This is a genomic window from Clostridia bacterium (genome assembly GCA_017620395.1).
GTDB lineage: Bacteria > Bacillota > Clostridia > Oscillospirales > RGIG8002 > RGIG8002.
This window is the reverse complement of the sequence record JAFZQJ010000026.1, coordinates 115,344-173,014: the sequence shown is the minus strand read 5'-3', so window position 1 is coordinate 173,014 and position 57,671 is coordinate 115,344. Positions and strand designations below refer to the sequence as shown.

The window sequence follows — 57,671 nt, the reverse complement described above, 5'->3', positions numbered from 1 at the left end:
CTCGAACTCGATCTCCGCGGCGCTCCTGCACGCTTCAAGGTCGCCGGCAATGACCGCTATGTCGCGGTAGCGGCAGCCCTCTTCGGCGGTCAGGCGGCGGATCTCGGATGCTACGTAGCGCATCTCGTCGTAAGGATCCGCGGCGGCGTAAACGGTTATGCCTTCGCCGCCGGCAACGCCGCTTTCGCCCGAATAGAGCATGCTTTCAAGCAGGAGCATCGAGGGCGTCTTAAACTTGTGATTTTCGTTCAGCACGGTCGCTTTGCCGATCTCAACGCCGGTATCGCGGGCGAAGCTGCGGAAGCGCTCCGCCATAAGCGCGACGGGATAGAACTCCTCGCCGACGTCCATACCGTCCGAAGGCGCGGTCAGCGATATAACGCACACGGCGCTCTGTTTTATGATGCGCCGGATTACCGCTTCCTCCTGCGGAGTGAATCCGACGAAGCCGTCGAAATAGACCGCGCAGCCGGAGAAGAAGTCTTCGCCGTCGAGTATCTCGCCGAGCGCGGTGAGCTTGTCCGCGGGATCGAAGAAGCTGCCGCTGATAAGGCGCTCGTATTCGCGGACGATAAGCGCCGTGTCGCGCATCTTTCCGCGCAGGGTATCCGCGAGCCCCTCGCCTTCGGACGCGGCGAGGAGCGCGTCCGGCGAAACGCCGTTTATCTTCAGCTCGTCCGCGGTCTCTGCGATGCGGAGGGCGAAGCGCGGATCGTCCGCGTATTTGCCGAAGAGCGTCAGCGTATCCGCGCAGTCGCGGACGGCGCGGTAGATAAGCGCGGTCTTGCCCATAGAGTCGATATAGTTGCCGGCGAGCCCGCCCGTGACGAGCATGACCTTCTCGACAAGGCGGGTGAAGCTCAGCACTTCAACGCCGAGACGGCGCGCCTCGGCGTTGTATTCGATAAGCTGTTTTTCATAAGAGAGCGTGCTCTGCTCCGGCACGATGATGTAGGTCATCTTATGCGACGGCGCCGCCGCGACGGCGTCGCGCAGCGCGGTATAGGTCTTGCCGGTTCCGGCTCTGCCGGCGATGAATTTAAGCATTCGCACTCTCCTTTCCGTTTGCTTTTACAAAAACAAACCGCAGGTCGTGCGGTTTGTTTTAACGATTATTTCCGAAACTGCTATTCAAGGAAGCCCACCGCAGCTTCGGCTGCGGAGGCGGCGTCGGAGGTATAGCAATCCGCGCCGATGCTGTCGGCGAACGCCTGGCTGACAGGCGCGCCGCCGACCATGACCTTGACCTTGCCCTTGAGCCCGGAGGCGTTGACTGCGTCGACGACGTTTTTCATCTCGTTCATCGTCGTCGTCAGCAGCGCGGAGCAGCAGATGATCTGCGCGTCGTTTTCTTCGGCGACGTCGATGAATTTCTGCGCGGGGACGTCTACGCCGACGTCGATGACCTTTATGCCGCGCCCCTCCATCATCATCTTGACGAGGTTTTTGCCTATGTCGTGCAGGTCGCCCTTTACGGTACCGATGACGGCGACGCCCTTCTCCTTGACGCCTTCCGCGGCGAGGTAGGGCTTGAGCAGCGCGGTGCCTTTATTCATCGCGCGGGCGGCGATAAGCACCTCCGGCACGAAGACTTCGTTATTCTTGAACTTCTCGCCGATGACGTTCATTCCGTCGAGCAGTCCTTCTGAAAGTATCTGCTGCGCGGGAATGCCGTCTTCAAGCGCCTTTGTGACGGAGGCCTCGACCTCCGGCGCTCTGCCGCGCTGGATGTATTCGCTTATTTCATTGAGAATAGACATACTGCCGCCCCCTCGGGTAGGTTGTTTGATAGCGTAATTATACCATAACGATTTTGACGTTGCAAGATAAATCGGCGAAATATTTTGCGGATTTTACTCGACGATGCGCCCCTCGAAAATAACGTGGCGCGACGTCTGAAGATCGGCGACGACGAAGAAGGAAAACGGGCGGTCGGCTTTGAAATCCACCGATTCCGTCGGCATGAAACCTAAAGAGTAACCTATTTCCGTCGCGGCCGCGCCTTCTATTCCTTTTTCGTTGATTCCGAGCTTCGCTCTCTGGATGATCTCGCTGACATAAAGCGGCATATCGGTAATTCCGGAAAAGTCCGCGTCCGAAGCATCGAACGCGTCGGCAACGCCGCACGCTTTCAGGAAATCGCAGAACTCGCCGTTCTCCAAAGACGTTTCGACCTCGAACTTCGGTATCGCCAGATTGACTATCGGCCTGCTGTTATAAGCCTTTCCGATTTTTTCGATCAGATCGTCGGTGCTTCCGAGAACGAAAACGACGCCCGTCTCGCTATAAAAGTCTCTGATAGGCAAGATCACAAGTTTGGTATCCTCATCCTCGTAATACGGCATCGCTTCCGATTGGAACATAAAGTCCTTTTCGACGAAAGAACCGTCTTCCTTCGTAAAATCAGAACGTTGATTGTCTTCGGGTTTGAACTCCGAATCCCAGGCACCCTTGAAATATAAGGCGTTCAGCTGCAGCATAACGAGGTCGGATGTATCGTGACCCTCGGGGAAAAGACGCGGGATCATACCGTTGGTTTTTCCCTTCACCCATTCGTCGGCTTTTTCGGCGACGTTTCCGGAAAAGTCAAAGTATTCCGCGTTATACTCTTTGATTTTCTCTTTATAGCTCTGTTTTACCGAGCCTATGTCCTCGCGCGTCCACACGGAGTTTGCGATTTTCAGATCGGTATTGCCCGCGCTTTCATCCGCGTACTCATTGAACGACGAGAGCGCTTTATTGATATAATGCTCGTTCTCCAGCGCGAATGCGCCAAGGAGCTCTTTTTTCGTGTTCCCTTCCGCGCCGGCGAGCATAAGCCCGTAGGCGTATTTGAATGACATCGGAGATATGACGAAGTTTCCGCTCTGCCGCTCGGCGATATAGTCGAGCAGCTTTTCGTCGAGGTTGTAAAGCGCGGCGCCGTTGACCTTGCCGACCGGTTTTTCGACGTAGCCCGCGGCTGCCGGATCCGGCTCCGCCGGCTGGTTTCCGCAGCCCGCGAATATCGCCGCTCCGATAACGAGCGCCAGCGTCAACGCAATGATCCTTTTCATAATCGCGCCTCCTGTTATCACGACTGTTGAACACTCTTCACTTATATACCCGTAAAAAACGAACCGTAAGTCACGTTCGTTCAGAAGAAAATGAGGAATACAAGGCGCACACGCAAGTTTCACACTGCGGCGGTCACTTTTCGCCGCGGTATTCGCGTACGGTGCGCACCATAGCGAGATAGTTTTCCACCGGGACGTATCCGGCTATCGAATTGCCGGAGCCGAAGGCGACGCCCCCGCGCCCCTCGCACTTTTTCAATATATCCGTGACGTATTCTCTTATCTCCGACTCCGAAGACTGGCAGAGCACGTCGACGTCCGCGCCGCCGAAGTTGCCGATGCGGTCGCCGTAACGCTCAACCCATTCGGTGAATGGCGCGATCTGATCCTCGTTCGAGTGCTTCGCGTCTATTCCGGCGGCGATAAGGTCGTCGAAAACGCCGAAGATGTTGCCGCAGGAGTGCAGCAGGAACGGCTTTCCGCTCGCGTGCGCCATATCGATTATCCGCTTGTACTGCGGGATTATATGCGTTCTGATATCATCGTGCGGCAGGAGCGTATTCGACTTGTAGCCGAGATCGTCGCCGAAGCGCAGCACGCAGTAGAGGTCGCCGTATTCGCGGATGAAGCGTTCCCACGTCGCGGCGCTGACGCCGCCGACTTTTTTGAAAAGGTCGGCGTAAAGCTCCGGATCGTCATAAGAAAGCAGGCAGAGATCCTGATATCCGACGAGGTCCTCGACGCACTCGAAGACGCCGCAGCCTACGCCCCCTATCGCCTTCATTCCGGCGGGGAGCTTTTCGCGCAGGCCGTCGAAAAGCTTGCCGTAAAGCTTGAAGAAATTATCCGGCACCTCGTCCCAGGGGTACTTCTCGAAGTCGGCGCGGTCTCTTATCACGGGCGGCTTGTGACCGCCGAGCGCGCCGCTGCCCGGGAACGCGACGCTGAGCCAGCGCTCGAAGGTAACGGTGTCGTAACCGCATTTCAGGTAGCTTTCACAGACGCGGCCGACGTATTCAGCCGCTTCCGCGGCAGAGCCGTCCTGCAGGCCGGAAAACTCCCTGCCGACGATCTTTTCCATAATCGCGTCGTCAATCTGGTGCTCGTAAAGCGGCAGGCGCTTCGCGGATCTGTTGCGCGCGGCGTCTACGATATTCGTATAATCGGGAACGAAACCTTCGAACATACTTCGCCCTCCCCTTCTTCGCCTTGATTATAACACAAAAACCGCAGGAATTAAACTAACTCTTGCGGTTTTCGGATAATTTTTATTCTGTTTTCATATCATGCTCGGCTGCCAGCTCGCGGGAGGCGTGAGTCCGAGCAGTTTCGCGATTGTCGGGGCGACGTTGGCGAGGCCGTATTCGCCGTCGATTATCTCATGCTTTGCCTGCGTGTCGTAGATAATGAACGGGACGGGGTTGAGCGAATGCGCGGTGCGCACCTGAAGCTCGCCCTTCTTGTTCTTCTCGAGCATTTCGTCGGCGTTGCCGTGGTCGGCGGTAACGAGCAGGATCGCGCCGGCTTCGTCGACCGCCTTTATCAGACGCGCGAGGCCGATATCGACCGATTCGACGGCGATTATCGCGGCGTCGTAGCTGCCGGTGTGTCCGACCATGTCGCCGTTGGGATAGTTGCAGCGCAGGAAGTCGTATTTGCCGCTCTTCAGCGCGGCTATCATCGCGTCGGTGACCTCGGCGGACTTCATCCACGGGCGCTCGTCGAAGGAAACCTTGTCGGAGGGGATCTCCTCGAAGGTCTCGAGCTCCTCGCTGGTCTTGCCGCTTCTGTTGCCGTTCCAGAAATACGTTACGTGGCCGTACTTCTGCGTTTCGGAAACGGCGTATTGATTAAGGCCGTGAGCGACGAGCAGCTCGCTGAGCGTGTCCTTTATCTCCGGCGGGTTGACAAGGTAGTTCTTCGGCAGCTCGAGGTCGCCGTCGTACTGCAGCATTCCGGCGTATATGACGTCGGGGCGCGCGCCTCTGTCGAAGGCGGTGAAGTTTTCGTCGTCGAACGCCATACTGATCTCGATCGCGCGGTCGCCTCTGAAGTTGAAGAGTATGACCGCGTCGCCGTCGGTTATCCTGCCGACCGGCTCGCCGTTATCGGCGATGACGAACGCGGGCAGATCCTGGTCGATGACGCCTTCGTTCTCGGCGCGGTAGGTCTCGATCGCTTCCGCGGCGGACGCGAACTGTCTGCCCTCGCCTCTGACGTGTGTATCCCAGCCGATCTTTACCATATTCCAGTCGGCCTTGTATCTGTCCATCGTGACCTTCATTCTGCCGCCGCCGCTGGCGATCTTTCCGTCAAAGCCGGCGTCGTTGAGCTCCGCGAGGACGTTTTCCAGCTGCTCGACGTAGATAAGCGCCGAGGTCGCGGGAACGTCTCTGCCGTCGAGCAGGATGTGGACTCTCGCCTTTTTCACGCCCTCGCTCTTCGCCTTTTTCAGCATCGCGAAAAGGTGCGAAACGTTGGAGTGGACGTTGCCGTCGGAAAGCAGACCGATGAAATGCAGAGTCGACGATCTTTCGACGCAGCCCGCGACGATCTTTTTCCAGACGGCGCTCTGATAGAGCTTGCCGCTCTCGATGGATTCGTTGACGAGCTTCGCGCCCTGCGAATAGATCTGGCCGCAGCCGAGGGCGTTATGTCCGACTTCGCTGTTGCCCATATCGTCGTCGCCGGGGAGTCCGACGGCGGCACCGTGCGCCTTCAGGCGCGTGTGCGGGCAGGTCGCGAAGAGCTTGTCGAGGGTCGGGGTGTTGGCGTTGCCGACGGCGTCGCCGAGTCCGGTCTTGCTGAACCCGACGCCGTCCATGACGACGCATACAACAGGTCTTTTCATATTATCAACACTTTCTGTTTATTACTTGGAAGCCGCGTCGATGATGACAGAGAAGTCGGGGGCCTTCAGCGAAGCGCCGCCGATAAGGCCGCCGTCGATGTCTTCCATCGCGAGCAGCTCGGCGCAGTTCTTCGCGTTCATGGAGCCGCCGTACTGAATGGAGATGCCGTCCGCGGTCTCGTCGTCGTAGAGGACGCCGATGGTGTCTCTGATGAGCTGGCAGACCTCGTTCGCCTGCTCGGCGGTGGCGGTCTTGCCGGTGCCTATCGCCCACACGGGCTCGTAGGCGATGACGCAGTTGATCGCGTCTTCCTTCTCAATGCCGTTGAAGGCGATCTTCGTCTGCATGGAGATCAGGTCGTCGGTTATCCCCTGCTCACGCTGCTCGAGCGTTTCGCCGACGCAGATGATGGGGGTAAGTCCGGCGGCGATCGCCGCTTTGGCGCGGAGGTTGACCGTTTCGTTGGTCTCGCCGAAGTACTGGCGGCGTTCACTGTGGCCGACGATAACGTATTCAACGCCCATTTCCGCGAGCATGGACGCGGAGATCTCGCCGGTGAAGGCGCCGCTGGGCTCGAAATGCACGTTCTGCGCGCCGAGATGTATACGGCTGCCCTTTATCGCTTCCGCGACTGCGGGGATGTCGATGGCGGGAACGCAGACGACGACTTCGCAGTCGGGCTCGGGCATGGCGGCCTTGAGCTCCTCGATGAGCTTCGCCGCTTCGGACGGAGTCTTGTTCATCTTCCAGTTGCCGGCGATAATGGCGCTTCTGAGGTCTTTATTCATTGCAGTTTCTCCTTATAAAGTGATTTCGGGGCGGCCGGTGCGACCGCCCCGCTTAAATTGCTTTTTGAATTACTTGTTGTCGAGGCAGTCGATGCCGGGGAGGGTCTTGCCCTCGAGGAACTCGAGCGAGGCGCCGCCGCCGGTGGAGATGTGGGTCATCTTGTCGGCGTAGCCGAGCTGCTCGACCGCAGCGGCTGAGTCGCCGCCTCCAATGATGCTGACGGAATCGCTCGCGGCGATCGCGGCCGCGACGGCCTTGGTGCCGACCGCGAACTTCTCGAACTCGAAGACGCCCATCGGTCCGTTCCAGATGACCGTCTTGGCGTCCTTGATCAGCTCGGAGAACTTCTTGACGGACTCCGGTCCGATGTCGAGGCCCATCATGTCGTCCGGGATCGCGTCGCAGGCATAAACGACCGGCTCGGCGTCGGCGCTGAATTCCTTCGCGCAGACGTTATCGACCGGAAGCGCGAAATTGACGCCCTTCGCGGCAGCCTTTTCCATGATCTCCTTGGCGAGCTCGACCTTGTCGGTCTCGAGCAGCGAGGTGCCGACCCCGTAGCCCTTCGCCTTGTAGAAGGTGTAGGCCATGCCGCCGCCGACGATGAGGGTATCTACCTTCTCGATCAGGTTGGTGATGACGCCGATCTTATCGGAGACCTTCGCGCCGCCGAGGATGGCGACGAAGGGGCGCTGAGGCGCTTCGAGCGCGTCGCCCATAATGGTGATCTCTTTCTGAATGAGGTAGCCGCAGGCAGCCGGAAGTCCGCCGTAGGTGACTACGCCGGCGGTGGAGGCGTGCGCTCTGTGCGCGGTGCCGAACGCGTCGTTGACGAAGACTTCGGCGAGCGAGGCGAGCTTCTTGGAGAACTCGGGATCGTTCTTCTCCTCCGCCTTGGTGAAGCGGGTGTTTTCAAGCAGGACGATCTTGCCGGGCTCGAGCGCCGCGACCTTCGCCTGCGCATCCTCGCCGACGGTGTCCTCGGCGAAGGTGACTATGCCGCCGAGGTACTCGTTGAGCTTGTCGGCAACGATCTTGAGCGAAAACTTTTTCTTGTCGCCCTTCGCTTTTTCAAGCGCGGCGGCGGTGGCGGCCGCTCTCTCCTCTTCGGGGAGCTCGTCGATCTTGGCGATCTCCTTCTTGCTGAGCTTCAGCTCAGCGTCGAAGATGTTGTGCGGCTTGCCCATATGGGAGCAAAGGATGACCTTGCAGTTCTTCTCAACCAGATACTTGATGGTCGGCAGAGCGCCGGTTATTCTTTTGTCCGAGGTGATGACGCCGTCCTTGACGGGTACGTTGAAGTCGCATCTTACGAGGACTTTCTTGCCTTCAAGGTTCATGTCTTCAATGGTCTTTTTGTTCATGTGTATATCCTCCGTTTATAAAATTATCAGTGTTATTTTACGCCGTGCCGGCGTGAATTGCAAGCGTTTTCACGCTTTTTTCATTTTCGTTATCATCTTCGCTCTCTCGGCAATCTTTTCGCCGGTGAGGCCGAAGTAAGCGAGGACCTCCTTCGCCTTGCCGCTCAAGCCGAAAACGTCGTTTATGCCGACGCGGCTGACGGGAACGGGCCAGTGCTCGCTGAGCGCTTCGCAGACCGCGGAGCCGAGCCCGCCGATGATATTATGCTCTTCGGCGGTGACGATGCAGCCGGTCTTCTGCGCGTATTTCACGAGCAGTTCGGCGTCGATGGGCTTTATCGTGGAGATGTTGATTACCGCGGCGCTTATCCCCTCTTTTTCAAGTATATCGGCGGCGATCAGCGACTCGGAAAGCATAAGTCCGGTCGCGACGATGGTCACGTCGGAGCCGTCGCGCAGGACGTCGCCCTTGCCGAGCTTGAAATGACAGGTTTCGGGCGTATAGACGTCCGGGTAGACGAGACGGCCGAGGCGGATATACATAGGTCCGTTATACTCGGCGGCGGCGCGTACCGCCGCGCACGCCTCCGCGTCGTCGGCGGGGCTGACGACCACCATGCCGGGAATGGAACGCATTATCGATATATCCTCGATGCACTGGTGAGTCGCGCCGTCCTCGCCCACGGAAACGCCCGCGTGGGACGCGGCGACTTTTACGTTAAGGCCGGGATAGCAGATGGAGTTTCTTATCTGCTCGAACGCCCTGCCGGTGGCGAACATAGCGAAGGAGCTGGCGAAAACGGTCTTGCCGCAGGCGGCGAGTCCCGCCGCGACGGACATCATATTGCCTTCCGCGATGCCGCAGTTGAAGAATCTGTCGGGAAACTTTTTGCCGAAAATCGCGGTCTTGGTCGAGCCGGAAAGGTCGGCGTCGAGGACGACGATATCCTTATTGGTCTCGCCGAGCTCCGCGAGCGTCAGGCCGTAGCTTTCTCTCGTTGCTTTCATCTCAGTTCCCCTTTCTGCGCCGCTTCAAGACGCGCCTCGAGCTCCGCCTTCGCGATCTCGTACTGCTCCTGCTTCGGCGCGGAGCCGTGCCAGGCGGGGTTGTTTTCCATAAACGAAACGCCCTTGCCCTTGACAGTGCGGAGGATTATGCCGCTCGGCTTGCCCTTCGCGGCTCTCGCGGCGTCAAGCGCGGCGGCGATGGACTCGAAGTCGTGCCCGTCCGCCTCAAAGACGTTGAAGTTGAACGCCCTGAACTTATCGGCAAACGGCAGAGGCGACATGACCTTCGTTATATCGCCGTCTATCTGCAGGCCGTTATAGTCGATCATCACGACGAGGTTATCGAGGTTGTAGTGCGCGGCGAACATGAGGGCTTCGTAGACCTGTCCCTCCTGGCTTTCGCCGTCGCCGAGGATTGTGTAAACGCGGTAGTCCCTTCCGTCGAGCTTCGCGGCGAGCGCCATTCCGCAGGCGGCGGAAATGCCCTGCCCCAGCGAGCCGGTGGACATATCGATGCCGGGAACGCCCTTCATATCGGGGTGACCCTGAAGGAAGTGCCCGAGCTTACGGAGATTCGCGACCTCTTTGACGTCGAAGTAGCCCTTCAGACCGAGCGCGGCGTAGACGGCGGGCGCGCAGTGCCCCTTGGATAAAACGAATCTGTCTCTGTCTTCCCAGTCGGGCTGATCGGGACGTATGCGCATTTCACAGTTATACAGATACGTTACGACTTCCGCGATCGAAAGCGATCCGCCGGGATGTCCCGAGGCGGCGTTGTAGATGCCCTCAAGCGCGGCGAGGCGTACCTTTTCCGCGAAGACGGCAAGCTCAGTAAGTTTCTGTTTTTCCATGAGCATCTCCCTTTCTCAAAACGCTGAGCGTTTCGGTGAAATAGTCGGGCAGCGGCGCTTCGACCGTCATCTCTTCGCCCGTTGAAGGGTGGCGGAAGGTTATTCTCGCCGCGTGGAGGCATTGATGCGTCAGCGGCAGGTCGGTTGTCCTGCCGTATTGCCTGTCCCCCGCGACGGGGTGTCCGATATGCGCCATGTGGACGCGTATCTGATGCGTTCTGCCGGTCTCGAGGCGGCAGAGGATCAGCGAGTATTTGTCGAATTCTTCAAGCACTTCGTAGTGCGTGACCGCAGGCTTTGAATTGACCGCCGTGACCGCCATCTTCTTGCGGTCGGCGCGGCTGCGCCCGATCGGCGCGTTGACTGTGCCCTCTTTTTTCGGGAAGCGGCCGTGGACGACGGCTAGGTATTCCCTGCGCGCCGTGTGCTCCTTTATCTGCTCCGCGAGCGAAAGGTGCGCCTTGTCGTTTTTCGCGACGAGCAGCACCCCGCTCGTCTCCTTGTCTATGCGGTGGACGATGCCCGGGCGCGTCACTCCGTTTATGCCGGAGAGCGAATCGCCGCAGTGCGCGAGAAGCGCGTTGACGAGCGTATCGGAATAGTTCCCCGGCGCGGGGTGAACGACCATTCCGACGGGCTTGTCCACGACGAGCAGGTCGGAGTCCTCGTAGAGCACGGAAAGCGGTATCTCAGCCGGAGCCATATCGAGCGGCTCGGCTTCCGGAGGTGTGACGACTATCTCGTCGCCCGCCTTCGTCTTATGGTTCTTCGCGGTAACGGGCGCTCCGTTGATTTCGACCGCGCCCGACTCGATGAGCTTCTGCGCCGCGGAGCGCGAGAACTCCCCGGAAGCGGATACGACCGCGTCGAGCCGCGTTCCCGCGGTTTCTTCAGTTACCGTTATCCTCATCGGGCGTTTCCTCCGTCTTCACGGTCTTTTTCTCTTTGCCGTAGAAAAACAGGAAATAGATAAAGAGCATCGCAACTCCGACGGTAAGGCAGATATCCGCAAAGTTGAACACCGGAAAATCGATCAGCCGGAAATCTATGAAATCGACGACCGCTCCGGTCGCGATACGGTCGATCACGTTCCCGATCGCGCCCGCGACGACGAGTATCGACGACGCGTAGAAGAGCTTCGAGTCAATCTTGCGCGAAACGTTGATATATATCACTATTCCGCAGACTATTACCGCGAGTATCACGAAGCCCCATCGGAAGCCGTTGAGTATGCTGAACGCCGCGCCGGTATTCTCGCGGTAGGTCAGGTGAAGCACGTCCCGTATTATCGGAACGGTCGTGACCGGCTTGAGATACGCGACGGCGAGCGCTTTCGTTATCTGATCCGTGGCGACGAGCGCGGCGGAAAGCAGAAAGAACAACAGCATTGGCTTTCTCCTTTGAGACGGCAGGCGTTTCCGCCTGCCGTTCAATTTACTCTATAATCGACGCGCAGCGCTTGCAGAGCGTCAGGTGCTTTTCGTCGTATCCGACGTCGCCGGTGTACGCCCAGCAGCGTTGGCACTTCTCGCCCTCCGCTTTCGCGACGAGGACGGAAACGCCCGCGTTCTCACCCGCCACGGCGTCCGCGGGAGCGGCGTCGCAGCTGATCTTCACGCCGGAGACGATGAAGAGCTGCGCGAGATCCGGAACGGTATCGAGGAACGCCTTTTCGTCCGCGTCGGCGTAGACGGTGACTACCGCTTCGAGCGAGGCGCCGATCTTCTTCTCGGCGCGGGCGAGCTCGAGAGCTTTCTGCACGTCGTTGCGGACGGCGATGATCTTATCCCATTTGGCGGTGAACTCCTCGGGCGCGGAGAGTCCCTGCGCCTTCGGGAAGTCGTTGAAGAACACGCTTCTTCCGTCTTCTCCGGCGGTGTGGCGGATGAACTGCCACGCCTCCTCCGACGTGAAAGAAAGGATCGGCGCGACTATCTTCACGATGGCGTTCAGCACGTTATAGATGACCGTCTGCGCGGCTCTGCGCGAGAGCGAATCCGCCTTCTCGACATAGAGACGGTCTTTGATTATGTCGAGGTAGAAGGACGACATATCGAGCACGCAGAAGCTGTAAACGGCGTGGTAGATGACGTGGAAGTCGAAAGCGTCGTAAGCCTTCGCCGCCTTGTCGATAAGCGCGTCGAGCGCGTAGCACGCCCACTTATCCAGCTCGGTAAGCTGCTCAAACGGAACGGCGTCCTTTTCCGGATCGAAGTCGTAAAGGTTGCCGAGGATGAAGCGCTCGGTGTTTCTGATCTTGCGGTAGACCTCCGCGAGCTGCTTGAGTATCTCCTTGGAGACCTTGACGTCGTTGCGGTAGTCGGCGGAGGAGATCCACAGACGGAGGATATCCGCGCCGTATTCCTTGATGATGTCCTGCGGTGAGATGCCGTTGCCGAGCGACTTGGACATCTTCCTGCCCTCGAGGTCGATTATCATGCCGTGAGTCAGGACGCTGCGGTAAGGAGCGATGCCCGCGGTGGCGACGGAGGTCAGCAGCGAGGACTGGAACCAGCCCCTGTACTGGTCGTTGCCTTCGAGATAGAGGTCGCAGGGCTCGGAAAGGCCGTTCTCTTCGCTCAGCACGGCGGCGTGGGAGCTGCCGGAGTCGAACCAGACGTCCATAATGTCGGTTTCCTTGCGGAACTTATCGCAGCCGCACTTGGAGCACTTCGTGCCGGCGGGAAGAATATCCGCGGCGTCGGTGGAGTACCACGCGTCGGAGCCTTCTCTGCGGAAAAGCTCGGAAACCGCTTTGATCGCTTCGGGGTCGATATGCTCGTGGCCGCATTCCTCGCAGTAGAAGATCGGGATCGGAACGCCCCAGATGCGCTGACGGGAGATGCACCAGTCGGCGCGGTCGCTGACCATGGAGCGAATCCTCTCTTCTCCCCATTTGGGCATCCACTCGACGGTGGAGATCGCTTCCATAGTCTGCGGCTTTATCGCCTCGACGGAGCAGAACCACTGCTCGGTGGCGCGGTAGATTATCGGGTTGTGGCAGCGCCAGCAGTGCGGATAGGGGTGGATTATCTCCTCTATCGCAAAGAGCGCGCCGGTTTCTTTCAGATATGCGGCGATCTCTTTGTTCGCCTCGTCGGTCTTCAGGCCGGCAAACCTGCCCGCTTCCTCGGTCAGTCTGCCCTTCCCGTCGACGGGAACAACGATGCCGATCTCGGGGTAGTTCTTGCAGACGACGAAGTCCTCTTCGCCGTGGCCGGGAGCGGTATGTACGCAGCCGGTGCCGCTTTCGAGCGTGACGTGGTCGCCTACGATGATAAGCGATTCGCGGTCGAGGAAGGGGTGCTTCGCGGTCATATACTCGAACTCGCTGCCCTTGATGCCGGAGGCGGCGATCGCGTAATCGCTTATGCCGGCGGCCTTCATCGAGGACTCGGTGAGCTCCTTGGCCATAATATAGTATTCGCCGTTTGCCGATACTATGTTGTATTCAAACTCCGGACCGAGGCATATGGCGAGGTTGCCGGGCAGGGTCCAGGTGGTAGTCGTCCAGATAACGAAGTAGGTCTTTGCGCGGTCGATACCGTACTGCGCGAGCTTGCCCTTGTCGTCCGCGACGGCGAACTTGACGTAGATGGAGTCGCACTTGTCGTCGGAGTATTCGATCTCCGCCTCGGCAAGCGCGGTTTCGTCCGCGGGGCACCAGTAGACAGGCTTCAGCCCCTTGTAGATATAGCCCTTCTCCGCCATTTTGCCGAAGATCTCGATCTGCTTCGCCTCAAACTCGGGGTTGAGCGTGAGATAGGGCTTGTCGAAGCGGCCGATGACGCCGAGGCGCTTGAACTGCTCCTTCTGAGTTTCGACGTACTGCAGCGCGAACTCGCGGCAGTGCTTGCGGAAGCCGACTATATCCCCTCTCGGCGGGCCGTACTTCTTGATGACCTGGCGCTCGATGGGCAGACCGTGGGTATCCCAGCCGGGAATGTAGGGAGAACAGTAGCCCGCCATATTCTTGTAGCGGACGATTATGTCCTTCAGCACCTTGTTCAGCGCGTGGCCGAGGTGTATGTCGCCGTTGGCGTAGGGAGGCCCGTCGTGAAGCACATATAAGGGTTTACCCTCATTATGCTTAATGAGGGTATCGTAAAAATTATCCTGTTTCTGCTTTTCAAGAAGCTCCGGCTCTCTCTGCGGCAGGTTGGCGCGCATCGAGAACTCGGTCTTGGGTAAATTCAGAGTAGCGTTGTAATCAGACTGCATTTCTTGCATTTCTTTCTATACTCCCGAAAACAAATTGAGGCGAGCGGAACGGATCCATTCCGCTCGCCTTTAACGGCGGGATCCGCCGCCGGTTTTTTCACTTATTCTTTGTCAAAATCATAGTCCGATCCGAACTTGATGTCGATATCCTTGAACTTTTCGGCGGCGCTGCCGAAAAGGAGCTGACCGTCCGCAGAGTCCTCGGGCTCCGCATCCTCGGCGGCCTCGGGCGCTTCGGGCGCAGCAGGCGCTTCGGGAGCCGCCGCTGCAGCCTCTTCAGGCTTGAAGATGCTGACGTCCTCTTCCGCGGGAGCTTCCGGAGCCGGTTCGGCGGCCGGAGCTTCGGGCGCAGATACCGTTTCTGCCGAAGGCGCCGGCTCGGCGGTTTCCGTAGACTGCTCCTGAGCTTCTTCAGGCAGCTCGGGCGCGGGCTCTTCCTTCTCATCCTCAACGTAAGGCAGCGAATCGATCATATCGAGATGGCTGCGGTATATCGCGAAAAGTCTGGCGCGGAAATCCGAAACCTCCTTGCGCAGAACGTTCAGAGTCTCCTGCTCCTGCTCGACGTCCTTCTGCGCGTTCTTCACAAGGCGTTCCGCCTTGAAGGTCGCTTCTCTGATGATGAGATCCGCCTTGTTTTTACCTTCTCTGATGACCTGCTCGTTTATCTTCTGGGCATTGAGAAGAGCGTTTGAAATCGACTCCTCGTTGCCGCGGTATTCCTCGAGCTTGGCAACGACGACTTCGATCTTCTTTATCAATTCGGCGTTATCGGTGAGCATCTTCTCGTAATCCGCGGCGACCTCGTCGAGAAAAACGTCGACCTCTTCCATTTTATAGCCGCTGAAGCTCTTTGAAAACTGCTTCGCTTTGATATCTTTCGGATAAATCATTTACAGCCCCCTACGCATTATTTTTTACTCTTTACGGCTCAAAACAGTCCGTTGTTTTCCAGCTCGTCAAGCAGGTCACCCATGATACCCACGTTGTACGGGGTGATAAGATAAGTGCTGTGAGCAACGCGCTGGATCTTGCCTCCGTTGGCGTAGGCTACGCCGCTGAGGAAGTCTATCAGTCTGCGTGAAATCTCTTTGCCGGTATTCTCAAGGTTGAGAACGACGGTGCGCTTCTCGTTGAGATGGTCCGCGATGGCGCTGGCGTCCTCGAACACCTCGGGCTTTACAAGCACGACCTGAAGCTGAGTTGTCGCGTGGATGTTGACGACCTTGTTTCCCTTCGGAACCTCCGAAAGCGGTCTGATAACCTGTTCCTCTTCTCTTTCTCTGCCGGAGGATACGGTTTCCAGCTCATCGTCCTCATCATTGTAGGTGAAAAGGTTCTTGATTTTGTCTCCGATTCCCATTTTACGCTCTCCTTTATATTTGATTTCTTTCTCCGAAAATAGCTCTGCCGACTCTGACGAGCGTGGAGCCGCCTTCGACCGCCCATTCGTAGTCGTCGGTCATGCCCATCGACAGTATATTTATATATTTATTATCGCTTATTTTACCTCGTATGTCAAGAAACAGTTTGCACATTTCGGAAAAAAGTTTCAAAGCTTCCGTTTTTTCGACTCCGAGCGGCAGAATCGCCATCAGTCCGCGCAGTTTCAGACGAGGCATCGAGGCTATCTCCAACGCGGCGGAGACCGCTTCGGACACGGCAAAGCCGGACTTCTGCGGTTCGTTTCCGATATTCACCTGAACAAGCACGTCCAGGTCTCTGCCGCGCTTTTCACAGGCCGCCGAAAGCGCCTGCGCGAGCTCGACCGTATCGACGCTCTGGACCATATCGACCTTGTCGATTATGTATTTGATCTTGTTCTTCTGCAGATGCCCGATGAAGTGTATCTCAAGCCCCTCGGGCTTGTTTATGAGCGGATATTTTTCCGCAAGCTCCTGAGCGCGGTTCTCCGCGATGACGCGGACTCCCGCGGCGATCGCCTCGTTAACGCGTTCGGCGCTCTGGAATTTCGTCACCGCGGCAAGCGTGACCTCCTCCGGCGACCTGCCGGCTCTTACGGCGGCGGCAGAGATATTCGACATTATCGTCGATATGTTATCGGATATTCCCATTTCGTCCTCCGATCAGATGAGTTTTCCGGCGTACATATTCCTGCCGCCGATTATTACGTCGTCGTAAAGCTGCAGCATCGACGGATCGTCTCTCCTGATCCTCGAAATCACGTATCCGTCGCCCGTGTAGACGAGATCGACCTTGCGGAAGGCGACCTTCTGGCCGCGGGCGATGTATACGCCCTGCTCCCCGTCGACAACGCGGAGCGCGTCGGAATTGACTCTGACCCCTGAAAAGCTGTTGAGCTTCACGGTCGCTCTGTCAACGCGCATGCACGCCAACTCGCTGTTGACGTTATTGCACGAAAAAATGACCGCCCTGTTGCCTTCCTCGTCCGCTTCAAGCTTCTCGACCGTGAAATACACGTCGTAAGCAAGCGAGGACGAAAACCTTACCGGCAGCGTTCTGCCAACCTCGAGCCGCGCCGCGTCGGCTTCGGAAATCGGCGCGACGTAAAACCACTCGTATTGATCTATAAGCTTCCCCGTGCCGGAGTCTTCGGACACTTCGGGCGTTCTTTCGCAGATACGCGCTATCTCCTTCGGCGTAAGCTCGGTTATGCTGTCGTAGTCGGCAACGTTCTCGAACGAGTCTGTGTAGCTGACGAAGTAACCGGAATCGGGCGAAGTCACCGTGTCGTAATCGCCGGCACGCGTTTCCTGAAGTCTGTCGCGTTCCGCTTTCAGCTCTTCAAGGCGCGCCGTGAATCCCTCCACGTTTCCCTGCACCACCTGCCGCATATTGAAGTCGGTCAGCACTTCGTCCATAACGGCTCCGACGTTCTTCAGCCTTCCTTCGCGGCAGGCGTCGGCGAGCTTCGCAAATCCGCCGCGTATATTTGTTTCTATTGAGTAGGCGTCTACTCCGGTTCCCTGAGCGCCGAGCGCCGCTTCAAGGCGCGCGATTTCGGCTTCGGTCTCGCGAAGCTGTTTTTCGACGTCCGCTCCCGATGCGGAAGCGTATATTCTGGCTATGCGTTCGCCCTTGGCTACCCGCGCTCCGTCGCTGACAAGATAATCCACGATACCCGAGGCCGACGTGTCGACGAGCCTTTCGGAGCGCAGGGCAACGCCCGCGACCGTGATGCTGTCGTCCACCCTCACCCTCAACGCACGTTCCGTTTTTACCGGATCGTAAACAAGATTGAAGATGTTATAGGCCACGTACGCTATCAACAGCACGGACACGACGATTGATATGAACCTGCCGGTGTTGTTTTTCAACTCTCCTTCACCCTTTTCGGATCTTATTCTTCCTCAGCGTGTTCCATCGCAACGTGCCCCGCCGGAACCACGGTCGAGATCGCGTGCTTATAGACCATCATCTGCTTCCCGCCGGAAATCAGCAAAACGGTGAAGCTGTCGAAAGCTTTGACGGCGCCGTTGAACTGAAAGCCGTTTTTCAGGAAGACCGTTACCTGCGTGTTCTCTTTTCTGCAAGCGTTGAGGAACAGATCCTGCAAGTTCTGCGTTTTTTGCATAGCCTACTCCTTTCGTCGTTTTTACGTTATCCGCCGAACGACGCGAAAAGCTGCGCGACGTCCGCGGCTATCTCCTTTACGGAGCGTTCGTCGGTAAAGAACTCGCCGATGTATTCTCCTCTGCGGAACCACGTAAGCTGACGCTTTGCGTAATTCCTGCTGTATTGCTTTATCTTCGCGACGGCTTCGTCCAGCGCACACTCCCCGCGGAAGTACGCGAAAAGCTCGGGATAGCCGATAGCGGATATTTTGTCGGGATCGTACGCGTCAAAGACGCGCCTCGCCTCGTCCCGAAGTCCCGCGGCGATCATCGCGTCGACGCGGCGGTCTATGCGCCCGTAAAGCTCCGCTCTGTCGCGGCAGTTTATCAGAATCCTGCAGAGGGAATAACGGCTTTCGCGCACAGATTCGGCGTCCCAAACGCTCTGGGGTCTGCCGGTCACGCGGTATATTTCGAGAGCGCGTATGACGCGCTTCGTATCGTTGGGATGGATGCGCTCGGCGGAAGGTTTGTCAACCTCCGCAAGTTGACGATGCAGCTCCGCGCTTCCCTTCTCCGCCGCCTGTTTTTTCAGCTCCGCGCGGACGGTTTCGTCGCTGCTTTCGTCCGACAGCGCGGTGTTTGACGCGAGCACGTCGATATAGAGGCCGGTGCCGCCGCAGAGTATCGGCGTCCTGCCGGAAGAAAGCACGCTGTCGATCTCGCGCTCGGCGTCCTGCTTGAAGCGGAAAACGTTATAGTCGCCGTCCGGCTCGACGAAGTCGATAAGGCGGCATTCAACGCCGTCCAGCTCCTCGGAAGTCGGCTTGGCGGTGCCTATCGAAAGCTCCTTGTATATCTGCATCGAATCGGCGGAGATAATGACTCCGTCAAGCAGCTTGGCGGTCTCGACCGCCACGGCGGTCTTCCCCGCCGCGGTAGGACCGCAGATAACGAGCAGTTTCGGCTTCTTATCCATATCAGCGAAGGAACTGCTTATCCAGGTCGCCGCGCTTTATCTCAAAGCAGACGGGCCGGCCGTGAGGGCAGAAACGCGCGTCGGGATCCTCGTCAAGCATACGCAGGATGTCTTCGGCGTCCTCCTCGCTGCTGCGTCTGCCGGCTTTAACGGCAGCCTTGCAGGCGACCGAGTGGAGGACGTCGTCGTAAAACGCTTCGCTTACGCTGCGCTTGCCGCCCTTCGGGAGCTTTTCCGCCATGAGCTGAAGCAGCGACGAAACGTCGTCGTCGTTCAGCTTGACGGGAACGCTTCTGACAGTGACCTGCCCCGCGCCGAAATCCTCTACGTCGAAGCCGAGCTGAGCGAGCGTTTCGACGTTGTCGAGTATCGTCCGAGCTTCGGTTTTGTCGAGCGAAACGGTAACCGGAGAAAGCAGAAGCTGCGCGTCGGAATCAGGGTTGAAGCTCTTTTTGAGCCTGTTGAATATAATGCGTTCGTGAGCGGCGTGCTTGTCCACAAAGAGCACGCCCGATTCGCTCTCAAAAACAAGATAGGTCCTGTAAACCTCTCCCACGTAATTATAACCGTGAACGACGTCGGTTTTCGTCGTATCCTGTCGGACGACCGGAGTTTTTTCCTCCTTCACCGCGGAAGGTTCAAAGAACGGCGCCTCCGGCTCGCGGGGCGCGGTATTCGCCGCCGGCGAAGGAGATGAAGACGGCGCGGCGACTGATACGGCGCGTTCCTCCTGCTTCCCTGACTGGAAAGACGCGACTCTCGGTACGCTTATCCTGGCTTCGGTCTCCGGTATTCGCGTCTGTTCCGCCGGCGTATGCGCCGCCGGAGCGGCAAAAATGCTCTTCACCGGAGCGGCGCTCACCACGTCGCTCTTAAGCTCTCCTATCTCAACGACCTTGGACGGTGATACTCCGATGTCGTCCTTTTTGCCCTGAAGCGCACTCTTTACAGCGTGATAAATCGCGTCAAAGACCGCGTGGTCGTCCGTGAAACGCACCTCAAGCTTCGCGGGATGGACGTTTATGTCGACGAGCGCCGGGTTGAGCGTCAGATTCAGCACACAAGCCGCGAATTTGCCCGACGGAACGAGGTTCGCGTAGGAGGCGTCAAGCGCGGCCGTGAAGGTCTTTGACCTGACGAGGCGGCCGTTGACGAAGAATATCTGCATACTGCGGTTCGCACGCGGGAACGCGGGCTGCGACGTAAAGCCGCTCACGCCGATGCCCCAGCTGTTGCCCTCTACGGGAGCGAGCGTTTCCGCAAACTTCCTGCCGAAGACGGCGTTGATCGCTGCGTCGAGGCGTCCGTCGCCGGGCGTGCGCATTTCCTCCGCGCCGTTTTTTATAAACTTGAACGCTATGCCGGTGTTCGCAAGCGCGACTCTGTCCATAAACGACGCGACCGCCGCCGCTTCCGAAGCGTCCTTTTTCAAGAACTTCATACGCGCCGGAGTCGAGAAAAACAGATCGCGCACGACGACGGTAGTACCCGTCGGGCAACCGGCGTCCTCGCAAGAATCGAGGTCGCCTGCGACGTAGCGCACAGCGGTCCCGACCTCGTCGGAAGCGCATTTTGTGATCATATCGGTGCGCGAAACGGCGCAGATCGCGGCAAGGGCTTCACCGCGGAAGCCCATGGTTTCTATGCTGTTGAGCTGATCGGCGTTCTGCAGCTTGCTCGTTGCGTGGCGCAGGAACGCGGTCGGCACCTCGTCGCGCGGGATGCCGCAGCCGTTGTCGCTGACGCGGATGTAGGTTATGCCTCCGTCCTTTATCTCGACGGTGATATCCGGCGCGCCGGCGTCGATACTGTTCTCAACGAGCTCCTTGACGACGGAAACCGGTCTTTCGACGACCTCTCCAGCGGCGATCAGCTCGGAAACGTTTTTCGGGAGTACCTTTATCATTCTTTCTCAGCCTCCTTCGCTTCTGCGGAAAGCTCGTAGAGCAGCTTCAGCGCCTCGATGGGCGAAAGCGTATCCGCCTGCACCCTGCGAAGCTTTTCCAGAAGCGCGGCGCCCATCTCCCCCGCGGCCTCGCGCTGCGGGACCGGCGCGGGAGCGCGGCGCTCGACGCCGTTCGCCTCGAGGCTCTTTAAGATCTGACGCGCGCGATCGGTGACCTCGGCGGGCACTCCGGCGAGGTCGGCGACCTCGATGCCGTAGCTGTCGTCCGCTCTGCCGCGTACGATCTTGCGCAGGAAAACGAGCTTGTCGCGTTTTTTGACGGTTATGTTGTAATTCTTGACGCAGGGCATTTCCGCCTCAAGATCGGTTATTTCGTGATAGTGGGTGGCGAACAGCGTGCGGCACTTCGTGACGTCCGCAACGTAGTCTATGACCGCTCTGGCGATGCTCATTCCGTCGTAGGTCGACGTGCCGCGCCCGATCTCGTCGAAGATGACGAGGCTCTGCCGCGTCGCGTTTTTCAGTATATACGCGACCTCGCTCATCTCGACCATAAAGGTCGACTGCCCCATAGAGAGATCGTCCGACGCGCCGACGCGGGTGAAGACCTTGTCGGCTATGCCTATCTTCGCCTTCGAAGCCGGAACGAAGCATCCTATCTGCGCCATTATCGTTATCAGCGCGACCTGACGCATATAGGTCGATTTGCCCGCCATATTCGGGCCGGTGATTATCGCTATCATATTCCCGTCGAGGTCGAGCCTCGTATCGTTCGGTACGAATAGCCCGTCCGGCAGCATATTCTCGACGACGGGATGTCTGCCGTCGGTTATCTCGGTGACGCCCTCGCTGACGATCTCCGGCTTGACGTATCTGTTCGACGACGATACCGCCGCGAAGGAACAGAGCATATCGATCATCGCGACCGCCGAAGCCGTCGCCTGCATGCGCGAAAGCTGCTTCCCCACCCTCTCGAGGAGCGCGGTGAAAACGCTGTATTCTATGTCGTTTATACGCTCGTCCGCGGTGGAGATCTTCACCTCGAGCTCCTTGAGCTCCTCGGTGACGTAGCGTTCGCCGCCGACAAGCGTCTGCTTGCGGATGTAATGCTCCGGCACGAGGTTCTTATACATATTCGTGACGTCTATGTAGTAGCCGAAAACTTTGTTGTATTTGACTTTCAGATTCTTTATACCGGTCGCTTCGCGCTCACGCTCCTCGATAGAGGCGAGAACGCCGCGCAGGTTTTTCAGCAGTCCGCGCAGCTCGTCGAGCTCGGCGTCCACGCCGTCGCGGACGAAGCCGCCCTCGCGGACGGATACCGGCGGATCGTCGGTGATCGTGCGGTCGATATCGGAGCAGACGTCGTCGAGCGGATCGACGCACTCGCAGAGCGACTGAAGCATCGGGTCGCCGAAGCCGCCGAGCGTCGCCTTTATCTCGGGCAGCGGCATCAGTGAAAGGCAGAGTGCGCGAAGCTCCTTCGCGCCCGCGGTCCTGTACGCAATGCGCGCGGCGAGGCGCTCGATATCGCGCACGCCGCTCATCGTTTCGCGCAGCGAGCTTAAGTTTATGCTGTCGGCGAGCAGCGCCTCCACCGCGTTCAGACGCATACGGATATATTCCGGCTTCATGAGCGGCTTTTCGAGCGAGCCGCGCAGCATACGCTTGCCCATCGGCGTCTTCGTGCGGTCAAGGACGTGTAGCAGCGAGCCCTTCTTTTCGCCGGTGCGCATCGTTTCGGTAAGCTCGAGGTTGCGGCGCGTGCTGACGTCGAGGAGCATATACTGATCCTCGCTGACAAAGGTTATATCAGTGATGTTCGCGATTGCGGTCATCTGCGTTTCATAGAGGTAGTCGAGCAGACTGCCGAGCGCGATTATCACCGCGGGCATCGCGCTTATGCCGAGCGCGAGCACGTTTTTGTGAAAGTGATCCTCGACTATGCGGATGCAGCTGTCGAGATTCGCGTCGCCGGTGCCGTAGGTTATGACCGTGCCGGTGCGTCTGTCGAGGAAGTCAGTTACCTCCTTTATCGGCTTGGTCGCGGCGGAAAGGATGACCTCGCTCGGCGAAAAGCGCCCGAGCTCGTTGATTATCTTCTCCGCGCGCTTCTCGGAGCCGTCGGTAAGGCAGCATAGAGTGCCGGTGGTTATGTCGGCGAAGCACATTCCGAGCCCGTCTTCCGACGAATGCACGGAGGCGATGTAGTTGTTTTTGCCCTCCTCGAGCGAATCGGGGCTCATGACCGTGCCGGGCGTGACGATGCGGATGACTTCCCTGCGGACGATGCCCTTCGCGGTCGCGGGGTCCTCCATCTGCTCGCAGATGGCGACCTTGTACCCCTTCGCGATAAGCTTGGCTATATAAGCGTCGCAGGCGTGGTAAGGCACGCCGCACATCGGGGCGCGTTCGCCGTCGCCGCAGTCCCTGCCGGTCAGCACGAGATCGAGCACGCCGGAAGCGAGCTTGGCGTCGTCAAAAAACATCTCGTAAAAATCCCCCAGCCTGAAGAACAGGATGTGGTCGGGATGCTTCTCCTTGACGGCGAGATATTGAAGGATCATAGGTGATCTCGGCATTGTTTCGCTTCCGTTTCTGTGTGTTATTTTGAAATCTCTTATCCGATAAGCTCGCCCTTGAGCAGCCAGCTCATCGGCTCGGTAACGCGCACGCGCGCGTAGTTTCCGTAAAGCTCCGCCGGGCCCTCAAATTCGACAATCTTGTTGCCGTCCGTGCGGGAGGAAAGCAGCTTCATACCGCCCTCCGAGTCGCCCTTGACTTCGTCGACGAGCACGGTGAATTCCTTCCCCTTCATCGCCGCGTTGCGCTCGAAGCCCTTGCGCGTCTGCAGCTCGACGAGCGCATCGAAACGGCGCTGCTTTTCGTCGCGCGGGATCTGGTCCGGCATCTTCGCGGCCGGAGTGCCTTCCCTTATCGAATAAAGGAAGGTGAAAAGCGAATCGTACCCCACTTCGTCGACGAGGGAGAGCGTATCCGCGAAGTCCTCCTCAGTTTCGCCGGGGAAGCCGACGATCATATCGGAGGTTATGCAGAGCCCGTCTATACGCTCCCTCGCGCGCCCTACGAGCGCGAGGTAGTCGGCGCGGGTGTATTTTCGGTTCATCGCCTTCAGGATGCGGTCGGAGCCCGACTGCACCGGAAGGTGTATGTGCTTGGCGAGCTTGTCGCAGGACGCGATAACGTCGATAAGCTCGTCCGACGCGTCCTTCGGGTGCGAGGTCATAAAGCGGATCTTGAAATCCCCCTCGATACGCGCCACCCTGCGGAGCAGCTGCGGGAAGTTCTCACCCGTTTCCGGCTCGCGGTAGGAGTTGACGTTCTGCCCGAGCAGCGTTATCTCGCGGCAGCCGGAAGCGACGAGCTTCTTCGCCTCGGCGAGCACGTCTTCCGCGCGGCGGCTGCGTTCCCTGCCGCGCACGTAAGGCACGATGCAGTAGGTGCAGAAGTTGTTGCAGCCGTACATTATCGGCACGAAGGCGCGGAAATCCTCGTTGCGCACGTTGCCGATGCCTTCGACTATCTCGCCTGATTCGTCGTAAAGCGCGCGTATCTTCTTGCCTCCGGTCAGGCGGCTGAAGATAAGCCGCGGCAGCTCGTGGATCGCCGACGTGCCGATGACTATATCGACGAAGGAATAGCGTTTCTTTATATCCTCCACCATATGCTCCTGCTGGGTCATACAGCCGCAGAGTACGGTTATCATGGAGGGGTTCTTTTCCTTGAGTGCGTGGAGCAGTCCGACGTTGCCGAGTATCTTCTGCTCGGCGGAATGGCGCACGGCGCAGGTGTTGAAAACGACGAGCGACGCGCCCTCCGGCGAATCGCAGAGCTCGTAGCCCATATTCTGCGCGAGCGCGGCGATCTTTTCGGAATCGCTGACGTTCTGCTGGCATCCGTAGGTCTTTATGTACGCCTTACGGCCGGAGCCCTCGACGAACTCTCTGACTTTATTCTCGTATTCCGGATCGTAATAACGCATCAGCTGTCAAACCCATCGTAAGAATCGTAGGAATCGTAAACACCGCTACTCTTCGGAGTTTCATCGGACTTTACCTCCCGAGCGGACGCGGAACGCTTCTTCCTGCCGCGGACGATAACTACCGCGACAACGGCGACCGCGGCGCAGAACGCCGCGCCGGCAAGGATGAACAGCAGCGGCGAGGAGCTGCCGACCGCGGCGGCGCCTTCGGAAGACGCCGAGCTCGCCGCCGGCTCCGGGGCAGAAGAGCTTTCGTCAAGCTCGACCGGCTCCGGAACGCTCGATTCAAGGCCTATAGCGCGCTCGACCACCTTCGGCTTATCGCCCTCGATCGGACGCGTGATGTTGTCGCTGCCGGACGCGCCGGGCGCGTTCCAGTGATTGCGCTTCGCTTCCGGATACGGCGTGCCGAGGCCTTCCTCGCGGTCGTCCCAGAGGTGGCTGTTTTTCAGGAAGTAGTCGCTGCTTTTAAGAAAATAATTATAAACCACTCCGTTGCCGAGGTGCGGCTGATCGTCCCACGTCACGTCGATGTGGTACCACTTACCGTCGACCTCGACCATGTTCCAGCAGTGAACGTAAAACGTGCTGCTCGTCACCGCGTAGGTCTTCTCAGAAAAGACGATGCGCGTATTCAGACCGGCGGTACGGCAAAGCACGTCGAAAAGCAGGGCGTACGCCGAACATACTCCCCTGCCGTTGGTAAGCATCCCGTAAGCGGAATGCGACTTGGCGTTATAGGTGTCGCTGTAGGCGTAATCGAAATTAAGTATCATCCAGTCGTGGATGTTCTTGACTTTATCGTATTCAGTTTCCGCGCCGTTGAGGATCGCCGCGATATTTTCCCGCGCGTATTTCTCAACGTATTCCGTCTCCTTCGGCGTCTCATGCCACTTCTCGACGAGGCATACGACGTTGAATGTGTCGACCGCCGACGTCTGCGGATCAAAAGTATAGCTGACCTTCCAGTCGACTCTCGACATCTTCAGACCGATATAGTCGTTGCCGGCGGTGTATTTATACTTCAGAATCGGGTTTTTGGACGTGAAGTACTCCTCTTCCGGCTCGAACTTTTCGTCCGTCGCCCTGAACTGCGAAACGAAGGCGCCGGTTATGGCGAAATCCACCTCGCTTTCGCCGCTGCCGAACGCTTCGCGCAAACCGTCGTCTATCGCTGCGATCATGGAATCGCGGTCGTCGGCTATGGGGTTGAGCACGGACGCGGAAACAGCCGTTCCGGAGAATATCGCCAGAGCGGCAAGCAGCGAGAGAATGCGTTTCATGGTTCTGTTCAAGGGTGTGTCCGTCCTTTCGCGGTTATCAGGCAAATACGGAATTGAACTCGGCGGAGCCGATCGTCTCCTTTTCGAGCAGAAGCGCGGCGACGGCATCGAGCTTATCGCGGTTGGAATTCAGTATATCCTCCGCCTTCTTATAGGCGGCGCCGATGATCTTCTCGACCTCTTCGTCGATCTTGGCTGCGGTGGTTTCGGAGAAGACCTTGGACGTGGTCAGGTCGCGGCCGAGGAAGACTTCGTCGTGTTCGCTGCCGAAGGTCACGGAGCCGAGCGCGTCGCTCATGCCGTACTTAGTGACCATGTTGCGCGCGATACGGGTGGCGCGTTCAAGATCGTTGGACGCTCCGGTGGAGATGTCGCCCAGCGCAATCGCTTCGGCGACTCTGCCGCCGAGCAGCGAGGAAATTTCCTCGCGCATCTCGGTCTTGGAGGTATAGCTCTTATCCTCTTTCGGCAGGAAACGGGTGAAGCCGCCCATCATACCTCTGGGCATAATGGAGATCTGATGAACCGGATCGCAGCTCGGCAGGAAGTGGGTAACGATCGCGTGGCCGGCTTCGTGATACGCGGTCAGGCGTTTCTCCTTTTCGGAAACGACGCGGGACTTCTTCTCCGGGCCGGCGACGACCTTCATGACGGCGTTCTCGATATCCGCGGCGGAAATGACCTTGCGGTTGGCGCGCGCGGCAAGCAGCGCCGACTCGTTGAGCAGGTTCTCCAGATCCGCGCCGGTGAAGCCGACCGTGGTCTTGGCTATCGTTTTGAAGTCGACGTCCGGCTCAAACTTCTTGTTGCGGGCGTGGACTTTGAGTATCTCCTCACGTCCCTTTATGTCGGGCGCGCTGACGTATACCTGCCTGTCGAAACGACCCGGACGAAGCAGCGCGGGATCGAGGATGTCGGGGCGGTTGGTCGCCGCCATTATGATAACTCCCTCGTTCTCCGAGAAGCCGTCCATTTCGACGAGCAGCTGGTTGAGCGTCTGCTCCTTCTCGTCGTGACCGCCGCCGAGACCCGCGCCGCGCTGTCTGCCGACGGCGTCGATCTCATCGACGAAAACGATAGAGGGGGCGTTCTTCTTCGCCTGATCGAACAGGTCGCGGACGCGCGACGCGCCTACGCCGACGAACAGCTCGACGAAGTCGGAGCCGGAAATGAAGAAGAAGGGTACGCCTGCTTCTCCGGCGGTCGCCTTCGCTATAAGCGTTTTACCGGTGCCGGGAGGGCCGACGAGCAGTATGCCCTTCGGGATACGCGCGCCGATCTCCATATACTTGGTCGGGTTTTTGAGGTAGTCGACGATCTCCGCGAGCTCCTCTTTCTCCTCTTCGGCGCCGGCGACGTCGGCAAAGGTCTTTTTGTTCTTCTCGTTATTCGCCATACGCACCTTCAGCTTGCCGAAGGACATGGCGCGGTTCTCGCTGCGGTTGGCGTTGTTCATCGTGCGGAACATGAAGAATATTATCAGACCGAACATCAGAACGTAAGGGATATAAACGAGATATCCCGCCCAGTCGGACGATTTGGTGTAGTCGTATACCTTGATCGTGCCTTTATCGTGCTGCTCTTTGACTATATCTCTGACGTCGTCGATAAAAAGCGACGCGGAGGGCAGCGAAAAGCTCTCCTCTTTAGTCGGCGCTTCCTTCGTGAAAAAGACGAGCTTGCCGTTGCTGATATTAAGCGAATAACTCTCGACCTTTCCCTGTTTGAACAGGTCGATTATTTCGGAATACGTACGCTTCTCGGACGAGCCGCCCTGCGAAAGCAGCAGCGAAGCGAGCAGCACTCCGACTATAAGCACGAGCAGTACGATACCGCCTCTTGATCTTCTCATAGCATTTCTCCTTGGTAATGTTATTCTCTGTATCAACCGCCGTATACGCTCGGATCGAGTATTCCGAGGTAAGGAAGATTGCGGTATTGCTGGTCGTAGTCGAGTCCGTAGCCGACGACGAATTCGTCAGGCACCTCGAATCCGACGTAATCGGCTTCGATCGGACTTCTGCGGCGGGCGGGTTTGTTGAATATCGTGCAGATTCTCAAGCTCTTCGCTCCGCGCTTGATCAGTAGTTCCTTGAGGTTATACAGGGTGATGCCCGTGTCGAGTATATCCTCGGCGATGAGAACTTCCCTTCCCTCGACGGAAACGTCGGTGTCCTTGACGATCTTGATGTTGCCGGCGGACTGCGTTCCGGCGCCGTATGACGACACGACCATGAAATCTATCTCAACGGGGAGATTTATCGCGCGCATAAGGTCCGACATAAAGACCGCAGCTCCCTTGAGAACGCCTATAAGCAGTATGCTTTTTCCGGCGTAGTCCTCGGTGATCTGCGCGCCGAGCTCGGCCACTCTGCGTTTGATCTCATCCTCGGTGATGAGCATTTTTACGTTTTCCATTTTTTACCCCTCCGGTTTTATATCTATTTTTATGATCTTGTCGGTAAAAACGGTAGCCGCGGTACGCTCCGCCGCTCCCAGCTTTTCCACCCAGACTATGCCCTTGTCGTCGCACAGGACGACGGCGCGGTCGCGCTCCTCTATCGGGATCCTTTGCTCGGAAAAAAGCTTTTTCAGCGACTTGGTCGGACGCTTCGGCAGGCGCATTTCGTCCGTCGGAACACGCAGCCTCAGCCGCAGACCGCCGACAATCGCCGACGCGTCCACCGCGAATTTGTCAACCGCAGTTCCTCCGTTTTCGACGCTTATTGTAACCTTCCTTCCGTCGGGAAGAACGTTTGCCTTTTCGGCGGCGAGGTAGAAGCGCTTCGGCTGCTTTCGCTCCGCGGAGTCGCTAAGCGAGAGCTTCCCTCCGTATTTGACCGCGAAGGCGCCGGGCAGCTGCGTTCTTCCGTCTCCTTCCGAGACCGCGAACGCGAGGAATGCGTTAAGATTCTTCGCGTCGAGCCGTCTGCCGGTAAAGTCGACGTAGATGCGCGACAGCGCACGCTTCACAACGGCAGGATCAGCTTCTCGAAGCGTCTGAAGATCGCACTTTTTCTCTCCTGCGACGGCGAGAAGGCGATCCGCTTCGCGCTCAATGAAGGCGTTGTCCTCCTTGACCGCGGCTGCGAGCCTTTCAACGGAAGCCAGAAAAGCCGGATTCAGTTCCGTAAGGCGCGGGATTATCTCATGCCTGATATAATTCCTCGTATATTCGGTGTCCGAGTTCGTACTGTCGGTGACAAACGGCAGTCCGCACTCCCTGTCATAGCCCTCCGTTTCCACGCGCGTCAACCTCAGCAACGGACGGATAAGCTTGCCGCGTGTTTCCGGAATGCCGCAGAGCCCTTTCAGACCGCTGCCGCGGACGACGTTGAATATCAGCGTTTCCGCGTTGTCTGAAAGCGTGTGCGCAGTGGCTATCCTGTCCGCCCCGAACTCCTCGGCGGCGCGGAAAAGGAAATCATAACGCGCATCGCGCGCGGTCTCCTCTATCCCGCGCTTCGACGCGGCGGCAAGCGCGGCGACGTCGTCGCGCTCGACCTTCAGTTCAAGACCGTTAGCCTCGCAGAAATTGCGGACGAACAGCTCGTCGTAGTCGGATTCCTCCCCGCGCAGGCAGTGGTTGAGGTGCGCCGCGCAGACGGAAAACCCCGTTTCCTCCGAAAGAGTCAGCATAATATGCGCCATCGCGACGGAGTCCGCTCCGCCCGAAAGCGCGAGCAGCACCTTATCTCCGGCGTAAATCATATGCGTTTCGGAGATATACGCTCTGACTTTTTCGAGGACCGATTCTTTCATTACTGTTCCCTTTTCGTATCTATGGATACGAAGCGCGTGTATTTACCTATCCAGCGGAGCAAGCCCGTGCCGGTCTCGCCGTGACGGTTTTTCGCGACGATGCATTCGACGGTGTCCTTATCCTCCGACTCCTCATAGGAGTTTTCGTTCTTTTTGAAAAGCAGCATTACCATATCGGCGTCCTGCTCGATGGAGCCGGATTCACGCAGGTCTGAAAGCACCGGCCTCGTTTCACCCTTCGTGCTCATTGAGCGCTTCGCCGCTTCGCGGTTGAGCTGCGCGCAGCAGAGCACCGCGACTCCGAGCTCGCTGGCCATCGTCTTCATATTTCTGGTCAGCTCCTGAACTTCGTTGGCGCGGTTGTCGCTGTGCCTGCCGGTGGACATCAGCTGCAGGTAGTCGATTATCACAAGTCCTATTTTTCCTATACTGTTCAAGCGTCTGAGTTTCGCCTTCATCTCCGTGATGGTTATGTTTGAGGTGTCGTCGAAGTAGATCGGCGCCTTTGAAAGCGATCCGCAGACGTTGGAGAGTTTTATCCAGTCCTCGTCCTCAAGCTCGCCGCGGAGCATTTTTTTGCTGTCCACCATCGCCTCGCTCGCAAGCACCCTCGTCGCGAGCTGTTCGGCGGACATTTCGAGCGAGAAGTACGCGACGCCTTTACCAGCTTTGGCGACGTTTGTCGCAATGTTCAGCGCGAGAGACGTTTTACCGAAGCCGGGGCGGCCGGCGACGAACACGAGATCGGACTTCCTCATACCGGTTATGTACTGATCGATGGATGAAAAACCGGTCTTGACGCCCATTATATCTCCGCGCTTCTCGGGGTCGGAAAGATCCTCCATGCTCTTGAGCGAAGCCTGCATCGCCTCGCTTATGGGAGTCAGGCGGATGCGGTTGCGGTCGTTCATTATGCCGTAGATACGGTTCTCGGCGGAATCCATTACCTCGCGGACTTCGGCTCCCCTGTCGGTGGCGTCGTTTATATTATCGCGGGAGGCGGTAATCAGCGAACGCAGGATATAGTCGTCCGCAACTATCTTGGCGTAGTTCTTGACGTTGTGCGACGTCGGGACGGTCTGCGCAAGGTTGACGAGGTATTCCTTCGCCTCGTCGTCGTCGCGGTAAACGCCCGCCGCCTTGACCTCCTCGAGCAGCGTGACGAAGTCTATCGGCTTGTTGAGATCGCTCATCTTTATCAGGATCTCATAGATCGCCGCATGCTCCTGTATATAGAAACAGTCCGGATGAAGCAGCAGAGCTATATCGTTGATAAGATCCGGATCCACCACAAGAGCGCCGAGCACCGCCTGCTCAGCCTCGAGGCTGTAAGGGTATTTTATATCTTCAAATGCCACTTGAACACCTTCTGTCTGTGCTGTTATTTGCGAGCGGAAGGACGATCAGAACTCCTGCCCGACAACGTCGATCTTAAGAGCGGCGGAAATGCCCTGATACAGTTTCAGCTTAGCTTCCGTTTCGCCGACTTCCTTGACGGCGGGCAGCTCGATCTTGCGCTTGTCTACGTCGACGCCGAACTGCTCGGAAATCGCCGCGGAGACCTCCTTGGATGTCAGCGAGCCGAAAAGCTTGCCGTTTTTGGACGCCTTGATGTTGACGGTCAGTTTCGCGCCGTTCAGCATTCCCGCTATGCGCTCCGCTTCTTTTTTCTCCTCGTCGGCGCGGTATTTCGCGGCGGCCTTCTGTTCGTTATAAACGTTGAGGTTCGTCGCGTTGGCTTCGATCGCCAGCCCCTTGGGAATGAGGAAATTGCGGGCGTAACCGTCCGCCACGTTCACGAGCTCGCCTTTTTTGCCGGAGCCCTTTACGTCTTCTTTGAGTATGACCTTCATAGCGCGTCTCCCTTTCTTAAAACTACTTGTTGACCTTCATATACTCGTCGATGGCGTCGCAGAGCCGCTCGTAGATCTCGTCCACCGAAGCGTTCTCGAACTGCGCGCCCGCCATAGTGTGATGGCCGCCGCCGCCGAGCTTTTCCATTATGACCTGAACGTTTATCGCGCCCATCGAACGGGCGGATACGCTGACTCCGTAGCTTTCCTCGTAGACGAGGAACGAGGCCTTGAATTCGTTTATGTTCAGCAGCTCGTCTGTCGCCTGCACCGCCATGACCTTGTATTCGGCGGCGCGTTTACCTCGGCAGACCGCGATCGCGCAGCCCTTGTATTCCCTCGCGTTCGAGATGACCTCGTACATGAACTTATACTCGCGCATATCCTTGGCAAAGTATTTCTGCGCCTCGGCGGAGTCGGCGCCGCACTTTTTCAGGTACGCAGCCGCGTCGAAGGTGCGCACGCCGGTACGGACGGAGAACTTTTTGGTGTCGAGCATTATGCCGGTCAGCAGCGCTTCGGCGTCGGTCTTTATAAGCTGGACGTTGTTCATATACTGCACGAGCTCGGTGACTATTTCACTGGCAGACGACGCGAACGGCTCGTGGCAGAAAACCGCGGCTCTGTCGATGTAGTCGACTCCCTTGCGGTGGTGGTCGATGACTATGACCTTTTCGCAGGCGTCGTAAATGCGCTTCGATTCTATATGCTCGATAAGGTGCGCGTCAACGACTATCAGCAGCGTATTCTGAGTTATCAGGTCGGCCGCCTTATCCGGAGCGACAAAGACGTGTCTGTATTCGCTCATTTCTCCGTACGCTTCGATCATGTCACCCGCGAGCGTGGAGTTCTTGTCTACGACGATGTGAGCCTGCTTACCCGTGTTTATGCAGGCGCGGTACATTCCGATCGCCGAGCCTATGGCGTCGTAATCCGAGTACTTATGTCCCATAATCAGACAGTTGTCGGAGTCTGAAATAACGCCCTGTATTTCGGTGGCGATGACGCGCGTCTTGACCTTCGTCAGCTTCTCGACTCCGCGGGACTTGCCTCCGTAGAACTCGAAGCCGTCGGCGTTGCGGAGCGCCGCCTGATCGCCGCCTCTGCCGAGAGCCATATCCAGCGCTTCCACCGCCATTTCGTCGCAGGCGGCGAAGCCGTCGCCTCCGTAGCCGATGCCGATGGAGATGGTCGACAGCGAGTTTTCACCGCCGGAAAGCTCCCTCGTCTTGTCGAGCAGGTCAAACTTTGCTTCTTTCATTTCCGGAATGTGCCGCTGCTCGAAAACAAGCACGTAGTGATCGGGCGCGGTCTTCAGCATCGCGCCGCCGTACTTCTCGAGCCCCTCGTGGACGATGAGCTCCATGCGGCCGGCGAGTATCGTCTTTTCGCTGTCCTTGACGCTCTTCATCAGCTCGTTGTAGCTGTCGAAGGAGATGTGCGCGACCGCGGGTCTGCTCAGTTCGTATTCGATGGCGGTCTCCTTCAGCTCGGTTATATCGGAGAAGTAATAGGCGCGCATCTTTTCGCTGCGGCTGTTGTTGCCCGCGGCGTAAACCATGTAATACCTGCCGTCGAAGCAGCATTCGCCCGCGCCGGTGTCGACTCCGAGCGCACGGTAGTCAAGCTCGCCCGTTATCGCGGAGAACGGCGAATCCATCGCGTCCGCTCCGCCCAGTACGTATGCAAAGAAAAGCTCGTTGTACCACGCGATATTCCCGTTTTTTCCGACTATGACGGTCGGCATCGGGAACATCGAATCGGATCCGCTCTCCGCGGTCTCGAGCGTACGGACAAGGCTCTTCAGCTTCGAGACGACGTTGCGCGAGATAGCCCACTTGCGAAGCATCTGCACAAGCAGCCCGAAAAGCACGATCCCGAGCACGATGAAGAACAGCTTCGTGAAGCCCATGAAAATATAGCACACGACGCATATCGCGGTGTATACGCAAAGCTGGAAAATCAAGTCCGTATTCAGAAATCTGAACAGTTTGTTTTTCAAATAATCACCTCATACCGGCGCGCGGCGCCGGGTACATTTCGGGTACAATTCTTCATAGTAACCCATAATTACTGATAGTATGATTATAACAAATACGGCGAAGATTTACAATAGTTATTTTCACAAATATAAAAATATCAATATTTTCGTTTTCTTTTCACAACCCTCACCGCAGTCAGTCGAACCGGCCTATCAATTTTAACAAACATTTCACGAAACAAATATCACCGAACGGTAAAAATATCACCCACCGACAAGAAAATATTGCGGTTTACGTATAAAATTATAATGATTTAGTTTGCGGAACGATTTCCGTGAAAGGCGGCAAAATGACAAACACGGTAAAAAAACGAATACCCGCCCTTCTGGTCGCTCTATGCGCGTTATGCGCGTGCGCGGCTTGTTCCCGTACGCCCGCCAAGCCGAATCTGCCGACAGACTCTTCAGCGGCTTCGAGCGGCGACGGTATCGATATGAGCTACCAGCCCGGTTTGACCGAACTCGATCTCGGCGAGGTCGAAACCTTCGTCGACGAAGACGGCACGCCATATGTCACGCCGCAGTATGAAATGACCGGTCGCACCGTTTCCCTGCTCAGCCACTGGGACGCGGATACGCCCGACTCGATACATATGGTCAGCTACCTGCGAAAATACGGCGGCCCGCAGGTAAAATTCATTACGGCGCCCTACGCCGAATGCGGAACGAAGCTGCAGTCTATGGTCCTCGCGGAAAACGCGCCCGATCTGTACAAAGTCCGCGACGGCGACGTTGCCGGCATTATGCGCCAGGGACTTTTTACCGACCTTACCGGTCTGATAGACTGGGACAGCCGCAACTGGATCGACCTGAAGCCCTTCCTTGACACGGTCAGGTACAACGGGCAGATACTCATCGCGCCCGAGTTCAATTCCAACTACTTCATTTGGTATAACAAGAACATATTCTCGGAACGCGGCGTCGAGGATCCGATAGAGCTCTACGATAAAGGCGAATGGACGCTCGATAAGTTCGACAGCATATGCAAGCGGCTGACCGTCAGGCAGGACGGCGCCGTGCAGCTCTACGGCTTCGGCTACGACCACACGTGGATGCGGCAGGTATTCGCGATGTTCGACGCGCAGCTCTCGGTCAAGTCCGGCGACGGATACGTAAACACGGTCGGCAGCGACGCCGTGACGGACGCGATCTCCTACCTCAACGAACAGATCAACGTTTCGCGAGTGACCTGCAAGCAGGACAAGGCGCTCCCCTACTTCGCCTCGGGAAAGCTCGCGATGCTCTGGTACGGCAACTGGCTTTCGATGTCCGCGCCCTTTGCGGAGATGAATCTGAGCGGAACGATCGACTTCGTGCCCGCGCCGACGAACTCCCGTCTCGACCTCGGCCCGAGACAGGACTACGCGCTTTCCGGGCACGCAATACCGATAGGCGCGAAGGATACGGAAGCCGCGCTGGCGTTTATTGAGATCTTCAACTTTTACAAGCAGACTCCCGAGCTCGACACCGTTTCCACTAACGCGCAGTGCGAGCTGAACAACTGGTCGACCGAGCAGTTCCTGCGAATGCGCAAGCCGCGCTATTATGAGAACAAATACACCTTTGTCGAGTTATCGGACACCTGGGATTTCATCCTCGACTCGGTCGAGAACAACCGCTCGTGGCTCTCGGTCCGCGAGATGTATTCAAAGCAGATCGACCTCGTTATCGAAGGCATTTCAAACAGCAGCAACTGAATTGCAGAATAAGAAAACGGCTTGAAGCAATAGCTTCAAGCCGTTGTTTTTTTATTCGTACAGCGTCACACGTTTATCTCGACGTCGACCGCTTCGAAACCCGCGTTCGCGTCCAGCGCCGCCTTGACGGGACCCGCGAGGAAATCCTCCGTCTGCTTCTCGGCGAGACCGGTGAAACCGCCCGCGTCGAGGATTCCGTCAAGCTCTTCGCGCGTCAGCCCGAAGGTCGCGTCCGCGAGGATGCGCTCGAGCAGGTCGTTTTCGCCGCCGTTCAGCTTGACCTGCTCCGCCGCGGCGACGGAGTGAAGGCGTATCGCCTCGTGAAGCCGCTGGCGGTCTCCTCCCTTGCGGGAAACGCAGTACATAAGTATGTTTTCTGTCGCCATAAACGGCAGTTCCTCTTTGAGGTGCTTTTCCATCATCTTCGGATAGACCTTCAAACCGGAAACGACGTTGATATACAGCGCGAGGATCGCGTCGACGCACAGGAACGCTTCCGGTATCGCGATGCGTCGGTTCGCGGAGTCGTCGAGCGTGCGCTCGAGCCATTGCGAAGCGGCGTTTATCGCGGGGTTGGTCAGATCGCAGATGCAGTAACGCGCAAGCGAAGCGATGCGTTCGCTGCGCATCGGGTTGCGCTTGTACGCCATCGCGGAGGAGCCGACCTGCCCCTTCTCGAACGGCTCGTCCACCTCTTTCAGATGCGAAAGCAGGCGGATATCGTTAGAGAACTTATGCGCGCTCTGCGCGATGCCGGAAAGCACCGAAAGCAGCGCGAAATCCGCCTTGCGCGTATAGGTCTGGCCGCTGACGGCGTACGCGGAGTCGAAGCCGAGCTTCGCGACGATGCGCTTCTCGAGCTCCTCTACCTTCGCAGCGTCGCCGTCGAACAGCTCGAGGAAGCTCGCCGCGGTTCCGGTGGTACCCTTGCAGCCGAGCAGCTTCATATTCATTACAGCGAAGTCCACCTGCGCGAGATCCATCAGCAGATCCTGCAGCCAGAGCGTCGCGCGCTTGCCGACGGTGGTCGGCTGAGCAGCCTGAAAATGCGTATACGCGAGCGTCGGAACGCCCTTGTACTTCTCCGCGAACTCCGCTACCGCTCTTATCGCCGCGAGCAGTTCGCGCTTTATCAGCAGCATCGCCTGCCGCTGAATGATAACGTCGGCGTTGTCGCAGACGTAGCAGGACGTCGCGCCGAGGTGGATTATCCCCTTTGCGTTCGGGCATTTCTCTCCGTAGGTGTGGACGTGCGCCATAACGTCGTGGCGGACTTCCTTCTCCTTGGCGGCGGCGAAGTCGTAGTCGATATCGTCAATATGCGCCTTCAACTCGGCGATCTGCGCGTCGGTTATCGGCAGTCCGAGCTCCTTTTCGCTCTCCGCGAGCGCGATCCAGAGCTTTCGCCACGTCGCGAACTTAACGTCGTCGGAAAAGACGCGCTTCATTTCCTTCCCCGCGTAGCGCTTGCAGAGCGGGCTTTCGTAATACTCGTGCATTTTCATTCCCCTTTCGCGTTCAAGGGTTTTTCTCAACTACTATATGATACTATTTTTCGCCGCGTATTTCAATAGAAAATGCAAATAATTATTCCGCTTTTTCGGCGGGCTCGTATCGCTCGGCGATCACCGTGCCCGGATAGTAGTGATAAAGTATATCGCGGTAGCCGCTGCCCGCGAGCGCCATCGCCTGCGAACCGGTCTGACTCATGCCGACTCCGTGGCCGTAGCCCTTGACGGTGAAAGTGAAAGCTCCGTCCGCGTGCGCGATCTCGAAGCAATTCGAGCGCAGCGAGAACAGCTTGCGTATTTCGCCGCCGGTGAAGGTCTTATCCCCCGCCGTTACGGCGCGGACGTAGCCGCTTTCCGCGCGGTCGGTCACGGTCAGCCACTCTTCCGGCGCGTCGGGAAGCGCGCAGTCCGCGAGCTTCTCCTTCACCTCCGCGTCGGAAAGCGTTACGGTCGACAAAAAACCCTTTTCGTTTTCGTCCCAACTGCTGTCTACACTCTGCAGATACGGCACGTCGTTGCCCCAGACGTCCCTGCACGCCGCCGTTGAGCCCGCCGATATCGAATAGAATACCGTCAGCGCGGGTTCGCCTTCGTACAGCAGCGTTTCGCCGTAGACGGCGCGGACTGCGTCCTCGACGCGAGCGCGGTATTCATCGTATTTGCTCCCCCACATCTCGCGCTGCTCTTCCTCGCTTTTCCAGCTCTTGCAGTGGGCGTAGTTCGTGCAGACGTGAGCGCCTTTGTGCTCGTTTTCGGCGTAACCGGGGTGCGCCTCGGTGTACTCCTTCTTGCGTATCGCGTAGGTATACGCGGCGACGGCGTTCGCCTTCAGCGCCTCCGGCTCGTAGGTCGCGGGCACCTCAGCAGCGACGACTCCGACGACGTAGTCGAAGGCGTCAAGCAACATGACCTTGTCCGTTTTATGGTTATAGACCTTCAGTGTGTCTCCCCACGCAGGCGGCGAAGCGGCTTCCCCCTTCTCCGCGGACGCGGCGCCCGGCCGCGAAACGAAAAACGGCACCGCGAACAGCACCGCGGCGTAACAGAAACAGACGGCGAGTATCCTTTTCATTGCTTTTTCCTTTCAAAAAACGGATTTCCGTGGTAATTTTTTGTTGACTGTTGCGATAATAAGTAGTAGAATAAATGTGTATAATCATACACGCACAAGGAGCGACCCTTATGGCAGAAAGAAAACCCCTGCTGTCGGACGACTACATAGAGACTCTATGCGGCGAACACGACAAATATAACAACATCGACGTTGAACGCTACGCACGCGACAACTACCGCATCAAGCGCGGACTCCGCAACAGCGACGGTTCCGGCGTCGTCGCCGGCGTGACGAACATCTGCAACGTCCACGGCTACGTCATAAACGAAAACGAGAAAGTTCCCGAGGAAGGCAAGCTCATATACCGCGGCATCGACGTCAATGAACTCGTCGCGGGCGCGAGAGCCGACGACCGTTTCGGCTTCGAGGAGACGGAATACCTCCTGCTGATGGGCTCCCTGCCCACACAGAAGCAGCTCGACGATTTCCGCGCGGCGATAGACGAGTGCCGCGAGCTTCCGCACGGCTTCATCGAGGACGTGCTTATCAAGACCCCCAGCCGCAATATAATGAACAAGCTGGAAAGCGCGATACTCAACCTATACTCCTACTGCCCGAACCCCGACGACGTCAACCTTGAAACGCTGCTCCGTCAGTCGATCGAAATAATCGCGAGGGTGCCTACGATCGTTTCATACGCCTACCAGTCCAAACGCAGGCATTACGACAACCAGAGCATGTATCTGCACCCGATACCGAAGAACCTCTCCACCGCGGAATGCCTGCTGACCTTCCTGCGCCCCGATATGCACTTCTCCGAGGAAGAAGCGACGCTGCTCGACGTCTGCCTGATGCTTCACGCCGAGCACGGCGGCGGCAACAATTCCACCTTCGCCTGCAGAGTGCTCTCCTCCTCCGGAACCGACACGTACTCCGCGATTTCCGCGGCGGTCGGCGCGCTCAAGGGCTTCAAGCACGGCGGCGCGAACCTCAAGATCACGGAGATGATGGACTATATCAAGTCCGGTGTCTCCGACTGGAAAGACGACGAAGAGGTGCTCGAGTATCTTAAAGGAATCCTGCGCCACGAAAAGGGCGACGGCAGCGGCCTCATCTACGGAATGGGACACGCCGTATACACCCTCTCCGACCCGAGAGCCGTGCTGCTCAAGAAGTACGCCTCCTCCCTCGCGGAGAAGAAGGATATGCTCGACGAGTTCAAGCTCATCGAATCCGTCGAACGCCTCGCGCCTACGGCCTTCGCCGAGGTCAAGCAGAACGACAAACCCATATGCGCCAACGTCGATATGTACAGCGGCTTTGTCTATACGATGCTCAACCTGCCGCGCGAACTCTTCACGCCGATATTTGCAACGGCGCGTATCGCCGGCTGGTGCGCCCACCGCATCGAAGAGATAACCGTCTCCAACAGAATAATCCGTCCGGCGTATATGTCAGTACTGAAAAAAGCCCCTTACACCCCCCTCTCGGAAAGAGGATAACGCATCCGCCGCGCACGCGGCTCAAATCGGAGGAAACAATATGAGAAAATCCCTCGTCATAGCAACGCCCGTCTTCTGCGTTGCCGGAACTGTTCTACGCCTGCTCTCGCTGAGTGACGATTCATTTCCGCACGTGATGCTCGGAGGACAGAAATTCACCTTTGCGGCGCTGATTTCGATACTCGCGATAGTATTCGCAGTCGTCGTTATGATACTTACGCGCAAGGATAACGGCGGCGAAACGGTCGCCCCGAAAGCGTCGGGCGCAGTGCTTTTTGCCGCCGCAATCGCTTTCGGCTTCGACGCAGTGCAAAAGGTGCTGGAAAACGTCCTCTCCGACACGCCGTTTGACGCGTTCGCACTGCTGCTCGGAGTGTTCGAATTCATTTCGGCGATAGTAATAGTCATCTTTGCGTGTCAGATATTCACCGGCTTCGACTTCAAATACAAACTCTCGCTGCTGCTTGCGCTGATCCCGCTGATCTGGCTGCTCGTCAAGCTCGCGTACGAGTTTCTCGGATACACGCGCGTCGCGAATATATCCGCCCACTATTACCACGTGCTGATGACGGCAAGCACGGTGATGTTCCTGCTCTATTTCTTCAAATCGACCGCAAAGGGCTTTACGGCATCGACCGCGGTGGTCGTCGGGCTTTCGCTGCCCGCGGCGCTGTTTTCCTGCATGACCGTCATTCCGGCGGTTGCGGAAGCGGTCACCGATAAAAACGTTTCGTTCTTTGAAGCCGTTTCCGGCTTTGATTTCGCCTGTCTGCTCATCGCAGTCTTCGCGGTACTCGTATCCGTAAAACTTGCATTCAAACAAAAAAACGCAAACGACTGAGTCGAGAGGAGGCTCACTTTGAAGCTTGACATTTCAGCGCTTCCCGAAGAACTCCGTTCCCCCGCCGCCGAGCTGCTCGGCATACTCAAAATCGAAGAATCGGCGGACGCTCTCAAGCTGACCGCCGAAAAAACCGAAACGCGCGGGCTGTCCGTAAAGCGCGAAGGCGGCTCCGCCGTCGTCGCGTACTCCGAGCCCGCGTTTTTCTTCCGTGCGCTCGGACTGCTTGCCGAAACGGACGGCGACTGCGAAATCAGCGAGACTCCGCGGCACAAGTCCCTCGGTCCTATGCTCGACTGCTCGCGCAACGGCGTGCTGACTGTGTCTTCGCTCAAAAAAATGATCCGCCACATCGCTCTGATGGGGCATAATATGCTGATGCTCTATACCGAGGACACCTACACGCTCGACGGCGAGCCCTACTTCGGCTATATGCGCGGCAGGTATTCCCATGCGGAGCTGCGCGAGATCGACGCATACGCATGCCGCTTCGGACTCGAGCTTGTTCCCTGCATCCAGACGCTCGCCCATCTCGGCGAGGTGATGAAGTGGGAAACGTACAACCCCGTCTGCGATATATTTGACATCCTGCTGGTCGACGAGCCGAAAACCTACGAACTTATCGAAAAGATGATACGAACCTGCTCTGAGGACTTCTCGTCCCGCCGCATACACGTCGGTATGGACGAGGCGTGGATGGTCGGTCAGGGAAAGTATAAGGAACGTCATGGGATTGAGGTAAAGTCCTCGATAATGCGCAAGCACCTGAAAAAGGTCTGCGACATATGCGATAAATACGGACTCTCGCCGATGATGTGGAGCGATATGCTCTTCAACTGCGACGCGGACGGCAACCCGCGCAGCAGATACGACACGGCCGCTTCCCTGCCCGCCGATATACACGACGTTCCGCCGAAGAATATGACTCTCGTCTACTGGGATTACTACAACGGCGACAAGCGCATATACGACGGCGTTATAGAGATGCACCAAAAGTTTGACAACCCCGTCGCCTTCGCAGGCGGCGCGTGGAAATGGGTAGGCTTTGCGCCGCTGAATCACTACAGCTTCACCCGCAGCAAGCCTGCGATCGCAAGCTGCTTCGAGCACGGCGTGGATGACATTCTCATAACCGCGTGGGGCGACAACGGCTGCGAATGCCCCTTTTTCGCCGTGCTGCCCGTCTTCCAGCTATACGCCGAAGGGTGCTTCACCGGCGACGTAAGCGAGGAACGCGCTGCGCGCCGCTTCCGCACCTGCGTCGGCGGCGAGATGCAGGACTTCATGATGCTGGATATGCCGCAGCTGCCCGCCGGCAACTTCGACAGCCCGACAGACCTCAATCCCGCGAAGTATCTCGTCTACGGAGATCCGTTCATCGGGATGGCGGATAAGCATATCGGCGCCGACTATCCGGAGACCTATGCGAAGTACGCGCAGTATCTCTCGTGCGCCGCAGACCGCAACCCCGAATGGCGCTACATTTTCGACAACTCCGCCGCCCTCTGCCGCTACCTTTCCGAAAAGCTCGGCCTCGCGCTCAAACTTAAACCGGCGTACGACTCCGGCGACAAAGCCGAACTGAAACGCCTGCGCGACGGCGAAATCGAGGCGGCGTTCGCGGCGTTCGAGCAGTTTTTCGAGACCTTCCGCACACAGTGGTATACCGAGAGCAAGACCTTCGGATTCGAGGTCGAGGACCTGCGCCTCGGCGGACTGCGCAGCCGCTTCATAACTATGATGCGCCGCATTGACGAATACCTCGACGGCAAGCTCGATGAGCTGCCGGAGCTTAATGAGGAACGTCTCCGTCTCGACTGCCGCGGAGACGGCGAAAAGCCGGATATCCACTGCAACAAGTGGGTCTTCGCCGCGACGGCGAACCCGGTGTGATAAAATAGCGTATAATACAGCCCCTCGCCTGCGAAAACCGGCGAGGGGCTGTTGCTTTTTCAACTTGTTATCGGTTCGGCGCTCATTCGCCGTATGTACGCTTTTTTCCGCCTCCGATGGATTCCGCCGCCAAAAGCGTCTTGCGGTAGCGTTCGGGAGACTCTCCCGTCTTCTTCTTGAAGTTGCTGTAAAACGTTCCGGTATTGGTGAAGCCGCATTTTGCTATGACGTCCTGCAAAGTCGCCTTCTCGTCGCGGAGCAGAACGCAGGCGTAGTTTATGCGCTTTGATACGATAAAATCCGAGATGTTTACGCCGGTCCGGCTTTTGAAAACGCGGGAAAGATGTTCCCTCGTCTTGCCAGACAGCGCGACTATCTCTTCAAACGGGAGCGTAAACACCTGCGGCTTACCGATCAACTCGTAGTAGTCGTTGAACCAGTCCGGCGCATCCGCAAAACGCGCCGCGGGCTTGTTGCCCCTGACTACGAACGAATAATAGAGCCTTGCGGCAAGCAGGCGCGTGACGTTGAGATGGTCTACAGCCGAAACATCGTCCGACTGATTGAAGTCCTTCATCTCGCGTATTATCTTATCGCACTGGATGTCGTCAAGCTTAAAAACCGGCGGTATGCCCGAAGCCTCGTATGCCTCGAACGCCTGCTGCTCGTTGAGAAGCCGTTTCACGGAATCATAATGCACGCTTCCTATAAACGCCGTGTAACACTCGATATGCTGCTTCGCGGAGCCTTCGCGCCATTCCTGCGGGAACTCGCAAAGATCGGTATCTCTCAGAAAGACGATCGTTCTCTCTTCGACCGTCACGTTCTCTCCGTTTACCGATAGCTCCGCGCCGCCGCGGGCGAAAAAGAGTATCCTGTGGCTGTCGGCCGCATACTGATCCCAGCATTTCATTACATCGTCAGGCACTGCGCAGAAAAACAGTATAAGCCTGTCGTTATTTGATATTTCCGCCATAAATACTTCCCCGCTTATACCCTTGCGATGACCGGAATGATCATCGGCGTGCGCTTGCTCTGTTTGAATATCGCCTTCGAAAGCTCGTCGCGCACAACGGTTTTCAACGCATTGTAGTCGTGGACGCCTATCGTCGCGTTGCGCGTTACGCATTCGACGACAAGCTCCTTGAGCTGCCCGAGCAGCTCCTCAGACTCGCGCATATAGACGAAGCCGCGGCTGATTATCTCCGGCTCGCACATCAGATATCCCGTCTGCTTGTCGACGGAGACCGCGACGACGATGAGACCGTCCGACGCGAGCTGCCTGCGTTCGCGCATAACTATCGCGCCTACGTCGCCGACGCTCGTGCCGTCCACGAAGACGCTGCCGGTCTGAACTTCGCCTTTGATAACGGCGGAGTCGGGCGTCAGCTCGATCACCTTCCCGTTATCGGCGATGATTATGTTCTCGGTCGGTATGCCCATGCTTTCGCCGAGCATCTGCGCCTTTTTCAGATGCTTGTATTCGCCGTGCACCGGGATGTAGAACTTCGGCTTTACGAGTCCGAGCATAAGCTTGAGCTCCTCCTGGCAGGCGTGGCCGGAGGTGTGCACCTCCGCGAGCGATTCGTAGACGACCGAGCAGCCGAGCTTCATCAGCTCGTTGACTATGTTCGTGACGAATTTCTCGTTGCCGGGGATCGGGTTGGAGGAAAGCACGATCAGATCGTCCTCCGAAACAACTACCTTGCGGTGGTCGGAATACGCCATTCTGTAAAGCGCAGACATCGTTTCGCCCTGGGACCCGGTGGTGATTATCACCGTCTGATCCTTCGGATACTTATCAAGAGCGTTTATATCGAGCAGGACGCCCGCGGGCAGCTTGATGTAGCCGAGCTGTTCGGCTATGGCGGTCACGTTGACCATGCTCCTGCCGGAAAGCGCGACCTTTCTGCCAAGCGCGGCGGCGATGTCGATTATCTGCTGCACGCGGTAGACGTTCGAGGAAAACGTCGCGATTATGATACGCTTGCCCTCGGCGTTTTTGAAGATGTTTTCGAGCGACTGACTGACGCGGCGCTCGCTCATCGTATAACCGGGGCGTTCGGCGTTCGTGGAATCCATCAGCAGTGCGAGGACGCCCTCGTTTCCGAGGTCGCCGAAGCGCGCGAGGTCTATCATTTCGCCCTGCGTCGGGGTGGTGTCGATCTTGAAGTCGCCGGTGTGGACGAGCGTTCCGACCGGAGTCTTTATCGCAAGCGCGACGGCGTCCGGGATCGAGTGGTTGACGGTGATGAACTCGACTTCAAAGCAGCCGAGCTTTATGACGTCGCCCGCCTTTACGGTGTTCATATTGACTTTGCCCTTCAGCCCGTGCTCGACGAACTTCGCCTCGATGAGCCCCTGCGTCATTCTGGTGGAGTAGATAGTCGTATCCAGCTCCTTCATCAGATAAGGCAGGCCGCCGATGTGGTCTTCGTGGCCGTGGGTGATGATTATGCCGCGGATCTTTTCGCGGTTGTTGAGAAGATAGGTAAAGTCGGGGATGACGACGTCTATGCCGAGCATATCCTGATCGGGAAACTCGAGCCCTACGTCGACGATTATCATATCGTTCTCATACTCGAATACGTACAGATTCTTGCCGATCTCGTGCAGTCCGCCGAGCGCCATGATCTTCAGCGGCGACGCGGACTTTTCGGCCTTGCGGTTCTTCTTCCGCTTCGCGGAAGGCGCGGGCGCCGGCAGGATCTGCGCCGGTGCCGCTTCCTGCTGCGCGGGAGCGGGTTTTTCGGCGCGCCTGCGGTTTTTCTTCGCGGCTTTCGGCTCGGGCTTGGGCGGTTCCGGCTTCGGCTCGGGCTGCTGCTTTTTCGCGCGCGTCTTCGCGGGCTTGAATGGTATCTCGACCACCCTGCCCTCGCGCTTTTTCAGCGGAATAGGCGCGGAATCGGTGCCGGGAAGCCCCGCCTGCGTTTTTTTGGACGCGTTGAGTTTTTCCATGAACGCCGCCTTGTCCGCGGCGTCGCGCGCCGCCTGCTTTTCGGCGGCGGTCATACGCTTCTTCGCGCCTTCGATGCGCTGTTCGGTTTTTTTCTTGGATTTGCTGTTGTTCAAAAATGTACCTCCGGATTTTTCATACCAAAACATACCTTTCCTTTCGGAAAAGTATTATGAAATGATTTGATTTTTTATGTTACCCGCCTTTCGCTGACGGGAAAAAGATCTATGTTTCGGAGCCGCATCTTGCATACTCCGTACGCCCGAGTCCGTATGGATTATATCATCCGGAGGGGGTATTGTCAAGTTCTTTTTTGATTTCGCGTATCCGCCCGATAACCTCCGCGCCCAGTTCCCGCGCGGCTTCGACGGTGTTTGCCTCGGCGACGAGACGCAGCTTCCGGCCGCGATCGGACGGCTTGACGGTGCAGACCGCGCCTCCGCGGCGCAGGTCGATCCCCTCGGCGGACACGGTGAAGCCGGCTTCTCTTTCGCCAAGCAGACGGATCAGCATTCCGCCGTTACGGCCGCCGCAGTCCTCGGAAAGCTCCGCGACCGCGAAGTCGGGTACGGAGGCGAAAAAGTCGGCGGCGCGCTGCTTTCTGTCGGCGAGCGATTTCAGCAGAAACGCGCAGCCGAAGACCGCGTCGTCGAGAACGCGCAGGCGCGCGGCCTCTCTGCGCGAAACGTCGTCGCTTTTGTCCGGCGGGCACGCCATTCTGATACGCGGCTCGCACCCGAACTGACGAATAGCATCCGCGAGCGTTTTCGGCGTTTCCGGCGGGAGCGGAACGCGCTTCGCTCCGCCGACGGCAAGCATAAAGCATATTCCGTAAAGCAGGCGGGAACACGTGATCTCCTCCCCTTCCTCGTCGACGAGCGACGCCGACGAGCCGTCCGCCGATATACGCGCGCGGACGCTGCCGCCGACGGTGAATACCGACGAAAACAGCCGCCCAAACGCCTGCTCAGGCGAGCTGACGGTTACGGGGAACGGCGCCCGGTACTTCTCAAGCTCGCGCGCGTAGTCGCTGAAGACCGCTGAGTCAGTTTTCGCCTCGCGGCATCCGGCGCGGGAGAACTCGCCGCGGCGGTACGCCGATTCGAGCTTTCGTGCTAGCTCACGCGCGGGCGGCAAGCCGAGTCCGTCGCGGACGGCTATTCCCGTCTCCGTGACCGCGAGCCCGAGCTTCACTTCCCTGTCCGCGACGCCGAAGGAAAAGACGTTCAGCGGCAGCACGCCCATATCGACCGCTTCCGCGCCGCTGCCGAGCAGACCCGCTGCAAGCGCGGACTTTATCACGCCACCGCCCTCGCAGCCGTCGCAGGAGACGGCGACGGAACCGCCCTTCAGCGCCGTCGCAGCCGCCGCGCCGATACGCGCGGCGTATTCCGGAGTGATATCCGCGCCTATCGTTCCGGCGATAAGCCCGTTTTCGATAAGGCCGCCGCCGGAAACGCCTTTGACGACGTCGGAGTAGACGCCGGAGTTCGGCTCGATGCGCTTTCCGGGCCATATGCGGACGTTAGGCGAAACGACCGAGCCCTCCGAAAGCACGCTGCCCGCGCCGAGCACGCTGCCGTCGTACATCGCGGCGTCCGCCTTCACGACGCAGCCGCCGCAGACGAGCGCTCCGCGCAGCGCGGCGCGTTTGCCGATATAGCTGCCGGCGCCTACGACGCTGTTGCGTATGCTCGCGCCCGCGGCGATACGGCATCCGTCGCCTATGACCGCGTATTCGCCCACGGAAGCGCCCGGCGCGATGCTGACGTTTTCGCCTATCAGGACGGGCGGTTTAACGCCCTCGCGGCGCGGCGGCTTCGCAACGCCGAACTTCACCCTGCCGTCAAGCAGGTCGAACTGCGCCGAAACGTAGGTCGCGATATCGCCTATATCCAGCCAGTAGCCGTCTTCGACGTATCCGTACACTTCAAGCCCCTTTTCGAGCATCAGAGGGAAAAGTTCCTTGCCGAAATCAAACGGCTTTCCCTCGGGAACAAGCTTCATAGCTTCGGTTGACAATACGTAAACGCCTGTGTTGACAAGGTCGGTCAGCGCCTGCGCCCAGTCGGGCTTCTCAAGGAAGCGCGTGACGCGCCCGTCCGCGTCCGTCATGACGAGCCCGTATTCGAGCGGATTCGGCATCCCCTTCAGCACGATTGTCGCCGCGCCGCCCTTCGCTTCGTGGTATTCGCGTATCTTGCCGAGGTCGAAGTCGCAGAGCCCGTCGCCGCTTATTACGAGGAAGTCGCCGCCGAAGTCCGCGGACGCGCGTTTCACGCTCCCCGCCGTGCCGAGCGGCTCGTCCTCGACGAAGTAGCGCAGTTTGACTCCGTGCGCCTCGCCGCCGAAGTGTTCGCTTATCGCCTGCGGCATATACATCAGCGTGACCGCCGCTTCGCCGAAGCCGTGCCGCGCGAGAAGCTCCAGCGTGTAGTCCATCACCGGCCTGCCGCAGAGCGGCGCCATCGGCTTCGGCATATCACAGGTCAGAGGTCTGAGCCGCGTCCCTTCCCCGCCCGCCATAATAACTGCTTTCATACGCTTTTTCCTTTCAAAACATTCTACGCAGTTATTATTGCCTGTTTTTATGCGCTTTAATTCTTGAAAATCACAAAAGCCTATGATATAATAACAAAGTGATTTTGTATAATTGAAAGGAGAAAGGCATGGTCGGCAGGGTTTACAGCGACGCGCCGGAGCTCGTGCGCAAATATCTCAACTATCTGACTACCGTCAAGGGCAAATCGAACCTGACGGTCAGCCAGTATTATACCGACTTAAAGCTCTTTTTCCGCTTCATGAAGCACTACCGCGGGCTGACGGACAAGCCCTTCGACGAAACGGATATCGCGGATATAACCGAAGACTTCATAAAGGGCGTGACCTATTCGGACATCCTCGAATTCATCACCTTCACCGCAGTTGAACGCAGCAACCAGGCCGCCGCGCGCGCCCGCAAGTGCTCCGCGATACGCGGCTTCTACAAATACCTGCTGCATAACGGCATGATCGCGGACAGCCCCGCCCGCGAGCTTGAAACGCCGAAGCTGAAACGCGCGCTGCCGAAATACCTCACCGTCGACGACAGCGTCAACCTGCTCGACGCGGTGGACGGGCCCTACAAAGCGCGCGACTACTGCATGATAACGCTTTTCCTCAACTGCGGAATGCGACTGAGCGAGCTTGTCGGGATAAACGTCAGCGACGTCAAGGACGACTTCCTCACCGTGACCGGCAAGGGCAACAAGCAGCGGACGCTATTCCTCAATCAGATGTGCCGCGACGCGATAAACGACTACCTCCCTACCCGCCCCGTCAACGGCGTGAAGGATAAGGACGCGCTCTTTCTGAGCCGCCTCGGGCGGCGCATAAGTCCGAAGACCGTTCAGCACGTCGTCTACACGGCGCTCGACCGCGCCGGACTCGGCGGCAAGCACCTTTCCGTCCACAAGCTGAGGCACACCGCCGCTACGCTGATGTACCAGAACGGCGCGGACATCCGCGTGCTTCAGGACGTGCTCGGGCACGAAAGCCTGAGCACGACGCAGATATACACCCACGTGCGCGACGAGCAGGTGCAGGCGGCGATGGAAAGCAACCCGCTCGGCAAGGCGAAGCGCCGGGCAGACACGAAAAAGCGCACCGAAGACAGCGAGGACTGAATATGGAAAAACGGGAAACGCATCTTTCCCCAAAAGCGAAAAAGATAATAACGATAGTCTCGATAGCGGTGATGATCGCGTTTTTCGCGGCGACAGCGTGGTTTGTCGGCCGGCCGATGCTGCGCTTCGTCAAGGAGCCGGAGCAGTTCCGCGAATGGGTGAACGCGCACGGCTTCGTCGGCAAGCTCGCCTTCATCGGGATGCAGGTGCTCCAGGTCGTCGTCGCGATAATACCCGGCGAGCCGCTGGAGCTCGGCGCCGGCTACGCTTTCGGCGTTTTCGAAGGGCTCGCGCTCTGCCTTATCGGCGTTTTCATCGGCGGCGCGCTGATCTTCGCCTTCACGCGCTATTTCGGTATGAAGGCGGTGGAAGCGTTCTTCCCGAAGGAGAAGATAGAGTCGGTAAAGTTCCTGCAGAACGAGAAGCGGCTTGAGCTCATCGCGTTCATACTCTTTTTCATCCCCGGCACGCCGAAGGACCTGCTCTCATACGTCGGCGGTCTGACGCCGATAAAATGGCACAGGTGGCTGCTGATAACCACGTTTGCGCGGATCCCTTCGATCATCACCTCCGTCGTCGCCGGCAACGCGCTCGGCGTGAAGGACTACACCCTCGCGATAGTCGTTACCTCCGCGACGCTCGTCATCAGCGCGGTAGGACTTATAATCTACGGCGTGATAACGAAAAAACGCCGCGACAAAGCGAGGACGCAAGAATCGCAAGCGGAAACGCAGGAGCATATCGACGACGCGGTCTGATAACACGCAGTAAAACGCCCCTCACGGTCGTGAGGGGCGTTTTGTTTTTTCGGTTGTTACGCGAGGCGAAAACGGGAAAGGAAATAACGCCTATATCGCTATATCACACAGTAATAATAAGTAGTATACCCTTCCACGTCATTATCAGCCCACCAAGTCGAACCGTAATAAGACGGGTAAATCGTTATCTCAAACGCCGCGTATACTTTTTCGCCGCGCGATTCGACGATTTCAGTCCCAAGCACATACAGTCTGTTGTTTGATTTATTCAATTCCGCAAGTTTCGCTTCTATTTTCGCCCTTGCCGCTTCAATACGGTCTCTTGAAACATACTGCGAAGCGTCCCTGACGACGTGGATCTCCTGCAATCCGCCCGTTTCGTCAAGCGCTACCTCTATCGATCCTTTTGGCGTTTTGATATCAACGAATATCCTGCCGGTGCTGTCCTGTATTGCCGAGCTTTCCGCGCGCGAAATATCCCCCATATTCAGCGAGCTGTTCGCCGCTACTCTGATACCGACCGCTCTCGCCTCTTCAAGCGTTATGCGTTTTTCATAAACGTTGTGCCAATCGGCTGATTTGTAGGATTTCAGTTCGGCGGAGCCCTCAAACATCGTTATACTGTTCCCTGCTTCGTCACAGTAGCAGTCAACGACGTATGATGACGTTTCGCCCTTCAGATCGCGCGCTTTATTGGTAACGATCACATCCGACTTACTGTATGAGAAAGTAACGGGCTTTCCGTCGATACTATACACCACGTCCTCTGTAACGTCTTTTGTGATTTCTCTGATATTATCGCTTCCCGATAATCTTATTCTGTCAAAAACTCTTCTGTTTTCTTCGCCGATCCCATCGGATTTATCGTATAACCTATTCTTGACGCCGTTGAATACGTAGTATTTTACTCCGTCTTCAACTATGATTTCCGGCTCTTTGAATTGCGCCAGTGCGATTTCTTTCAATTCTTCGTCTGTAAGCAATTCGATCTTAAACTTCTGACCGTCGCGGATAACATACATATCATCGCCGTCATACCCCGCGATGAGCGCCGGATCAAAGGTGTCTTTTCTCATTCTTATAGTGCCGCCGTATTCGCCTTCGGAACTGTATATGATCTCCGGCGCGGCGGTGCTTTCGTCGCTGCTTTCGTCGCTGCTTTCGTCGCTGCTTTCATCAGACGACACAAATCCGGAAGATGCGTTGAGCGGTTCCTGGCGGCCGAGATTCAGGTCGTTTTCGGTGACCGAGCCGATAGTTCCCGTCACGTTCAGCGTGATGAGCACGCCGCCGGCGATAACGGCTATCGCGACCACCGCGGCAGCCCATTTCAGCCACGGCTTCTCCGCAAATACGGACGTTTTCGCCTTTTTCTGCGGCTGCGTGTCGGCGGCTTCGATAAGGTCGTCGTCGATGTTCCCTATTGCGTTTTTTATATTATCAATATTCATTGTAACCTTCCTTCCTTAAATATACGGCGAGGCGTTCGCGCACGCGCTTGAGCGTCATTTTCACGTTGCTCTTGCCCAAACCGAAGCGCTTTGAGATCGCGTCTATACTGTCGTAATACCAGTATCTGCGGATAAAAACGTTTCTCTCGGTCTCGCCTTCGGATCGTAGAAAAGTCGAAATAAGCTGCGTGAGCTCCCGTTCTCCGATATCTGCGGCGCCGCAGTCGGCGACCAGCCCTTCCAGCTCGTCGAGCGAAGCAAGGGAGACGGGGCGGCGCTTCTGCGCGTTGTTCCGCCGCCATCGGTCGACGGCGAAGTCGCGCGTCAGCTTGCCGAGGTAGGTTTTCAGGTTCTCCGGCCGCTGCGGCGGGATGCTTTCCCACGCCGCGAGCAACGCGTCGTTCAGGCATTCCTCCGCGTCGCGCTGATCGCCAAGCACGTTCCGCGCTATATACAGGCAGTATGCGCCGTACGCCTTCTCCGCCACGGCGGGTGCGGACTCGTCGCGGTCGAGAAACAGCCTGACTATTTCTGCGTCGCTCACGCTTTTCCTCCTCTCTTCGTATTCGCTTTCTGAAAGACTCTTTCACCTATATACCCGCAAAACGCGCGGGAAAGGTCACAATTATTGCCGATTTTTGTAAATAAAAGCTCCCCTTTCGATTCGAAAGGGGAGCTTTATACATTTATCTCTTTGAGTCGGCTTCAAGGAAGCGTTTATAGGCGGCGCGGAGCTCCTCCGCTTTTTCCTCCGGCGCTGTGGGGTTGCAGTGCGCCCACGCGCCCGTTTCGCTGGACGCGTTGAACTTCTGCTTGACGTCCGAGCGCATCGGCGGGAAGAATTCGACGTGGAAGTGGAAGTATCCGCTCGTGTCGCCGCTGTTGACCGGCGCGTTGTGCATACACATCATATACGGGAAGTTCGTGCCGAAAAGCGAATCGAGCGTTCCCGAAACGCGGCGTATCGTCGCGCCGAGCGCGAAGCGCTCTTCCGCGGTGAACTCCGTGATATCGCCCTTGTGCGCCTTCGACATAATATAGACGCCGTAAGGGTATTCGCAGAAAAACGGCAGGAAAACGGTGAAATATTCGTTCTCGAAGATTATACGTTTCTGCTCTTTGACTTCGTTCTCGATCAGGTCGCAGTAGAGGCATTTGCCGGTCTGCTCCTTGTGCTCCTTCGCGCTGTCGAGCTCGAGGCAGAGCTTTTTCGGCATAAATGAATAGCCGTAGATCTGGCCGTGCGGGTGCGGCATCGTGACGCCGACGACTTCGCCTCTGTTCTCGAAGATGAAGACGTACTTTATGCGCTCGTCGGCTTTCATCGCGTTGAAGCGCTCTACCCACAGGTCGACGAGCTTGAGCATATGCTCGTCTGTCAGCTCGCGGATCGGCTTGGTATGGTCGGGCGAATACAGTATGACCTCGCATTTGCCGTACGCTTCCGCGGTCTTGAAGAAGTCGGTCGCGACGGGGTCGGGAGTCGGCGGAGTCTGGCTCAGCGCCGGGAAGTCGTTGGGGTACATATAGACGTCGTAGTTATCCGGAACCTTGCCGGAGCCGGGACAGAAGGGGCAGTCGTTTTTCGGCATCTGCGGCCTGTTCTGTCTGTTGGACGCGATCATTACCCAGTCTTTGATAAGCGGGTGCCATCTGAGTTCAGCCATTTTTCTTTCCTCCAAATAATATGTCTTTCAGGTATTCGCCTGTGTATGAACCTTTAGTTTTCGCGACCTGCTCGGGAGTGCCGCAGGCGACGAGCTCGCCGCCTTCCTCCCCGCCCTCGGGCCCGAGGTCGATAATATAGTCGGCGGATTTGATTATGTCGAGGTTGTGCTCGATGACGACGACGGTATTGCCCGCGTCGACGAGCCGCTGCAGGACTTCAACGAGCTTCTGCACGTCCGCGGAGTGCAGGCCGGTGCTCGGCTCGTCGAGGAAGTAGATCGTCTTGCCGGTGGCGCGTTTCGCGAGCTCGGTGGCGAGCTTCACGCGCTGCGCTTCGCCGCCGGAAAGCGTCGTGGCGGGCTGCCCGAGCTTGATGTAGCCGAGGCCGACGTCGGAAAGCACCTGCAGCTTGCGCTTTATCTTCGGCAGACTGTCGAAGAAGGCGAGCGCTTCGTCCACCGTCATTTCGAGCACGTCGTGGATGCTCTTGCCCTTGTATTTCACCGCGAGCGTTTCGCGGTTGTAGCGTTTGCCCTTGCAGACGTCGCAGGGGACGTAAACGTCCGGCAGGAAGTGCATCTCGATCTTCACGATGCCGTTGCCCTCGCACGCCTCGCAGCGTCCGCCGCGGACGTTGAAGGAGAATCTGCCCGCGCTGAAGCCGCGTTCCTTCGCGCCCGTCGTTTCGGCGAAGAGCGCGCGGATGTCGTTGAAAACTCCGGTGTAGGTCGCGGGGTTGGAGCTCGGCATTCTGCCGATGGGGTCCTGATCTATGTTGATGACCTTGTTGAGGTGTTCCCTGCCGAGGATGTCGTCGCACTTGCCGCCCTTCTGCTTCGTGCGGTTGTATTCGGCGCTCAGATGCTTGAAGAGTATTTCGTTGACGAGGCTCGACTTGCCGGAGCCGGAAACGCCGGTCACGCAGGTGAACGTGCCTATGGGTACGTCGACGTTGATGCCTTTCAGGTTGTTTTCGCGCGCGCCGACGACGGTAAGCTTTTCGCCCGTGCCTTTGCGGCGCTGCTTCGGTACGGGGATGCTCTTTTTGCCGCTCAGGTACTGGCCGGTGACGGAGCCTTCGCACTTCATTATCTCCTCCGCCGTACCCTGCGCGACGAGGCGGCCGCCGTCCGCGCCCGCGCCCGGGCCTATGTCGATTACCATATCCGCTTCGCGCATCGTTTCCTCGTCGTGCTCGACGACAATCAGCGTGTTGCCGAGGTCGCGAAGGCGTTTGAGCGCGTCGAGCAGCTTGCGGTTGTCGCGCTGGTGCAGGCCGATGCTCGGCTCGTCGAGGATGTAAAGCACGCCCATCAGCGAAGAGCCGATCTGCGTGGCGAGACGGATGCGCTGGTTTTCGCCGCCCGAAAGCGTCGAAGCGGCGCGTGAAAGAGTGATATATCCCAGCCCGACGTTTTTCAAAAAGCCGAGGCGGGACTTGATTTCCTTGATTATCATGCCGGCTATCTTCTGCTCGCGTTCCGTAAGCTGCAGCCGCTCGAAAAAGTCGAGCTCGCGCTCGATGGAAAGCGAGGTCAGCTCGTATATGTTCACGCCTCCGACGGTGACGGCGAGGATCTCCGGCTTCAGACGCGCGCCGTGGCAGCTTTCGCACGGGACGGCGCTCATGCAGCTCTCGATCTCCGAACGCGACCATTCGCTCTGCGTTTCGCGGTAGCGGCGCTCGAGGTTGTTTATCACGCCCTCGAAGTCGGAAAGATAGGTGCCGTGGCCGTATTCGTTGATGCGTTCGATGACGATGCGCTCGCCGCCGGTGCCGTAAAGCAGCGCGTTTATCGCGTAGCGCGGCAGGTCTTTCACAGGCGTATCGAGCGAGAAACCGTAGTGCTTCGCGAGGCCGTTGAAGTACATCGTGCAGATGCTGCTGCCGCCGTAGTTCCAGCCGCTCGCCTTTATCGCGCCCTGCGCGACGGAGAGGTCTTTATCCGGTATTATCAGGTCGGGGTCGAGCTTCATGAAGACGCCCAAACCGGAGCATTTTTCGCATGCGCCGTAGGGGTTGTTGAAGGAGAACATTCGCGGCGTGAGCTCCTCCAGCGAGACGTTCTCGTGGTCCGGGCAGGAGTAGTTCTGCGAGAAGAGTATCTCGCCGTCGTCCGTTGACGCGGCGACGAGCCCTTCGCCCATGCGGAGCGCGGTCTCGACGGAGTCCGTTATTCTCCCCTTGACCTCGTCGCGCACGATCACGCGGTCGACGACGACGTCTATGCGGTGCTTGACGTTTTTGTCAAGCGTGATGCTTTCGCCGAGGTCGTACATTATGCCGTCCACGCGGACGCGGACGAAGCCCGCCTTCGACGCGGCTTCGAGCAGCTTCTGGTGCTCGCCCTTGCGGTTGCGGACGATGGGCGCGAGTATCATCAGGCGCGTGCCGTCCGGGTACGCGAGGATGCGGTCGACGATCTGGTCGACCGACTGCTGCTCGATCACCCTGCCGCAGACCGGGCAGTGCGCGACGCCGATATTGGCGTAAAGCAGGCGCAGATAGTCGTATATTTCCGTTACCGTTCCGACGGTGGAACGCGGGTTTTTCGATGTCGTTTTCTGGTCTATGGATATCGCGGGAGAAAGCCCTTCTATCGTGTCGACGTCGGGCTTGTCCATCTGCCCGAGGAACTGCCTTGCGTATGACGAAAGCGACTCGATATAGCGCCTCTGCCCTTCCGCAAAGACCGTATCGAACGCGAGACTGGATTTTCCGGACCCCGAAACGCCGGTGACAACTACGAACTTATCACGCGGTATTTCGACGTCTATATTCTTGAGGTTGTGCTCCCTCGCGCCTTTTATGATTATCTTGTCGGTCATTAGCCCTCTCCGTTTTCGATGCTTCTTATCTTATCGCGAAGGAACGCCGCGTGCTCGAATTCAAGCAGCTTCGCCGCCGCCTTCATCTCCTTTGTGAGCTGTTCGACGAGGCGGGCGCGCTCCTTCGCGGAAAGTCTGCGGACGTTGATGTTCTCGGTCTTCTCCTTCGTGGAGATCTCGATTATGTCGCGGACGTCCTTTTTTATAGTCTGCGGAATTATGCCGTTCGCGGCGTTGTACGCCGCCTGTATGCCGCGGCGGCGGTCGGTCTCGCGGATGGCGTATTCCATCGCGGAGGTGACCTCGTCGCCGTACATGATGACCTTGCCGTTGGCGTTTCGCGCGGCGCGGCCGATGGTCTGTATGAGCGAAGTGCCGCTGCGCAGGAAGCCCTGCTTGTCGGCGTCGAGGATCGCGACGAGCGAAACTTCGGGGATGTCGAGGCCTTCGCGCAGGAGGTTTATGCCGACCAGTACGTCGAATTCGCCGAGGCGCAGGTCGCGGATTATCTCCATTCGCTCGATCGTGTCGACATCGTGGTGCAGGTATCTGACCTTGATGCCGAGCGTTTCCAGATACGCGGAGAGGTCCTCCGCCATCTTCTTCGTCATCGTCGTGACGAGGACGCGCTCCTGCGCTTCGATGCGCGCGTTTATTTCGCCGACGAGGTCGTCGATCTGATTCTCGGTCGGGCGGACGGAGATCTCCGGATCGAGCAGGCCGGTCGGGCGGATTATCTGCTCCGCGACGGCGGAGGCACGTTCCAGCTCGTATTCCGCGGGCGTCGCGGAAACGTAAATTATCTGGTTGAGGCGCTCGTTGAACTCCTTGAAGTTCAGCGGGCGGTTGTCGAATGCGGACGGCAGGCGGAAGCCGTATTCGACGAGCGTTTCTTTGCGCGCGCGGTCGCCGGCGTACATCGCTCTGACCTGCGGCACGGTGACGTGCGATTCGTCCACCATGAGCAGGAAGTCGCTCGGAAAGTAGTCGAGCAGCGTGAACGGCACGGCGCCCGGTTCCCTGCCCGCGAGCACGCGGGAGTAGTTCTCGATGCCGTTGCAGAAGCCGGTCTCACGCAGCATTTCGATATCGTACATCGTACGCTGCTCGATGCGCTGCGCTTCGATGAGGCGGTCGTGCGCGCGGAAAAACTCGACGCGTTCGCGCATTTCCTCTTCTATGCGGCGCAGCCCCTCCTCGCGCTTCTCGTCTGAAACGATGTAGTGCGACGCGGGATAGATGCCGGCGTGGTTCAGTTCAGCCTTCACCTTGCCGGTCAGGACGTTTATCTCGGTCAGGCGTTCGACCTCATCGCCGAAAAGCTCGACGCGGATCGCGGTGTCGGTGTTGTACGCGGGATAAATCTCCACGACGTCGCCGCGGACGCGGAACTTGTTGCGGACGAAGTTGATATCGTTTCGCTCGTATTTCAGCGAAACGAGCTTGCGGATAAGCGCGTCGCGATCCCACTTCATGCCCGGGCGCAGCGAGATTATCATGTTGCGGTAGTCGATCGGGTTGCCGAGCGTGTAGATGCAGGAGACGGATGAAACGACGATCACGTCGCGCCGCTCCGAAAGCGAGCAGGTCGCGGAGTGGCGGAGCTTGTCGATCTCGTCGTTTATCGCGCAGTCTTTTTCGATATATGAGTCGGTCGCGGGGATGTACGCTTCCGGCTGGTAGTAGTCGTAATACGACACGAAGTATTCAACGGCGTTATTCGGAAAGAACTCCTTCAGCTCGCTGCAAAGCTGCGCGGCGAGCGTTTTGTTATGCACGAGCACAAGCGTCGGGCGGTTCACACGCGCTATGACGTTCGCCATCGTGAAGGTCTTGCCCGAGCCGGTGACGCCGAGCAGCACCTGCTCGCGAAAGCCCTTCTCTACTCCGCTCGCGAGCTTGTCTATCGCCTGCGGCTGATCGCCGGTCGGCTTGTATTCGGAAATGAGCTGAAATCTATCCACGCGATCACCCCGCAATCTCTCATAGTAACATATTGTATATTATACCACGAGGTTTTGAAAATGAAAAGTGAAAGATGAGAAATTGCGCCGGTTTTTCGCGTAACAAAAACCGGCGGCCTTACGGCCGCCGGTTAAAGCAACTATTTGATTACGGATTAGTGGAAGGCGGATCGGGCGGATCGGAAAGGGTTATTGTGCCGGCAGCAGCCACGTTGATAATCTTGTTATTTGCCAGCGCATCATTACCGGAATACGTTCCCCAGAGAGGAATGAATTCGACAATTATCGCTTTTTCTGTAATAATCTTGATATCGCGAAGCGTTGTGATATCGGCGTTTGCCGCATTCGCTTTTGCGATTTGCTTTGAATAATACGTAC

Annotated in this window: 45 protein-coding genes (2 of these 45 cut by a window edge); 6 read left to right on the top strand and 39 right to left on the bottom strand. The window is 57.8% G+C overall.

Translation table 11 applies throughout. The features are described 5' to 3' along the window. The 28 genes from J5441_05845 to J5441_05710 all read right to left on the bottom strand — a co-directional run. Positions 1-1,047, bottom strand: the beginning of a protein-coding gene (locus J5441_05845) for a PD-(D/E)XK nuclease family protein (GenBank protein MBO4934670.1). The gene continues 2,226 nt to the left of window position 1, outside the view; only the first 1,047 of its 3,273 coding nucleotides appear in the window; its start codon is at positions 1,045-1,047; its stop codon lies off the left edge, out of view. Between the two features lie 80 nt (positions 1,048-1,127). Beyond that, positions 1,128-1,760, bottom strand: a complete 633-nt coding sequence (locus J5441_05840; protein MBO4934669.1) for a corrinoid protein — start codon at positions 1,758-1,760, stop codon at positions 1,128-1,130. Between the two features lie 93 nt (positions 1,761-1,853). Further along, on the bottom strand, positions 1,854-3,056 hold the full coding sequence (locus tag J5441_05835; protein MBO4934668.1) for a serpin family protein: 1,203 nt from the start codon (positions 3,054-3,056) through the stop codon (positions 1,854-1,856). Positions 3,057-3,189: 133 nt separating this feature from the next. Then, positions 3,190-4,242 carry a hypothetical protein gene (locus J5441_05830; GenBank protein MBO4934667.1) on the bottom strand — a complete coding sequence of 351 codons (1,053 nt, stop codon included), beginning with the start codon at positions 4,240-4,242 and terminating at the stop codon, positions 3,190-3,192. A gap of 93 nt (positions 4,243-4,335) precedes the next feature. Then, positions 4,336-5,907 (bottom strand): 2,3-bisphosphoglycerate-independent phosphoglycerate mutase, encoded by a 1,572-nt coding sequence (locus J5441_05825; GenBank protein MBO4934666.1) that lies wholly within the window; start codon positions 5,905-5,907, stop codon positions 4,336-4,338. Between the two features lie 21 nt (positions 5,908-5,928). Next, the gene (locus tag J5441_05820) at positions 5,929-6,696 is read right to left on the bottom strand and encodes a triose-phosphate isomerase (protein ID MBO4934665.1); all 768 of its coding nucleotides are present in this window, start codon (positions 6,694-6,696) and stop codon (positions 5,929-5,931) included. 69 nt (positions 6,697-6,765) lie between these two features. After that, positions 6,766-8,061, bottom strand: a complete 1,296-nt coding sequence (locus tag J5441_05815) for a phosphoglycerate kinase (protein MBO4934664.1) — start codon at positions 8,059-8,061, stop codon at positions 6,766-6,768. Between the two features lie 69 nt (positions 8,062-8,130). Further along, complete coding sequence (locus tag J5441_05810) at positions 8,131-9,069, bottom strand: transketolase family protein (GenBank protein MBO4934663.1); 939 nt, start codon at positions 9,067-9,069, stop codon at positions 8,131-8,133. Continuing rightward, positions 9,066-9,920: a transketolase gene (locus tag J5441_05805; protein MBO4934662.1), complete on the bottom strand. Its 855-nt coding sequence runs from the start codon at positions 9,918-9,920 to the stop codon at positions 9,066-9,068. Before J5441_05805 ends, J5441_05810 begins: the two co-directional genes overlap by 4 nt. Then, entirely contained in the window at positions 9,898-10,830 is a 933-nt protein-coding gene (locus tag J5441_05800; protein MBO4934661.1) for an RluA family pseudouridine synthase, read from the bottom strand. Before J5441_05800 ends, J5441_05805 begins: the two co-directional genes overlap by 23 nt. Beyond that, positions 10,811-11,308 carry a signal peptidase II gene (gene lspA, locus J5441_05795; protein MBO4934660.1) on the bottom strand — a complete coding sequence of 166 codons (498 nt, stop codon included), beginning with the start codon at positions 11,306-11,308 and terminating at the stop codon, positions 10,811-10,813. The genes J5441_05800 and lspA overlap by 20 nt, the downstream gene beginning before the upstream one ends. Before the next feature lie 46 nt (positions 11,309-11,354). After that, positions 11,355-14,141, bottom strand: coding sequence for an isoleucine--tRNA ligase (ileS, locus tag J5441_05790; GenBank protein ID MBO4934659.1), 2,787 nt, complete (start codon positions 14,139-14,141; stop codon positions 11,355-11,357). Between the two features lie 101 nt (positions 14,142-14,242). Next, entirely contained in the window at positions 14,243-15,034 is a 792-nt protein-coding gene (locus tag J5441_05785) for a DivIVA domain-containing protein (protein ID MBO4934658.1), read from the bottom strand. A 38-nt stretch (positions 15,035-15,072) separates the two neighbouring features. Beyond that, entirely contained in the window at positions 15,073-15,504 is a 432-nt protein-coding gene (locus J5441_05780; protein MBO4934657.1) for a cell division protein SepF, read from the bottom strand. 13 nt (positions 15,505-15,517) lie between these two features. Further along, positions 15,518-16,216: a YggS family pyridoxal phosphate-dependent enzyme gene (locus J5441_05775; protein ID MBO4934656.1), complete on the bottom strand. Its 699-nt coding sequence runs from the start codon at positions 16,214-16,216 to the stop codon at positions 15,518-15,520. Between the two features lie 12 nt (positions 16,217-16,228). Then, entirely contained in the window at positions 16,229-17,440 is a 1,212-nt protein-coding gene (locus J5441_05770; protein MBO4934655.1) for a hypothetical protein, read from the bottom strand. 23 nt (positions 17,441-17,463) lie between these two features. Then, positions 17,464-17,697, bottom strand: coding sequence for an RNA chaperone Hfq (gene hfq / locus J5441_05765; GenBank protein ID MBO4934654.1), 234 nt, complete (start codon positions 17,695-17,697; stop codon positions 17,464-17,466). A gap of 26 nt (positions 17,698-17,723) precedes the next feature. Continuing rightward, positions 17,724-18,656 (bottom strand): tRNA (adenosine(37)-N6)-dimethylallyltransferase MiaA, encoded by a 933-nt coding sequence (gene miaA, locus J5441_05760; protein ID MBO4934653.1) that lies wholly within the window; start codon positions 18,654-18,656, stop codon positions 17,724-17,726. A gap of 1 nt (position 18,657) precedes the next feature. Then, a complete protein-coding gene (gene mutL / locus J5441_05755) occupies positions 18,658-20,562 on the bottom strand; it encodes a DNA mismatch repair endonuclease MutL (GenBank protein ID MBO4934652.1) in 1,905 nt (634 codons plus the stop codon). Beyond that, the gene (gene mutS / locus J5441_05750; GenBank protein ID MBO4934651.1) at positions 20,559-23,144 is read right to left on the bottom strand and encodes a DNA mismatch repair protein MutS; all 2,586 of its coding nucleotides are present in this window, start codon (positions 23,142-23,144) and stop codon (positions 20,559-20,561) included. The genes mutL and mutS overlap by 4 nt, the downstream gene beginning before the upstream one ends. 38 nt (positions 23,145-23,182) lie before the next feature. Beyond that, positions 23,183-24,565: a tRNA (N6-isopentenyl adenosine(37)-C2)-methylthiotransferase MiaB gene (gene miaB, locus J5441_05745; protein MBO4934650.1), complete on the bottom strand. Its 1,383-nt coding sequence runs from the start codon at positions 24,563-24,565 to the stop codon at positions 23,183-23,185. Next, positions 24,565-25,860, bottom strand: a complete 1,296-nt coding sequence (locus tag J5441_05740) for a hypothetical protein (GenBank protein ID MBO4934649.1) — start codon at positions 25,858-25,860, stop codon at positions 24,565-24,567. The genes miaB and J5441_05740 overlap by 1 nt, the downstream gene beginning before the upstream one ends. A gap of 25 nt (positions 25,861-25,885) precedes the next feature. Next, entirely contained in the window at positions 25,886-27,700 is a 1,815-nt protein-coding gene (gene ftsH, locus J5441_05735; GenBank protein ID MBO4934648.1) for an ATP-dependent zinc metalloprotease FtsH, read from the bottom strand. Positions 27,701-27,732: 32 nt separating this feature from the next. Beyond that, positions 27,733-28,266 (bottom strand): hypoxanthine phosphoribosyltransferase, encoded by a 534-nt coding sequence (hpt, locus tag J5441_05730; GenBank protein ID MBO4934647.1) that lies wholly within the window; start codon positions 28,264-28,266, stop codon positions 27,733-27,735. A gap of 3 nt (positions 28,267-28,269) precedes the next feature. Then, complete coding sequence (gene tilS, locus J5441_05725) at positions 28,270-29,610, bottom strand: tRNA lysidine(34) synthetase TilS (protein MBO4934646.1); 1,341 nt, start codon at positions 29,608-29,610, stop codon at positions 28,270-28,272. Further along, positions 29,610-30,995: a replicative DNA helicase gene (gene dnaB / locus J5441_05720; GenBank protein MBO4934645.1), complete on the bottom strand. Its 1,386-nt coding sequence runs from the start codon at positions 30,993-30,995 to the stop codon at positions 29,610-29,612. Before dnaB ends, tilS begins: the two co-directional genes overlap by 1 nt. A gap of 18 nt (positions 30,996-31,013) precedes the next feature. Continuing rightward, complete coding sequence (locus J5441_05715; protein MBO4934644.1) at positions 31,014-31,463, bottom strand: 50S ribosomal protein L9; 450 nt, start codon at positions 31,461-31,463, stop codon at positions 31,014-31,016. A 22-nt stretch (positions 31,464-31,485) separates the two neighbouring features. Next, positions 31,486-33,465, bottom strand: coding sequence for a DHH family phosphoesterase (locus tag J5441_05710; GenBank protein MBO4934643.1), 1,980 nt, complete (start codon positions 33,463-33,465; stop codon positions 31,486-31,488). Between the two features lie 329 nt (positions 33,466-33,794). On the opposite strand from J5441_05710, the gene J5441_05705 reads away from it, so the two are divergent. Beyond that, a complete protein-coding gene (locus J5441_05705) occupies positions 33,795-35,201 on the top strand; it encodes an extracellular solute-binding protein (protein MBO4934642.1) in 1,407 nt (468 codons plus the stop codon). 65 nt (positions 35,202-35,266) lie between these two features. Here the strand turns inward: J5441_05705 and J5441_05700 are convergent, their stop codons facing one another. Continuing rightward, positions 35,267-36,700 carry an adenylosuccinate lyase gene (locus J5441_05700; GenBank protein ID MBO4934641.1) on the bottom strand — a complete coding sequence of 478 codons (1,434 nt, stop codon included), beginning with the start codon at positions 36,698-36,700 and terminating at the stop codon, positions 35,267-35,269. Positions 36,701-36,788: 88 nt separating this feature from the next. Beyond that, the gene (gene spoIID / locus J5441_05695) at positions 36,789-37,784 is read right to left on the bottom strand and encodes a stage II sporulation protein D (protein MBO4934640.1); all 996 of its coding nucleotides are present in this window, start codon (positions 37,782-37,784) and stop codon (positions 36,789-36,791) included. Between the two features lie 110 nt (positions 37,785-37,894). Between spoIID and J5441_05690 the strand changes: the two genes are divergently transcribed. Genes J5441_05690 through J5441_05680 form a run of 3 tightly spaced genes read left to right on the top strand, consistent with a single transcriptional unit; the run spans position 37,895 to position 42,002 of the window. Continuing rightward, positions 37,895-39,268, top strand: coding sequence for a citrate synthase (locus J5441_05690; GenBank protein MBO4934639.1), 1,374 nt, complete (start codon positions 37,895-37,897; stop codon positions 39,266-39,268). Between the two features lie 40 nt (positions 39,269-39,308). After that, entirely contained in the window at positions 39,309-40,109 is an 801-nt protein-coding gene (locus J5441_05685) for a hypothetical protein (protein ID MBO4934638.1), read from the top strand. Positions 40,110-40,127: 18 nt separating this feature from the next. Next, positions 40,128-42,002, top strand: coding sequence for a beta-N-acetylhexosaminidase (locus J5441_05680; GenBank protein MBO4934637.1), 1,875 nt, complete (start codon positions 40,128-40,130; stop codon positions 42,000-42,002). Positions 42,003-42,084: 82 nt separating this feature from the next. Here J5441_05680 and J5441_05675 read toward each other — a convergent pair whose 3' ends face one another. The 3 genes from J5441_05675 to J5441_05665 all read right to left on the bottom strand — a co-directional run bounded on the left by J5441_05675 (position 42,085) and on the right by J5441_05665 (position 47,499). Next, a complete protein-coding gene (locus J5441_05675) occupies positions 42,085-42,978 on the bottom strand; it encodes a helix-turn-helix transcriptional regulator (GenBank protein ID MBO4934636.1) in 894 nt (297 codons plus the stop codon). 14 nt (positions 42,979-42,992) lie between these two features. Further along, a complete protein-coding gene (locus J5441_05670; protein ID MBO4934635.1) occupies positions 42,993-44,633 on the bottom strand; it encodes a ribonuclease J in 1,641 nt (546 codons plus the stop codon). Between the two features lie 607 nt (positions 44,634-45,240). Continuing rightward, a complete protein-coding gene (locus J5441_05665) occupies positions 45,241-47,499 on the bottom strand; it encodes an NTP transferase domain-containing protein (protein ID MBO4934634.1) in 2,259 nt (752 codons plus the stop codon). A 128-nt stretch (positions 47,500-47,627) separates the two neighbouring features. On the opposite strand from J5441_05665, the gene J5441_05660 reads away from it, so the two are divergent. Beyond that, positions 47,628-48,623, top strand: a complete 996-nt coding sequence (locus J5441_05660) for a tyrosine recombinase XerC (protein MBO4934633.1) — start codon at positions 47,628-47,630, stop codon at positions 48,621-48,623. A 2-nt stretch (positions 48,624-48,625) separates the two neighbouring features. Then, complete coding sequence (locus J5441_05655; protein ID MBO4934632.1) at positions 48,626-49,381, top strand: TVP38/TMEM64 family protein; 756 nt, start codon at positions 48,626-48,628, stop codon at positions 49,379-49,381. Between the two features lie 98 nt (positions 49,382-49,479). On the opposite strand, the gene J5441_05650 is transcribed toward J5441_05655, so the two are convergent. The 6 genes from J5441_05650 to J5441_05625 form a co-directional block, all read right to left on the bottom strand. Further along, positions 49,480-50,832: a hypothetical protein gene (locus J5441_05650; GenBank protein MBO4934631.1), complete on the bottom strand. Its 1,353-nt coding sequence runs from the start codon at positions 50,830-50,832 to the stop codon at positions 49,480-49,482. Continuing rightward, complete coding sequence (locus J5441_05645) at positions 50,822-51,376, bottom strand: sigma-70 family RNA polymerase sigma factor (protein ID MBO4934630.1); 555 nt, start codon at positions 51,374-51,376, stop codon at positions 50,822-50,824. Before J5441_05645 ends, J5441_05650 begins: the two co-directional genes overlap by 11 nt. Before the next feature lie 142 nt (positions 51,377-51,518). Further along, positions 51,519-52,499 carry a galactose-1-phosphate uridylyltransferase gene (galT, locus tag J5441_05640; GenBank protein MBO4934629.1) on the bottom strand — a complete coding sequence of 327 codons (981 nt, stop codon included), beginning with the start codon at positions 52,497-52,499 and terminating at the stop codon, positions 51,519-51,521. Next, on the bottom strand, positions 52,492-55,329 hold the full coding sequence (uvrA, locus tag J5441_05635) for an excinuclease ABC subunit UvrA (GenBank protein MBO4934628.1): 2,838 nt from the start codon (positions 55,327-55,329) through the stop codon (positions 52,492-52,494). The genes galT and uvrA overlap by 8 nt, the downstream gene beginning before the upstream one ends. Then, the gene (uvrB, locus tag J5441_05630) at positions 55,329-57,293 is read right to left on the bottom strand and encodes an excinuclease ABC subunit UvrB (GenBank protein ID MBO4934627.1); all 1,965 of its coding nucleotides are present in this window, start codon (positions 57,291-57,293) and stop codon (positions 55,329-55,331) included. Before uvrB ends, uvrA begins: the two co-directional genes overlap by 1 nt. Before the next feature lie 148 nt (positions 57,294-57,441). After that, positions 57,442-57,671: the final stretch of a hypothetical protein gene (locus J5441_05625; protein ID MBO4934626.1), read on the bottom strand. Its footprint extends 376 nt past the window's final position; only the last 230 of its 606 coding nucleotides appear in the window; its start codon lies beyond the right edge, outside the window; its stop codon occupies positions 57,442-57,444.

Coding starts and splice junctions, on each gene's coding strand:
- J5441_05820 (MBO4934665.1), bottom strand. CDS start 6,696: ATGAATAAAGACCTCAGAAGCGCCATTATCGCCGGCAACTGGAAGATG.
- J5441_05655 (MBO4934632.1), top strand. CDS start 48,626: ATGGAAAAACGGGAAACGCATCTTTCCCCAAAAGCGAAAAAGATAATA.
- mutL (MBO4934652.1), bottom strand. CDS start 20,562: ATGATAAAGGTACTCCCGAAAAACGTTTCCGAGCTGATCGCCGCTGGA.
- mutS (MBO4934651.1), bottom strand. CDS start 23,144: ATGCCGAGATCACCTATGATCCTTCAATATCTCGCCGTCAAGGAGAAG.
- J5441_05805 (MBO4934662.1), bottom strand. CDS start 9,920: ATGGAAAAACAGAAACTTACTGAGCTTGCCGTCTTCGCGGAAAAGGTA.
- J5441_05780 (MBO4934657.1), bottom strand. CDS start 15,504: ATGGGAATCGGAGACAAAATCAAGAACCTTTTCACCTACAATGATGAG.
- galT (MBO4934629.1), bottom strand. CDS start 52,499: ATGGCTGAACTCAGATGGCACCCGCTTATCAAAGACTGGGTAATGATC.
- J5441_05835 (MBO4934668.1), bottom strand. CDS start 3,056: ATGAAAAGGATCATTGCGTTGACGCTGGCGCTCGTTATCGGAGCGGCG.
- J5441_05665 (MBO4934634.1), bottom strand. CDS start 47,499: ATGAAAGCAGTTATTATGGCGGGCGGGGAAGGGACGCGGCTCAGACCT.
- J5441_05825 (MBO4934666.1), bottom strand. CDS start 5,907: ATGAAAAGACCTGTTGTATGCGTCGTCATGGACGGCGTCGGGTTCAGC.
- hfq (MBO4934654.1), bottom strand. CDS start 17,697: ATGCAAAAAACGCAGAACTTGCAGGATCTGTTCCTCAACGCTTGCAGA.
- J5441_05700 (MBO4934641.1), bottom strand. CDS start 36,700: ATGCACGAGTATTACGAAAGCCCGCTCTGCAAGCGCTACGCGGGGAAG.
- ileS (MBO4934659.1), bottom strand. CDS start 14,141: ATGCAGTCTGATTACAACGCTACTCTGAATTTACCCAAGACCGAGTTC.
- J5441_05690 (MBO4934639.1), top strand. CDS start 37,895: ATGGCAGAAAGAAAACCCCTGCTGTCGGACGACTACATAGAGACTCTA.
- J5441_05800 (MBO4934661.1), bottom strand. CDS start 10,830: ATGAGGATAACGGTAACTGAAGAAACCGCGGGAACGCGGCTCGACGCG.
- J5441_05675 (MBO4934636.1), bottom strand. CDS start 42,978: ATGGCGGAAATATCAAATAACGACAGGCTTATACTGTTTTTCTGCGCA.
- uvrA (MBO4934628.1), bottom strand. CDS start 55,329: ATGACCGACAAGATAATCATAAAAGGCGCGAGGGAGCACAACCTCAAG.
- ftsH (MBO4934648.1), bottom strand. CDS start 27,700: ATGAGAAGATCAAGAGGCGGTATCGTACTGCTCGTGCTTATAGTCGGA.
- J5441_05705 (MBO4934642.1), top strand. CDS start 33,795: ATGACAAACACGGTAAAAAAACGAATACCCGCCCTTCTGGTCGCTCTA.
- spoIID (MBO4934640.1), bottom strand. CDS start 37,784: ATGAAAAGGATACTCGCCGTCTGTTTCTGTTACGCCGCGGTGCTGTTC.
- J5441_05830 (MBO4934667.1), bottom strand. CDS start 4,242: ATGTTCGAAGGTTTCGTTCCCGATTATACGAATATCGTAGACGCCGCG.
- hpt (MBO4934647.1), bottom strand. CDS start 28,266: ATGGAAAACGTAAAAATGCTCATCACCGAGGATGAGATCAAACGCAGA.
- lspA (MBO4934660.1), bottom strand. CDS start 11,308: ATGCTGTTGTTCTTTCTGCTTTCCGCCGCGCTCGTCGCCACGGATCAG.
- J5441_05815 (MBO4934664.1), bottom strand. CDS start 8,061: ATGAACAAAAAGACCATTGAAGACATGAACCTTGAAGGCAAGAAAGTC.
- J5441_05840 (MBO4934669.1), bottom strand. CDS start 1,760: ATGTCTATTCTCAATGAAATAAGCGAATACATCCAGCGCGGCAGAGCG.
- J5441_05775 (MBO4934656.1), bottom strand. CDS start 16,216: ATGGGAATATCCGATAACATATCGACGATAATGTCGAATATCTCTGCC.
- tilS (MBO4934646.1), bottom strand. CDS start 29,610: ATGAAAGAATCGGTCCTCGAAAAAGTCAGAGCGTATATCTCCGAAACG.
- miaB (MBO4934650.1), bottom strand. CDS start 24,565: ATGCGTTATTACGATCCGGAATACGAGAATAAAGTCAGAGAGTTCGTC.
- J5441_05660 (MBO4934633.1), top strand. CDS start 47,628: ATGGTCGGCAGGGTTTACAGCGACGCGCCGGAGCTCGTGCGCAAATAT.
- miaA (MBO4934653.1), bottom strand. CDS start 18,656: ATGGATAAGAAGCCGAAACTGCTCGTTATCTGCGGTCCTACCGCGGCG.
- J5441_05785 (MBO4934658.1), bottom strand. CDS start 15,034: ATGATTTATCCGAAAGATATCAAAGCGAAGCAGTTTTCAAAGAGCTTC.
- J5441_05810 (MBO4934663.1), bottom strand. CDS start 9,069: ATGAAAGCAACGAGAGAAAGCTACGGCCTGACGCTCGCGGAGCTCGGC.
- J5441_05650 (MBO4934631.1), bottom strand. CDS start 50,832: ATGAATATTGATAATATAAAAAACGCAATAGGGAACATCGACGACGAC.
- J5441_05685 (MBO4934638.1), top strand. CDS start 39,309: ATGAGAAAATCCCTCGTCATAGCAACGCCCGTCTTCTGCGTTGCCGGA.
- J5441_05670 (MBO4934635.1), bottom strand. CDS start 44,633: ATGGCGCTCGGCGGACTGCACGAGATCGGCAAGAATCTGTACGTATTC.
- J5441_05715 (MBO4934644.1), bottom strand. CDS start 31,463: ATGAAGGTCATACTCAAAGAAGACGTAAAGGGCTCCGGCAAAAAAGGC.